Origin of the sequence: Vibrio ordalii ATCC 33509 (assembly GCA_000257205.1) — a bacterium.
In the GTDB taxonomy this organism is placed as follows: domain Bacteria; phylum Pseudomonadota; class Gammaproteobacteria; order Enterobacterales; family Vibrionaceae; genus Vibrio; species Vibrio ordalii.
Window position 1 is genome coordinate 55035 of the sequence record AEZC01000085.1, and the last position, 49099, is coordinate 104133.

Sequence of the window (49099 nt, forward strand, 5' to 3'; positions counted from 1 at the left end):
GATACGAAGAGTTTGGAATCTAACTTATCGTTTGAGCGCCACTGGCTGCGTGATGGTGGCTGGCATCGAACCCTATTCGTTCGTTATTTGATAGAAAACTACGAACAAGGTTTGCAAAGTGATGTCGACCAGTTTGTATTACCGGGAGCGACCTATTCTCGTGTACGTGTTCGCGGTGGTTCAATGCCGATGTGGGGCGATAAACAGAGCATCACACTTGAGTATGGCGATCCGAATTTCGTTTCTGAAACGCGCGTGGTGCGCTTGTTGGCTGGTACGGCTTGGATACGCAGCGCTGGGCAAAACCATCGTGGTTTATTGCGTTTAGACAGTGGCGCAAACTTCAGTGAAGAGTTTGATAAACTCTCGCCTTCTCTGCGTTTCTTTGCAGGTGGCGATAACAATTTACGAGGTTATAGTTATCAATCTATCTCACCTAAAGATGCTAGCGGCGCACTGACTGGAGCCCAATACATCGCCACCAGTTCGTTGGAGTATCAATATCGTTTGGTTGGAAATTGGTGGGGTGCACTGTTTGTCGATTATGGCGATGCCTTTAATGATTCGCCGGATTGGAAAACTGGTGTGGGAGCTGGGATTCGTTGGGCTTCTCCGGTTGGACCGATCCGCTTAGATTTTGCATGGGGGCTTGACGCCAATCCCGGTGATGAATTTCAGCTGCATTTCACCTTGGGGCCTGAACTATGACCAAAGTGATGTTGAAGATAACCAAATGGGCATCGGCGATTTTATTCACCTTGTTGGGCGCGGTATTTATTGAACTCGCAGCCTTGTTGTTTACCAACACAGGGCTTAACGGCCTGTTGTGGGGAGCGCAAAAAGCGCTGCCACAACTGCAGGTTGCCAGCGCTCAAGGTGCCATTTTTCCACGTTTCACGCTCAACCAAGTCACCTTTTCCGATGAGGCATTAAAGCTCGAACTCGATCTACAGCGCGTGACATTAGCCATAAGTGCTAGCTGCTTATTGGAGCCTTCAATTTGCTTAAATGAACTTGCGATCAGTGGCTTAATGCTGGCGCTGCCAGAGCTTCCCCCTTCGACGCAAGGTGAGCCTTCGTCTGCCTCTGATCCCATTACGTCAATCTCCACACCAGTACCAATTAAGGTCGGCCGTGTTGAGCTCAATGATATTCAACTGGATATTTTTGGCAATACGCTGGCATGGAAGCAATTTTCTACCCATGCCTCATTTCAAGGTAACCGCTTACGGATTGGCAAAACCAGTTGGAGCGATATTCAACTGAAGCTTGCGACCAATGACGAGGTAGATTCAGCCTCAAGCGCACAATCCAAACCCACTCAATCCACAACCGTATCATCGACTGTTGCACCTACGGTGAAAACGCCGATTACCTTGCCAGAGGTGATCATTCCGCTGCAATTGGAAGTGGCGCGTTTTGATATTAATCGTTTTACCCTTGAGCAAGCTGAGCCTTTGGTTGTCAACCACATTGGTTTGGTTGTGAATGCTTATCAGAGCAGCGTTTCATTAAAATCATTTGAGCTTGAGCTGCCACAATTGATTGCCAACCTAAAAGCTGATGCGCAGCTGAAGGGAGACTATCCACTCAATCTCTCTTTAAAAAGCACGCTCAAAATGGCCGAAGCTCAGGGGCAAACACTGGCACTAGAGGCTTCGGGTAGCTTGGGTGATTTAACGCTCAACGCGAAACTGGGCGGGCTTGCGCAAGCAAACTTAAATGCGCAATTGGCGCTACTGCAACCTGAGATCCCGTTTGATATTTCGTTGGATGATGTTCAAGCACAGTGGCCATTGATTGGGCAAGGAGACTATTTTGTTCGCGTGCCGAGTTTAAAAACTCAAGGCTCACTCGACGGATATAGCGTGGCGCTCAATGGCCAACTGCAAGGTAAAGAGCTGCCCGATGTGACGCTGGATGTTGCTGGTAAAGGCACTTTACAGCAAATCAACTTAGATTCTTTGCTGGTCGACACCTTAGGGGGGCAAATTGCTGGCCAAGTGATGGCTAACTGGCAAGCCCCAATTCACTGGCAAGCAGCGCTGAATTTAGAACAGATTCAGCCGGGATTGCAGTGGCCGGAAGCCAAAGGCGTGATCAGCGGTAAGCTCGAAACCACGGGCGAGCTGACCGCGCAGGGCAGTTGGAACGTTGCGCTGCCTATTTTGGATATTGAGGGGGTGTTGCGTGGCTACCCACTGAATATTGAAGGTCAATTAAACGCATCAGATATGACAGGGAAAGGCGCTTTTACTGTGTCGACCAGCGGCTTAACGTTAGCCCATGGACCCAACCAGATTACGGCCAAAGGTGAGCTGGATAAAGAGTGGCGTATGGGCTTATCGGTTGATTTTGCGGATCTGGTGAAAAGTGTTCCTGATTTGCACGGCAAAGTGATTGGCGATATTTATCTGCGTGGCGATTTACAGCAGCCACAAATTAAGCTGCGCCTTAATGCAAATGATCTTGCTTGGCAGCAACAAGCGACTCTAAAGCAGGTGACCTTAACCGGTGATGTGACGCCACTGCCTGTGCCACAAGCCGAAGTGAAGTTGCAGGCAAGGCTGTTGAGCTACCAACAGCAGTTAGTTGATCGTATTGACTTGCATTTTTCAGGTACCCAAGCGCAGCATCAACTGAGCTTAGACGTCATTTCAAATCTGATTTCAACCAGCTTAGCGATCAGTGGATCTTTTGAAGATAAGCCGACGATGCAGTGGCAAGGTGCGCTGGAACGAGTACAACTGTCCACAGAACAAGGGCCGTGGCTATTAAACCAAGCGACACCTGTTGCGGTTAATATCGAGAAGCAGCAAGCCACGATTGCCGCGCATTGTTGGCAGCAAGAGGGAGCATCGCTCTGCTTAGATAAAGACGCGACTGTGGGGCAAAGTGGCGCGGCCGAGCTCTCTCTCAACCATTTTGATTTTCAGCAAATCGCAATGTTTTTACCGCAAGAGACTCAACTTAAAGGCCAAGCCGATGTCAGTCTCACCGCTCAATGGGCGCCCAATACCGCGCCTCAAGCGAAAGTATTACTCAGCTTAAGCCAAGGTGCAGTCACGCAGCACATCGATCAAGCCATTACTTTAGGTTGGGATAGTGTCACTATTGACAGTACGCTTGAACAGAACAAGCTGTTTGCTCGTTGGCTAGTGGATGTGACCGATAATGGCGATCTGTCGGGGCAAATCACCATTGCGGATCTAATGGCAAAAGAAAAAATGATGGATGGCGCATTAACGCTTTCCACTTTTAATATTGATTTTCTACAGCAGCTGCTTGGGGATTATAGCCAAGCGAAATCGAAGGTTCGCAGTCAACTTGCCTTCAGTGGGCCGATGTTGCACCCGAAAGTGATGGGCAGCGTGGTGGTGGATGACATTGTCGTCAAAGGCGATATTTCGCCGCTGGATGTTACCTCGGGCCGAGTGGCGATGGACTTTAATGGTTACCAAGCCTTGCTCAATGCAGCGATTCAAACAGCGGATGGCGAGTTGAGTATCAAGGGGGATGTCGACTGGCAGAAAATGGAGCAGTGGCGTGCCAACCTGCGCGTGTTGGCCGATGAGCTATTGGTGGATCTGCCGCCTATCGTCAAGATTAAAGTTATCCCAGACATGAGCATTACGCTGGAACCTCAACTGGCCACTGTGACAGGAAATATTAACCTGCCTTGGGGACGTATTGTGGTAGAAGAGTTGCCATCAAGTGCGATCAGTGTTTCTAAAGATCAAGTGATATTGGACGCTGCTTTGCAGCCTGTGAGCGAGCAAAGCGTCATGCCATTTAACGTTGAAACTAATGTAAACATCTCGATTGGTGATGATTTCAGGCTCAGTGCCTTTGGTTTGCAAGGCGGGTTGATTGGCCGCCTCAATGTGGCGCAAAAGGATAAAGGCCCAATGATTACTGGAGAAGTAAACATTCAAAATGGTTCGTATCGCTCTTTTGGACAAGATTTGTTGATCCAAGAAGGTAAAATTTTAATGAATGGACCAGTGGATCAACCTTATGTTTCTATTCGAGCCGTGCGCAACCCTAATAACACACAAGATGGTGTTATTGCTGGGGTGAAAGTGACGGGGCCCGCTGATGAACCTGCGGTTTCTATTTTTTCAGAACCCGCGATGCCACAAGCCAATGCTCTTTCTTACCTACTTCGTGGTCAGAATATTGATGGTGAGGCGGGTGGCAATGCGATGACTACTGCGCTGATTGGTCTGAGCTTGGCACAAAGCGGTAAAGTGGTGGGTGAAATTGGCCAAGCTTTTGGCGTACAAGATCTACAGTTGGATACGGCTGGTGACGGTGATGATTCACAAGTGACAGTGAGTGGTTATATTTTACCGGGATTACAAGTGAAATATGGCGTTGGTATTTTCAGTTCGGTCGGTGAATTTACCGTGCGTTATCGCTTAATGAGAGATCTGTACATTGAAGCGGTATCCGGCCTTGATAGCGCGGTGGATCTTTTGTATCAGTTTGAATTTAACTAGGGACGGTTACATGCAACATCTGATTTTTGTCTACGGTACATTACGCCGTGGTGAAAGTAATGCACACCTGCTTGAGACAAGCGAAATGTTGGGCTCATTCTGCACACAGCCTGACTACGCGCTGTACGATCTAGGTCCATATCCTGGATTGACTCAGGGTCAGCAATCGATAGTCGGTGAGGTATATCGAGTGGATGAGCAAACACTAGCAAAACTCGATATTTTAGAAGATATTCCTATCGAATATCGCCGTGAAACGGTTGATACCCCATTTGGCCGTGCGTGGATTTATCTCTATCAAGATCACCGCCGTCTTACTGCTGTGATTGATTCTGGAGACTGGTGCCAACGGGTGTAACGAACGGCGTTGAAAATGGAAATAAAAAAGCCATATCGCGCGTTAGCAGGATGTGGCTTTTTATTTATAACGACACTTATACCCTTCCTACTTGAAGCTGCAGCGGTGTTGGCTACGTTTGTTCACCCCAATCACATAGTTTGCCTATGAGCATGGGGACTCACTTGCCGCCTACCTGCAACTCCAAGTTGTTTGGGTATATAACTATCGTGACTGTTTAATGATGGTGACTACTTTTGAGCGCGTTCAAATGAAGTCAGGATTTCAGCTCGCGCGGCAGCGGCATCTTCCCATCCATCGACTTTGACCCATTTGCCCGCTTCAAGCTCTTTATAGCGTTCAAAGAACTGTGTAATTTGCGCCTTCAGTAGTGCTGGCAGGTCATTTACGTCTTGAATGTGGTCGTACTCTTTGGTGAGCTTGGAGTGAGGAACCGCCACCACTTTGGCATCTTCACCAGACTCATCGGTCATCTTCAATACGCCAACTGGGCGGCAGCGAATCACCGAGCCTGGCATCAGCGGATAAGGGGTGGGCACCAACACATCGACAGGATCGCCATCGAGCGATAAGGTGTGATTTACATAACCGTAGTTGCATGGGTAGAACATAGGTGAAGACATGAAACGGTCCACAAATACCGCGCCAGATTCTTTGTCGACTTCGTATTTGATTGGGTCGGCGTTGGCTGGAATTTCAATCACCACGTAAATATCATCAGGCAGTGATTTTCCTGCCGGAACGTTGTTTAAGCTCATTTAGCATTTCCTTTTTCGTCGCTGGACTTAAATTGTGTTGGGTTGATTAACAGAACGTAAACGCTTGTGTTGCAACTTTAGCGGTAAATAGGAAACGGTGTAAACCGTAAAAAGAGAGCCTTGCCTCATATTTATCGATAAAAAAAGCGCCTAGAGTTAGGCGCTCACTGAGCTTGTTTAGTCACGGTTGAGTTCTAAAAACTCTTCCAATTTTCGGACCATATTTTTTGAACCGCAGAAGAATGGCACACGTTGATGTAGCTCTGTCGGTTTAATATCTAATACGCGATTGACACCATCAGAAGCAATACCGCCTGCTTGTTCAATCAAAAACGCCATTGGATTGCATTCATACAATAGACGCAGCTTGCCGTTTGGATGGCTTTGCGTGCTTGGGTATAGATAGATGCCACCTTTGAGCAGATTACGGTGAAAATCCGCCACCAATGAACCAATGTAACGTGAGGTGTAAGGGCGATTATCTTCAGGCACACTCTCTTGGCAATATTTAATGTATTTTTTGACGCCGGTTGGAAAGCGGATGTAGTTACCTTCATTGATGGAGTAAATTTTACCATCATCGAAGGTCATCATATTGGGGTGTGAAAGATAGAAAGTGCCGAGTGACGGGTCATAAGTAAAGCCATTTACGCCGTTGCCAGTGGTGTAGACTAACATGGTTGAAGAGCCGTAAATGACATAACCGGCCGCAACCTGTTTATTGCCTAGTTGTAAGAAGTCTTCTTGCGTTGGGGGCGTGCCAACCGGCGATACGCGGCGATAAATAGAAAAAATCGTGCCGACAGAGACATTGACATCGATGTTGGATGAGCCGTCCAGCGGGTCCATCAACACCACGTATTTTGCGTTTTTGTTGAGCTCTTTGCTGAACGCAACCGCTTCATCTTCTTCTTCACTGGCGACACCACACACTTGATCGCGCGCTTCAAGCGCCGCTTTAAATTTTTCGTTGGCGTAGACATCGAGTTTTTGTTGTTCTTCGCCTTGAATATTATCTGAGCCCACCGCACCAGTAATATCAGCAAGGCCCGCTTTGTTGATTTCTCTGTTAACAATTTTTGCCGCAAGACGAATAGAGGACAACAGAGATGAAAGATCACCGCTTGCGTGGGGGAAGTCATGTTGTTTCTCAACAATAAACTCGCCAAGAGTGCGAATCTCAGACATGTTATTTCCTTAACATAGCTATATAGGATAGGGAGTGATTGTTTCACAACGCATCCTCTTACTGGGATGTCGGCCGAAACGAGTCACCCATTTGATAACGTTTGGGTAACAATGAGATTCTAGGGCTTAGATCTTTTTAATGGTAATGAAGTAACAGATTGAGATCTCAATTTGTTTGTCGACTTTTGATAAGTTGCAAACATGCTCGCTTTTCTTAAATGGATGGTGATAATGGAGGCAATCACTCACAACGCCATGTGCGAGGCTAGGATTTATGCATATTCACATTCTTGGGATTTGCGGTACGTTTATGGGCGGTGTTGCCGTTTTAGCGCGGCAATTAGGTCATAAAGTTACCGGCAGCGACGCCAACGTTTACCCACCGATGAGTACGTTATTGGAGTCTCAAGGTATCGAGATTATCGAAGGCTTTGACCCTGCTCAATTAGAGCCCAAGCCTGATTTGGTGGTGATTGGCAACGCCATGAGTCGCGGCAATCCGTGTGTTGAATATGTGCTGAACCACAACTTGCGTTACACCTCTGGCCCGCAATGGTTGCAAGAGTTTCTGTTGCATGACCGCTGGGTCCTTGCGGTCGCTGGCACACACGGTAAAACCACTACGTCGAGCATGTTGGCGTGGATCTTAGAAGATTGCGGTTACCAACCGGGCTTTTTGGTGGGAGGCGTACTTGGCAACTTTGGCATTTCTGCGCGTTTGGGCGAAAGCATGTTTTTTGTGGTAGAAGCCGATGAATATGACAGTGCTTTTTTCGATAAGCGTTCTAAGTTTGTCCATTATCACCCACGCACTTTAGTGTTGAATAACTTAGAGTTTGATCATGCAGACATTTTTGACGATCTTGAAGCGATTAAGCGCCAATTTCATCATCTAGTGCGTACTGTTCCGGGCAATGGTCGTATTTTTGCTCCGCAAAAAGAGCGCGCATTAGCGGATGTTCTCGCACGTGGCTGCTGGAGCGAAACTGAGTTTACCGGTGAGCAAGCGCAGTGGAAAGCTGAAAAAATCACGCGTGATGGTTCGCAATTTGATGTGTTCTTTGACAATGAACGCGTGGGGCGCGTAACTTGGGATTTGGTTGGCGATCATAATGTCGATAACGCCTTAATGGCGATTGGCGCGGCGCGTCACGTAGGGGTCACTCCAGATTTAGCCTGTCAAGCTTTGGGCAAATTTATCAATACCAAACGTCGTTTAGAGCTCAAAGGCGAAGTGAACGGTATTACGTTGTATGACGATTTTGCTCATCATCCAACGGCCATTGAACTTACTTTGGGTGGTTTACGTAACAAGGTAGGCGATCAGAAAATTATCGCGGTTTTAGAGCCTCGTTCGGCTACGATGAAGTTGGGCGTGCATAAGCAAACTTTAGCGGCGTCATTACAGCAAGCCGATTCAGTTTATCTCTATCAGCCGAACAATCTTGCTTGGTCGGTGCAGGATGTGGCTGACCAATGCTCACAACCAGCGCAAGTGAATGATGATATTGATGCTTTCGTCGCGCAAATTGCGCAGCAAGCCCAGCCGGGCGATCACATTTTGGTGATGAGCAATGGTGGCTTTGAAGGTATTCATAACAAGCTCCTACTTGCATTAAATCAAGCCATGTAATGCCAGCGACACAAACGAAATAGAGAGTTATGACAACAAAACAGCAAGCCATCACTTTAGCCTTTACTGGCGCTTCAGGTGCTCCTTACGGACTTCGTCTGTTGGAGTGTTTATTGGCTGCAGATTACCGAGTGTATCTGCTGATCTCTTCGGCCGCGCGCGTTGTGCTTGCAACCGAGCACGGTTTGAAGTTGCCCAGTGGAACTGAGGCGGCCAAAGCGGCGTTGGTGGAACATTTACACTGTGATGCCTCACAGCTTGTCGTGTGCGGCAAAGAAGAGTGGTTCTCACCAGTGGCTTCGGGCTCTGCTGCGCCAAAACAGATGGTGGTGTGCCCATGTTCAGCAGGCAGCGTTGCGGCGATTGCCCATGGCATGTCCGATAATTTGATCGAACGTGCTGCCGATGTCGTGATGAAAGAGCGTGGCCAACTGGTGTTAGTGGTGCGCGAAACGCCGTTTTCCACCTTACATTTAGAAAACATGCTCAAGTTGTCGCAAATGGGCGTCACCATTATGCCCGCTGCCCCCGGTTTTTATCATCAGCCGCAGTCAATTGAAGACTTGGTCGATTTTATGGTGGCGCGTATTTTAGACCATTTAGGCGTTGAACAAGGGCTTGTGCCGCGTTGGGGATATGACTCACGCCCAACGGTATAGCTTATTGCGTTAATTCCAATTACAATCCACCTCACTCAACGGGGAGCAAATCATTCATCTCAATGAATGCTGCTGAGATCAAGCGTGAGCTTGGGACCCGTAAACCTGAACCAGATAATGCTGGCGTAGGAATTGGGTTAGGATCTCAGAATAGGAATAATGGAATATTCTCATCCTCCTCAAGCCTGTGCCGCTCAACCAAGGAGAGCGACCAGTTGAACACCACTCTTAATACCATTGCACTTGCTACCATCACCTCTTTTTCAGCGCATGCCGCTGACAATATCCTTACCGTTTATACCTATGACTCGTTCGCATCAGAATGGGGCCCGGGACCGGCGATTGAAAAAGCATTCGAAGCACAATGCGCTTGCGATCTTCAGTTTGTGGCACTCGATGATGGGGTATCGATCCTAAACCGTTTACGTCTTGAAGGTAATAACAGTAAAGCAGACATCGTACTCGGTTTAGATAACAACTTAATGGCCGAGGCCAAACAGACTGGCTTATTGACAAATCATAATGTCGAGACGAGCCAAGTCACGCTACCCGGTGGTTGGAGTGATGAAACGTTTGTTCCTTATGATTACGGCTATTTTGCCTTTGTTTACAATAAAGAGAAATTAGCAAACCCACCGAAAAGCTTAAAAGAGTTGGTAGAGAAGCGCGATGATCTTAAAGTTATTTATCAAGATCCACGCACTTCAACACCCGGTCAAGGCTTACTGCTGTGGATGAAATCTGTCTATGGTGAGAAAGCCAATTTAGCATGGCAACAGCTCGCCAATAATACGGTGACAGTCACCAAAGGTTGGTCAGAAGCCTATGCGATGTTTCTAAAAGGTGAGTCCGATCTGGTGCTCTCTTACACCACCTCTCCAGCCTATCATTTGATTGCGGAGAATGACGCCAAGTACGCGGCTGCCGATTTTGCCGAAGGACACTACATGCAAGTGGAAGTGGCTGCGAAAGTAAAACACAGTGATAACGGCAAATTGGCCGATGAGTTCATGCACTTTATTTTAAGTGATCAATTTCAGTCGGTGATGCCAACCGGAAACTGGATGTATCCTGTGACGTCTGTCGTGCTACCGAAAGGTTTTGAAACGCTGGCTGTGCCATCAAAGGCGCTTACCTTTAGCGCACAAGAGGTGTCTGAGATGCGTAAAGCGTGGATCCGTGAGTGGCAAACTGCCTTAACGTTTTAAGGTGCGATAAAGTTTGAATGCTATTCCTAAAATAGGCATTGGGGTCGCGATACTTGTCGCGACCTTTGTCATCAGTGCGTTGGCGGCGTTGCTGTTACAAGCACCCAGCTTAAATGTGCTGCACGTATGGCAAGACCCGTATTATCGCCATGTTACTCAATTTAGTTTTTACCAAGCTAGCTTGTCGATGCTGCTCAGTGTTGGTTTCGCGCTTCCTGTTGCTCACGCACTTTACCGTCGTCGATTTTGCGGACGTGCGCTGCTGATCAAATTGTTTGCAACGACCTTAGTGCTTCCAGTGCTGGTGGGCGTATTTGGTTTGTTGGCCATTTATGGTAATAGCGGCCTGCTCGCCTCGCTGTTCGCGTGGTTTGATAGCAAACTGCCGTTTTCCATTTACGGATTAAACGGTATTTTACTGGCGCATCTGTTTTTTAATCTCCCGTATGCCAGCCGTTTATTGCTGCAAGCGTTAGAGTCGATCCCGGCTGAACAACATAAGTTATGCGCGCATCTTGGCATGAGTCATTGGCACAAATTTCGTTGGGTTGAATGGCCACGTTTACGTCAGCAGCTTCCTCATGTCTGTGGTTTGGTGTTCATGCTCTGTTTTACCAGTTTTGCCACTGTGATGGCACTTGGCGGCGGGCCTAAATCAACCACGATTGAGCTGGCGATTTATCAGGCGATCAAATTTGATTTTGATTTACAAGCCGGCGCGCTGCTTGCGCTGTGGCAGATGCTGTTATGCGGGCTGCTGTCTCTATCCATTTCACGTCTAGCGAAGCCGTTAGCCATCACCACAGGGCGTCAAGCGAGTGATTATGTGGTTAGTCGAGACAATCGAAAAGCGCAATGTTGGGACGGCGCATGGATCTTCCTTGCGTTGCTGTTAGTACTTCCGCCGCTGGTGATGGTCATCTTGAGCGGTTTAAATTCGCAGCTTTTTCACGTCTTGAGCGATGAGCAATTCTGGCGTGCGCTTTGGGCTTCACTGCAAGTGGCGTTATTGGCAAGCGTGGTTGCTGTTTCGGCTGGGGTTGCCATACTCATCACGACTCGCGCTTGGCGCCTGCAGCAGCACAACCGTAAGGCGGACCAATTAGAGTTGATTGGCGCGATTATTTTGGTCACGCCAGGGCTTGTTATCAGCACCGGGCTTTTTCTGTTGCTGCGTATCTGGACCGATGCATTTAGCCTAGCGTATTGGGTAGTTTTTTTCGTCAATGGCTTAATGGCATTGCCATATGTGTTGAAAACATTGGCGCAACCTATGCTGCATATTGCGCAGCAATATCAATGGTTATGTGCCAGCCTTGGCATTAAAGGGTGGCAGCGTTTGCAAGTGATTGAGCTGCGTGCGTTGCGTAAACCCTTAGCGCATGCCTTTGCGATCAGCTTTTTGCTCTCAATGGGGGATTTAAGTGCGATTGCTCTATTTGGTAGCCAAGAGTTTAGAACCTTACCGCTTTACCTGTTCCAACTGCTGGGCAGTTACCAAATGCAAGCGGCGGCGGTGGTTTCCCTTACGCTGTTGCTACTCAGTGTGGGTTGTTTTGCCCTCATTGAGCGGTTATTTCACTCACATTCAAAGGTAAAGCAATGTTAGAACTCAAGGCCGTGCACTATGAGTATCAACAGGAGTGGTTTGAATTTTCGCTCTCTGTACCGCGAGGGGCGATTCTCTCTTTGATGGGGCCAAGTGGTGCGGGCAAGTCGACTTTACTGAGCTTAGTTGCGGGCTTTATTGCACCGAAAAGCGGCGATATCCAAGTGCAAGGGCAATCTTTACTTGGGCAAGAGCCACACTTGCGTCCTTTTTCGATGCTGTTTCAAGAGCACAATCTTTTTGCCCATCTCACTGTGCGTGAAAATATTAGCCTTGGGCTACATCCTGGGCTGAAATTAACCCCTTCACAAAAGGCGTTGGTTGAGTGCGCCGCGCAGCAAGTTGGTTTGGCTGCGCTACTTGATCGCTTGCCTGAGCAGCTCTCAGGGGGGCAGCGTCAACGAGTTGCTCTGGCGCGCTGTTTTGTACAACCACATCCTATCTGGCTGCTGGATGAGCCCTTTTCCGCCTTGGATCCGCTACTCAGAGAAGAGATGCTGCTTTTGGTTAAGCAGTTAGCCGCAGAAAGAGAGATCACTGTTGTGATGGTGACGCACCATATTAGTGATGCCAAAGCGATTGCGAGCCATTTTGCGTTTATGGCTCAAGGACATGTGTTAGTGAGTGATCGTATTGAGGCACTTTCCGCGCAACACGCAGACGCGCAGCTCAGTGATTTTGTGCGTGCGGGGGAATAAAAAAACCTCACACGTTTAGGTGAGGTTTTGGCATCTAATCAGCACTATGACAGGTTAAACTGACTTATCGTTATGCTCTCTGAGCACTTGGAAAATCTCTCGTGATGCTCTTGGTGGTTTGCTGTTGGCTTTCTCTTTATTTGCTTGACGCGCTAATTGGCGCAGACGTTGACGATCCATCTCTGGATAGAGTGCCATCGCATCTTCAATCGCGCTGTCACCTTTCTCAACAATACGATCACGCATCTGTTCGAGCTTGTGCAGCATGGCGGTATTTTGTGAGTGCTTGTTACGCAGTTTATCCAATGCCGCTTGAATCGGTTCGGCATCGATGGTACGCATCATTTTACCAATGTATTGCAGTTGGCGGCGTCTGGCTTCCATGCTAAAACGCTGAGCATCTTTGATGGCATCCATCAAATCTTCAGACATCGGGATTTTTGCTAACTGAGACGGCTTCAGAGCAACCAGCTCTTCACCCAGTTTTTGTAGCTCAGTCATGTCGTTTTTCATTTCGGTTTTGCTAACCCAAATGATCTCCTCTTCTTCTTCCCAAGGAGCTTTTTGATTCTTACGCGCCATTTTCTTCATCTATTGAGTTATGTATGTCAGCTATTTTAGCAAAAATCGTGGGGAGAAAGCGAAATTCTTGTTATCCTAATGACATTGTTTGCTAATAATTGATGAGATATGGACGTAAAACAACAAGTTGCTCAGCAGCGCATCGAACTTGAAGCGGCGGTTGCCAAGGCATTAGAGATGGCTGCGCTCAGTTCTGATGCTGCCGAAGTGGCGATCACCAAAAGTACCGGCCTGAGTGTTTCGACGCGAATGTGTGAAGTTGAAAACGTAGAATTTAACAGTGATGGGGCATTAGGCATCACTGTGTATCGTGGGCAACGTAAAGGCAGTGCGTCGACGTCAGATCTCAGTGAAAAAGCAATTGCGCAGACGGTCGCTGCAGCGCTTGATATTGCGCTGTACACTTCTGAAGATCCTTATGCAGGCCCTGCACCTAAAGAGTTAATGGTGCGAAATATTCCTGATTTAGATCTCTTCCATCCCGATGAACCTAACCCGGACATGGCCGCTAAAATTGCCATTGCTGCAGAAGAGAAAGCGTTAGCTTACAGCAACAAGATCAAACAAAGTGATGGCGCAAGTTATGACAGCCATTACGGTGTCAAAGTGTATGGTAATAGCCATGGCTTGCTCGCGAGTTATGCCTCTAGCCGTCATAGCATTAGCTGCTGCGTGATTGGTGAGGGTAAAAATGGTGAGATGGAGCGTGATTATAGCTATACCGTTGCACGTCACCGCGACGATTTATGGTCACCAGAGCTGGTCGGGCAACAAGCTGCAGAAAAAACCATCAGCCGTTTAGATGCAAAAAAACTGAAGACGGGCAAAGTTCCGGTGATGTTTGCCGCAGATGTAGCGACAGGTTTGATTGGCCATTTGGTGATGGCGATCAGTGGTGGTAGCTTGTATCGTAAATCTTCCTTTTTACTTGATAAGTTAGGCGAGAAAATTTTACCCGATTGGTTCAATATTGCCGAAAAACCCCATGTATTACGTGCGTTAGCATCAAGCCCATTTGATAGTGAAGGGGTGTTTACGCAAGACCGCCAAATCATTACCGATGGTGTGCTCTCGACTTATCTTCTGAGCAGCTACGCCGCTCGTAAAATGAAGATGACTCCAACTGGTCATGCGGGTGGCATCCATAACTGGTATGTTCAATCCACAGGACAGAATTTTGAGCAGATGCTTAAAGCGTTAGGCACAGGCTTGTTAGTCACTGAAGTGATGGGCCAAGGTGTTAATGCAGTGACAGGTGATTATTCGCGTGGCGCCGCTGGTTTCTGGGTTGAAAACGGTGTGATTCAATACCCTGTATCTGAGATTACTATCGCGGGTAATTTGAAAGATATGTTCCAGCAAATGGTGGCGGTAGGGAGTGATGTCGAAACACGCTCGCAAATCCAAACCGGGTCTATTTTACTTGAATCGATGAAAATTGCGGGCGAATAATCGCTTAAGCTGAATATGAAAAAGCTTGGTATAACAACCAAGCTTTTTTTGTGGGTGGTTTGGTTATGTATCACTATCGGGTTACATTAAAATAGGGCTACATCAAAATGGTCGCCAAGCCGAGAAAGACCGAAAGCCCAACCACATCGGTGACGGTTGTTAACGCCATTCCACCAGCAAGAGCCGGGTCGATTTTCATTTTTTTCAGTAAAATTGGGATGGTGACACCGGCGATCCCGGCAATGAGTAGGTTGGTCATCATCGCGGCGGAAATGATGCCGCCAAGCATCCAATTTCCTTTCCATACCACCACAATGCCGCCAATGATGGTGGCCCACATGATGCCATTTAAGAAACCGATCGCCGCTTCTTTGAACAGCAATTCACGTTGGTTACTGTCACCGATATGACCTAATGCTAGACCACGAATGACCAAGGCCACGGTTTGGTTACCTGCGACACCCCCCATAGAGGGTACTATGGTCATTAGTACCGCAATGGCGGCCATTTGATCCAGTGTCGCTTCAAACATGTTGGAAACTGACGCGGCGGCGAGGGCGGCCAAAACATTTGCTCCAAGCCAGATGGTCCGTTTACGAGCGGATTTGACTACCGGAGCAAAGGTATCTTCGTCATCGTTCATACCAGCCATACTCATCATTGAGTGTTCGGCATCTTCACGAATGATGTCAACAACGTCATCAATGGTGATCCGACCGACCAAGTGCTGGTTTTCATCCACCACAGGCGCGGACACCCAGTTGCGACGTTCAAACAGGCTGGCAACATCTGAGTCGCTGGTGGTGACCAAAATCGCTTCATCGGCATCATCCATGACTTCACTTACTGGAATATCCGGTTGCGTGGTCAGTAAGGTGGTGAGTGAGAGATGCCCAATCAGCTTACTTTCATCGTCAATCACGTAAAGTGCATCGGTTGCTTCGGGCAGATCGCCGCGCATGCGTAAATAGCGTAAAACCACGTCAATATCAACGTCAGCACGGATGGTGATCACGTCGGTATTCATGATCCCGCCGGCTGTTTCCTCTGAATAGGAGAGTGCGGTTTCAACGCGCTGGCGATCAGCGCTGTCCATTTGCGAAAGCACTTCGCGTGACACGTCATCTGGCAAGCTACGCAGTACATAGGCCACGTCATCGGTGTCCATACCTTCGGTCGCTTCTGCCAGTTTCTCGGGTGCCATTTTGGAAACGAGGGCATCTTTGACGTCTTCGTTGAGCTCATCAAGGATTTCACCGTAGTCTTCTGGATCGGTGAGTTGCCATAACACCTCCCGGCTTTTACGTGGAGAGGCTTCTAAGAGGTGAGCAATATCTTCTGGCTCCATGTCCTGCAATTGGCGACGGACATGGACAAAACGACCATTTTCTAAAGCTTCGCTGACTTCTTGGAGGGTTAGGTGAGCTTGATCAAATTCAATTTGCTCGGCCATGGTTTCCCCCTACTTAGGATTCTTACAATGTGTTGAATAATAACTTAATTCTAGGCCTTATTTAATAAGTTCTTATTAAGCGCTGAATTTATTTTGGCTATCAGGGGCACGCATGCGCTGTCTGTGGGAGAGTGGAGTGTAAGCCTTGTGCTTACTCGTCTTCATCGAATTTATGTTCAATCAGCGAACTAACCGCTTGCAAAGCAGGCTCTGCTTGTGAGCCTTCAGCATTGATGGTGATGTATTGACCTTGTGCGGATTCGAGCATCAATAAACCCATCACACTGTCTGCAGTGGCTTCTTTTCCTTCTTCACTTTGAATGGTGACCAGCGCATCAAAAGATTGCGACAGTTCAACCAGCTTAACGGCTGCACGAGCATGAAGGCCCAAGCGATTTTGGATTAAAACCGTTTTACTTAATAGTGGCATACCATCGCTCCTATTGCTGTTTTTCTAATGATGTATGGCGTATCTGTACTTGGTGCCCCAATTGAGCAAAGTACTCGCCAAGCTGTTGAGTCAGGTAAACGGAGCGGTGTTTACCACCGGTGCAGCCAATTGCAATCGTGAGATAACTGCGGTTGTTTTTTTCGAGCATCGGCAGCCAGTATTCAACAAACTTTTGAATTTGTTGTTTCAGTTCAATTACTTCGCTATGGCGTTCAAGAAAAGACTTAATTGGCGCATCTAGGCCAGTTAATGGGCGAAGATCGGGTTCCCAGTGTGGGTTGGGTAAAAAACGCACATCAAACACGTAGTCTGCATCACTGGGTAGCCCATATTTGAAGCCAAAAGACTGAAACACCATCACCAGATCTTTGCGCTCACGTCCTTCAATTCGCATGCGTACGGTTTCGCTCAACTCATGCAACGATTGATTACTGCTATCGAGCACTAAATCGGCTTGCTCTTTGAGCGGTGCAAGCAGCGACTTTTCCAATTCAATCGCTTGCGCCAGTGAAGGTTTATCGGCGTTCAATGAGAGAGGATGGATACGACGCGTTTCGCTGTAGCGCTTGAGTAGTGTCTCTTTGCTGGCGTCGAGAAACAGTACGCTGACATCGTTATTCTGTTTTAGCTGCTCTAACACATCCGCAACCAAGCTAGGCTCTTGGGGCAAGTTACGGATATCAATACTCACCGCGACATTTTGTTTGCTGCCTTGGACTGATTGAATAAACGCATCCAACAAGTTGACGGGAAGGTTATCGACACAATAGTAGCCGAGATCCTCCAGTACTCGTAAAGCAACGCTTTTTCCTGCGCCTGATTGACCACTCACAACGATTAAACGCATAGTTTTGGCTCGGTGGTTATTGGTTAGTCATGATGTCGTACAGCTCTTGATCGCTTTGTGCACTTCGAAGCTGTTTTAAAACTTGTTTGTCATTGAGGCGCTCGGCCATACAAGCGAGCGTTTTTAAATGCTCTTTGCACTGATCTTCAGGAACGAGCAAAGCAAACAGCAGATCGACAGGGCGGTTATCAATGGCATCAAACTCAATCGGTTCTTCACACTGCAGCAAAACGGCAATGGCGCGATCGCTGTTGGTCATTCTTGCATGAGGAATGGCGATGCCATTACCAATACCAGTACTGCCCATTTTTTCTCGGCTGAGCATGCATTCAAACAGCTCGGTTGAATTTTGACCTGAATGCTCAGCAGCGATTTCGCTAATGATTTCTAGGGCTCTTTTTTTACTGGTGCATTGGACGGCACTTTTGGTGCAGTCCAATGAGAGTACTTCGCTTAATTGCATGATTAATGACTACTTAGCTTTTCTTTATGCTTGTTGAGTTGTCTTACGAGTTTATCCACTAAACTATCGATGGCAGCATACATATTTTCATTGTCGGCCATTGCGTGGATATCACCTTGGTTTATGTGAAGCGTAGCTTCAGCGATCTGTTGTACTTTTTCAACACGTAAAACAACCTGTACGTTATTGATATGGTCAAAAAATCGCTCAAGTTTTTGAAACTTCGAGTTTACATAGTCTTGCATTGAATCGGTCAGATCAATGTGATGGGCATTAATGTTGATTTGCATAGACTTTCCTTCTCTGTTTTGTGCCTTACAGTAGGCGTTTGCGCTGACTCGATGGAGCGATGCCCAATGATTCACGGTATTTAGCTATCGTCCTTCTAGCTACCTGAATTCCTTGGTCAGCCAGTAGATCTGCAATTTTACTGTCACTTAATGGTTTGGCTGTATTTTCAGCGGCCACCAGTTTTTTAATCAGTGCTCGTATTGCAGTCGATGAACACTCTCCTCCGCTGTCGGTATTGACATGGCTGGAGAAGAAGTATTTCAATTCGAAAATACCACGCGGAGTATGCATGTACTTCTGCGTTGTCACCCTTGATATGGTGGATTCATGCATTTCTACCGCTAAAGCAACGTCATTGAGTACCATTGGCTTCATTGCTTCTTCACCATACTCAAAGAAATCACGTTGATGTTCAACAATACACTTGGCAACTTTGAGCAGTGTCTCGTTTCTACTTTCTAAACTCTTAATAAGCCATTTTGCTTCTTGCAAATTGCTGCGAATGTAGTTGCTATCGGCACTGTTACCTTTGCCTAGTGCTGCATATTGTTGATTTATTTTAAGTTTTGGTACGCTGTCTGGGTTTATTGTGACCACCCATTTGCCATGATCTTTGTAAACAGACACGTCAGGCACAACGTATTCGGCGTGCTCGGTTGAAATATTATTTCCCGGTCTTGGATCCAGTTGTTGAATGAGCTGCAATACCTCTCGCAGATCTTCTTCTTTTAACTTGGTTTCTTTGATGATCAACTTGTAGTCACGGTTGCCGAGCAGATCAATGTGTTGGATCAGCAGCTGTTTAGCTTCTTCTAACCAAGAGGTATTGGCAGGGTAGGTCGCTAATTGTAAAAGCAGGCAATCTTGGAGGTTGATTGAAGCCACACCGAGTGGGTCAAACTGTTGAATTCGTTTACGGACCGCTTCAATTTCATCAAGTTCGATCTCTTCATCGGCAAAGCTTTCTAAAATATCATCTAAAGAAACGGTGAGATAACCGTAGTCATCGATGGCGTCAATCAAGGCAAGAGCAATGCTGCGGTCGGTGTCGCTAAACGGTGTGAGATCTAATTGCCACAGTAGATAATCTTGCAGGGTTTGCGTGGTTTCACCTTGATACACGGGCATGTCATCATCAAGGGCGATCCCTGTGCTGCCTGTGTTAGCGCTGTAGACATCATCCCACGTAGTATCGATCTCAAGCTCGCTGCTGATTTCGGATTTCTCGATTAACTCAGAGCTGTCTTGGGGTTCAATATCTAACACTTCAGCACTGGTTTCTTTATCCTCATTGATGCTATGAACATCAGCGGTAGCATTCTCTTCATAGCCCTCTTCAACATCCAATAATGGATTGGACTCTAGGGCCTCTTGGATCTCTTGTTGGAGTTCCAATGTGGAGAGTTGCAACAAACGAATAGCTTGTTGTAACTGCGGTGTCATCGCTAATTGCTGGCCAAGCTTCAGTTGTAATGAGGGTTTCATTCAGTACTAGTTACCTTATTATTTTTAGAATTGATGTCACTCTCTACTTAATCATAGACGGAATTATCATAGACGGAATTGTTCGCCGAGATAAACTTGTTTTACCTCTTCGTTATTGAGCACGTCATGTGGCGTTCCTTCTGCGATCAAACGACCTTGGCTTACAATATAGGCTTTTTCACAGACGTCCAATGTTTCTCGAACGTTGTGGTCAGTGATCAAAACGCCTAAGCCACGATCTCGCAGGTGTTGAATGATCTTTTTGATGTCGATAACCGAAATGGGGTCAACCCCAGCGAAGGGTTCATCAAGCAAGATAAATTGTGGATTCGCGGCAAGCGCGCGGGCAATTTCAACTCGGCGACGTTCACCCCCCGATAGCGCCATTCCAGCACTATGCCGAATATGCTGAATGTGGAACTCTTCTAGTAGATCTTCGAGTTTGTCTTGGCGCTCTTCGCGAGTCATAGTTTCACGGGTTTCAAGCACCGCCATGATGTTTTCTTCGACCGATAATTTTCGGAAGATAGAGGCTTCTTGAGGTAGATAGCCAATCCCTAAGCGTGAGCGGCTGTGCATCGGTAGAATACTGATGTCGTGATCATCAATACTGATTTTACCTTCATCACGAGCCACAAGACCGACGATCATGTAAAACGATGTGGTTTTCCCTGCGCCGTTAGGACCGAGTAGGCCAACAATTTGCCCCGATTCTACTTGCAAGCTGACGTCAGAGACGACTTTGCGTTTTTTATAGCTTTTCGCTAAATGTTCTGCTTTGAGTATGGCCATAATTATTCTTGTGTTGTAGTGGCTTGAGGTTGAAGCACGGTCGATACTCGTTCATTTGAATTACCATCTGCGAGTAATTTTTGTGATGAGATTTTGTAGCGAATTTTTGTACCGCGGATGATGCTGTCGTCTTGTGATAGCATGGCTTGATCTATCATGGTCAACTGATCATCAGCCATGATGTAATAGAGCTCTTTTGCCTCACCGTATAAGGTTTTTCCATCGTCGGTTAATTGTGAAAACGTAGCAAGATTGCCATACCCTTCAATCTCTTGAATGGAGCCATCTTTCGCATCACGAGTCACAATCACTTTGTCGGCGTTGATATTGATACTACCTTGTTTGAGTTTTACATCACCAAGGAAAGTCACTTTGTTGCTTTTCATGTCGAGCTGTTGGCTGTCAGAATCGATATAAATCGGTTGAGCATTGTCGGTAGACAATGCCAATGCGTGACCAGAAATCGCTAAACAAGCAATAAGACTAAGGTGTGAGAGTTTCATATCTACCTTGTACATGGTTATAAAGAATAGCGGTATTGTCGGCAAAGTTGCCTTTCATCGCTTGTCCTTGTGTTTCAAATTGTGGCCCAACCAAATCGACCTGATTATCGGCCCAAAAATCGCGATTATTGAGTTGAATGCTCATCTTAATGGTTGAAAGCGTATCAAAACCAGAATCCGCTAATAGGTTTTTTGCCAGTACGTCGTCATATAGTGTCAGAACTTGCTCTTCATCGAGCACGCCGCGTTTGGCGGTAATCTCCCACTCTTGCACAATACCATCACGGAAGACTTTGAGTATCGGGTACTCGAAAATGGTGTCGCCACTTTTTGCGTAATGATCCAGATGCGTCGATTGAATGATGTAGCTGCGGATACCTTGCTCGTTATAGGTGGTATTGTCGAGATTTTTTCCACTAAATGACGGTAACTCCAAGTTCGGAGCAACTTGTATCTCGGTATTTTGTTCTTTATCGAACAAGTAATAGGCTGACCACGATGCGATAAAAATCAGTATCACATAGAGGACACGAGACACACTCATATGCTTAAACCTTTGTGTGCATCTAACTCACCGCGAGCTTGCAAAATTAAATCACACACTTCGCGCACCGCGCCATGTCCACCTTTTATGTGGGTCACGTAGTTTGCGCGTTTAACTAATAGCGGGTGGCCATCCGCGACACAGACTTTCAGCGCGACTTTTTCCATTACCGGCCAATCAATTAAGTCATCACCAATATACCCTGTGTGTTCTGGCGCAATATTGAGCTGGCGACAAATATCTTGATAGGCCTTGACCTTGTCATCCTGCCCTTGGTAAATCAATGCAATGCCTAATGCATTCATGCGATTTTCGACAATTTTTGACTGTCTACCTGTAATGATCGCCACTTCAATGCCAGCATTCATCAATGATTTTATGCCGTAGCCATCTCGAGTGTGGAAGGTTTTTAGCTCTTCGCCTTGGTTACCCATATAAACTAAGCCATCAGAGAAGACGCCATCCACATCGCAGATCAGCAATTTGATCTGCTTGGCTATGTCGAGAATAGTCGCTCGGACCGGGCCGTAGAGTGTATCAATCATGGCCATTACATCACTCCCGCTTTGAGCAAATCGTGCATGTTTAATGCACCGACCAATGTGCCATTTTCGCACAGCATCAAGCCATTGATTCGTTTATCTTGCATTAGGTTTAACCCTTCGACCGCGAGCATGTTAGGGTTTGCTACCGTTGGGTTTTGCGTCATCACCTCGCTGATTGTCGCGCTGTGAATATCGATTCGTTTGTCTAAGATGCGGCGTAAATCGCCATCAGTAAAGATACCAATAAGCTGCATGTTGCTGTCAACTACCGCTGTCATCCCCAAGCCTTTTTGACTGATCTCAAGTAAGGCATCGCGGATCAATGCATTTGGTTGCACTGTTGGTAGTGCATCGCCAATGTGCATGATATCAGAGAGCTTGAGCAACAATTTTCGACCTAAAGCCCCACCGGGATGAGACAGCGCAAAATCTTCAGCGGTAAAGCCGCGTGCTTGCAAGAGTGCGACGGCTAACGCATCGCCCATTACAAGTGTTGCTGTAGTGCTGGAGGTTGGCGCAAGGCCAAGCGGGCATGCCTCTTGTGGGACGGTGATTTGCAAATGAAGATCGGCCAACTTTGCCATATTCGATGACGGGTTGCCTGTCATGCTGATGATGCGAATATTGAGCCGTTTTAGCACAGTAAACAGCGACAAAATTTCCGAGGATTCGCCAGAGTTTGAAATAGCAATTACGATGTCGCCACGCTCGATCATACCAAGATCACCGTGCGCCGCTTCTCCCGGGTGTACGAAAAATGCCGAAGTGCCAGTACTGGCTAAGGTCGCGGCAATTTTCTTACCGATATGGCCTGATTTACCCATACCCATCACCACAACTTTGCCGTGTTCATTGGCAATGATCATTTCACACGTTTGGCAAAATGAGTCGTCAAAGTATTGCTCTAGCTGTTGTAAAGCCGCCATTTCGGTGGCAAGAACTTGCTGTGCAACGCTGCGATAATCAAACTGATTCGACATTCGATACTCCGAGTTTGGGTTAAGCGGTCATATTCATAAGTAGATAAGCTTGGTATCCGATAAAAGCGAGGAAGAGCACGCCTCCCTCAATGCGGTTAATACTACGCGATTTGCCTAAAGCCATGGCAACCAGTAGCAGAGATACGCCAAGCATCACCCAAAAATCGCGTCCCATCGCATGCTCACTGAGTATCGATGGATTAAGAATGCCGGGTAAGCCCATCACGGCAAGAATATTGAATACGTTCGATCCAATAATATTGCCCACTGCCATATCATCTTCACCTTTCAACACGCTTGTGAGTGAGGCGGCCAATTCTGGCAAGCTGGTCCCAACAGCGATGATCGTCAGACCAATCACCAAATCACTCATACCAAAAAACTTGGCAATGACGACAGCGTTATCGACTAACACGCTGGCAGCAATCGGCAGGATAATAAGCCCAATCACTACCCAAATAGCCGCTTTTGCATTGCTCACGCCTTGCGGTATTTCAGATTCCTGCTCGGCAAGTAGCGCGTCACCATTTTTTTGTTCGTTACGGCTAATGCGTAGCATCGCGATGATAAACACGGCGAAAAGTGCAAACAGCAACACACCTTCATAGAATCCTAAGTGGTTATCCCACAATAACGCACCCGCAAGTAATGTGACCGCAATCATCAGCGGCAGTTCACGGCGGAGCACCGCAGAACTAACTGACAGCGGTTTGATCAGAGCCGTAATACCCAAGATCAAAGCAATATTAGCGATGTTAGAACCGAGTACGTTACCGACGGCAGTATCGGTTTTTCCATCCAAAGCGGCCGTTGCCGATACCATCATCTCTGGTGCTGATGATCCCATTGCTAAAATAGTCATGCCGATCACTAATGGCGAGATGCCGAAGTTGCGAGCAAGCGCGGCAGAACCAAAGACTAACTTGTCAGCGCTCCAGACTAAAAACACCAAACCTACAATGAGAAACGCTACCGCTTCGATCATGATGATACCTAATTAATGAAATGAGTGAAAAAATGATGCAATTAACCGCTAATTTTGACGTGTTGGTTGCGAAAAGGGAAGCTGAAGATCCAATTAATTACGTTCAATTCATGGTTTAGTCAGCTATCCATCAATAAATGTCCGGAAGATTGTTTTGGCGAAAGATGGAGCTTTACTTTAGGATGTAATTGAACAGTGCTTTTAATTTTAGAACGTTATGCTTATGATTGCCCATCATTTTGGGGCGGATAATAATAGTGAAACACTCATGATGCCAATCAACGATCTTGTCACAATCAAGAATTTAACCTTCTCCCGTTCAGGACGTAAGATATTCAACGACGTGAGCCTAAGCGTTCCACAAGGAAAAATTACCGCCATTATGGGGCCGTCTGGTATTGGTAAAACCACTTTGCTACGTCTTATCGGCGGACAATTGTTCCCTGAACAAGGTGAGATTTGGTTCGATAAACAAAACATCCCGATGCTCAGTCGCAAAAAGCTGTATCAAGCTCGTAAAAAAATGAGCATGTTATTTCAGTCGGGCGCGTTATTCACCGATTTAAATGTGTTCGATAATGTGGCTTTCCCTTTACGTGAACACACTCAATTAGATGAATCGCTGATTAAGACATTAGTTTTATTAAAATTAGAAGCGGTTGGTCTGCGCGGTGCCGCCTTGCTCATGCCGAGCGAATTATCCGGTGGTATGGCAAGAAGGGCTGCATTAGCGCGCGCGATTGCGCTGGATCCGGAACTGATCATGTATGATGAGCCGTTTGTGGGGCAAGACCCGATCACCATGGGCGTGCTGGTGGAATTGATCCGCAATTTGAATCAAGCTTTAGGGGTGACCTCGATAGTGGTCTCTCATGATGTTCCTGAAGTGATGAGCATTGCCGATTGGGTTTATCTACTGGCCGATGGCAAAGTGATTGCCAAAGGAACGCCAAGCGATCTTTACCAAAATAGCGATCCTCGCGTACAGCAATTTTTACAAGGCGAGGCTGATGGCCCTGTGCCATTTCGCTTTCCAGCGCAAAGCCTAGAAAAGGATTTATTCTCATGATGTCTAGATTGACTGACTGGATTGAAGGGCTCGGTCGCCGTACGCTCGAATTTTGCCAAGCCTTTGGCAAAGCGAGCTTGATGCTGTTTGGTGCATTAGTGAGCCGCCCACGGCCTATTCAGAATTTTCCATTATTAGTGAAGCAGCTCTACAGCGTTGGTGTTCAGTCGCTGGCGATTATTGTCGTTTCTGGCTTGTTCATTGGCATGGTGTTGAGCCTGCAAGGCTATGTGATTTTGGTCGATTACGGCGCGGAAGGTAGCCTTGGGCAGATGGTCGCGCTCTCTTTATTGCGTGAACTTGGCCCCGTGGTGACTGCGCTGCTGTTTGCTGGGCGTGCTGGTTCTGCACTTACCGCCGAGATTGGCCTGATGAAAGCCACCGAGCAACTTTCCAGTTTAGAGATGATGGCGGTTGATCCGCTCAAACGTATTATCGCTCCTCGCTTTTGGGCTGGGCTAATATCAATGCCGTTGCTAGCGATGATTTTTATGGCGGTTGGTATTTGGGGAGGCCAGCTTGTTGGCGTGGATTGGAAAGGGATTGATCACGGCAGTTTTTGGTCTGCGATGCAGTCATCGGTAGAGCTAGGACAAGATATTGGCAACAGTATGATCAAGTGCGTGATGTTTGCCATCACAGTGACTTGGATTGCACTGTTTAACGGTTACGATGCTATTCCAACCTCGGAAGGTATTAGCCGTGCCACCACAAGAACCGTAGTGCATTCGTCTTTAGCTGTATTAGGGCTAGACTTTGTACTCACCGCATTGATGTTTGGGAATTAATCATGCAGCAAACACGAAAAATAGAACTTTGGGTCGGTAGCTTTGTCCTTGCTGGAATTTGCGCAATTCTGGTGATGATTTTTCAGGTCGCTGACGTAAAAGGGTTGGGCTCCAACCATACTTACCAACTGAAAGCTGAATTTGACAATATCGGTAGTTTAAAAGTGCGCTCGCCAGTCAAAGTGGGTGGTGTAGTCGTTGGGCGAGTGGCCGAGATTAAACTCGATAGAGAGAGTTTGCTGCCTGTGGTTACTATGGCTATTAACAGTCAATATGATCAATTTCCAGAAACGTCGAGTGTGCAAATTCTAACTTCTGGATTGATTGGCGAGCAGTACATTGGGCTTGTGCCTGGTTTTGTCTTTGAAGATGAACAAATGTTAAAAGAGGGCGATTTAATTGAAGACACAAAATCCGCCCTCGTATTAGAAGATTTGATTGGCCAAGTGCTGTATAGCGTCGGTGGTGGCTCACAAGAAAAAGGTAAGGAGTAACAACAGTGTTTATAACGACAGTGTTTATAACAACAGAGTTTATAAAAACAGTGTTTAAACGGACGTTGATTTTTGTATTTACCCTCGTTGCCGCCATGTTTGTGCAAGCGGCCAATGTGGATAAAACCCAGCCCTATAGCATGATGAAGCAGGTGTCTGAAACGGCATTTACTCGTTTGAAAGCCGAACAAGAAGCGATTCACCACCATCCTGAATATTTGAAAGAAATCGTGGAACAGGAGCTGATGCCTTACGTCAATGAGCAGTATGCGGCACTGAAGTTATTGGGCCCAAACTTAAAAGGGGCCAAGCGTGAAGATGTCGCCACTTTCATCACCGCATTTCGTGCCTATCTTGTCAGTGCATATGCGCAAGTATTGACTCAGTACAGTAACCAAATTATTGAGTTCGAGCCTGAACAGGCGGTGTCGGATGATAAACGCATTACTAGCGTGAAAGTGGATATTATTGATACGCCACGACCGAACATCAAACTTGAGTTTAAATTGCGTAAAGAGAAAAATGGCGAATGGCAAGTCTTTGATATGATTGCAGAAGGAGTGAGTTTGCTCTCCAGTAAGCAATCTGAATGGAGCGGTAGAATTCGCCAAGATGGCATCTTAGCGGTTGCCAATGAACTGCAACAATTGGCGGATCAGCCGATCCGTTTTGAAGGTAAAGCGCAATGATTCATCCGCAGTGGCATCAAACTGATATGCCGATTGCGGCTTTGTCGGGCGCATTAGACAGAGAGCATGTGCCTGATTTATGGGCGTTTATCCAAAAATGGAACCCGGTGAGTACACAGTTTGAGATTGAACTGAAAAACGTTGAACGCATAGACTCTGCCGGAATGGTGATGTTAATCCACCTAATAGAGCATGCAAAAAAACGAAACTGTCATATAATGCTCAGTTTCGTGCCAGAGCAACTGCGCACACTATTCCAATTGAGCAACATTGATCGTTTAATGGCTCAACATATAAAGAATTAAGCAGGGGAACATTGTGGATAGCGCAAAAGTACAACAGTTATTAGAACAAGCACTAAACCTTGAAGAGATCCACGTCAAAGGTGAAGGTAGCCACTATGAAGTTATCGCTGTTGATGCTTGTTTTGCAGGGATGAGTCGCGTTAAAAAACAACAACTTATTTATGCTCCACTGATGGATTACATTCAAAGAAACGACATTCATGCTCTTTCTATTAAAGCGTTCACACCAACAGAGTGGGCTCGTGATAAAAAGTTGATGTCGCTGTAAGGTTTATTGATGGAAAAGTTTCGAGTTATTGGGTCAACACAACCTCTTCAAGGTGAAGTGACCATTTCCGGTGCCAAAAACGCTGCACTGCCTATTTTATTTGCGTCTATTTTGGCCTCTGAGCCAGTAGAAGTGGCCAATGTGCCACACCTTCGTGATATTGATACCACAATGGAACTGCTCAAACGTTTAGGCGCTAAAGTCGAACGTAATGGCTCAGTTCATGTCGATCCTAGTCAAATTGATGAATATTGCGCGCCGTATGATTTAGTCAAAACCATGCGTGCTTCTATTTGGGCTCTCGGTCCATTAGTGGCTCGTTTTGGTTATGGACAAGTCTCATTGCCTGGAGGCTGTGCCATTGGCGCCCGTCCTGTCGATCTGCATATTCACGGTTTAGAGCAGCTTGGTGCCACCATCACCTTAGAAGATGGCTACGTGAAAGCCAGTGTCGAAGGTCGTCTACAAGGTGCACACATCGTCATGGATAAAGTGAGCGTGGGGGCCACCATTACTATTATGTGCGCTGCAACCCTTGCCGAAGGCACAACCGTGCTCGACAACGCTGCGCGTGAGCCTGAAATTGTCGATACCGCACTGTTTTTGAATAAGCTCGGTGCGAAAGTGTCCGGTGCAGGCACCGATACCATTACCATTGAAGGTGTTGAACGTTTGGGTGGTGGTAAACACGCGGTTGTGGCTGATCGCATTGAAACGGGCACGTTTTTAGTCGCGGCAGCTGTTTCTCGCGGAAAAATTGTTTGCCACAACACTCACTCGCATTTGTTAGAGGCCGTGTTAGCAAAACTGGAAGAAGCGGGCGCTGAGATTGAAACGAGCGAGGGCTGGATAAGCCTTGATATGACCGGAAAAGAGCTTAAGGCGGTTTCGATTCGCACTGCGCCTCATCCTGGCTTTCCAACCGATATGCAAGCACAATTTACCCTACTCAATATGATGGCAAAAGGTGGTGGCAAAATCACTGAAACCATCTTTGAAAACCGTTTTATGCATGTTCCTGAACTGATGCGTATGGGAGCAAAAGCGGAGATTGAAGGGAATACCGTGATTTGTGGTGATGTGGAATCGTTGAGTGGCGCGCAGGTGATGGCGACCGATCTACGTGCCTCAGCCAGCCTAGTGATTGCCGGTTGTATCGCAAAAGGTGAAACCATCGTCGATCGCATCTACCATATCGATCGCGGTTACGAAAGAATTGAAGATAAACTGTCGGCTCTTGGCGCTAATATTGAGCGCATTCAAGTCAGCAGTTAAACTCTCGCTCATGCAATGGAGCCGAAATCTCTGGGTTTCGGCTTTTTTATCTTTGCTCATTTTTTATCTTTGTTCCATGGAGAACTGAAATGATTGCTCTTTTGCGTCTATTGGCCGTCGCACTGTTTGCCATTGTGATGTTTGTTTTTGGATGTGGTTACTGCTTACTTAGCCCACGCAATCCCAAACATGTATTTACGTTTGGGCGTTTATTTGCCCGTATGTCAAAATTGATGGGCATTAAATTAGAACTGCGTATCCCAGAAGATGCTTATCAACGCGGCCAGCACATCTACATTGCGAATCATCAAAATAACTGGGATCTGTGTACTGTTGCTGCGGCTGTGACGCCGAAAGTCGTGACAGTAGGAAAAAAAAGCTTAGTTTGGACACCTGTATTTGGTCAGTTGTATTGGTTAACAGGAAATATTTTAATTGATAGAGCCAATCGCAACAAAGCCAAAGGCACCATTGATCAAGTTGTCGATAGCATCAAAACCAGTGATGTGTCTGTGTGGATGTTTCCAGAAGGTACTCGCTCGCGTGGCCGTGGCATGCTGCCCTTTAAAATGGGGGCGTTTCATGCGGCAATTGGCGCCGGTGTGCCGATTATCCCTATCGTTTGCAGCTCAACTAATGATATTAAGCTTAACCGTTGGGACAATGGTCATGTGATTGTTGAGATGCTGCCACCGATCAGTATTGAAGGATATGGGAAAGAAAACTTACGGGAATTAGCGACATTATGCCGTGAGCAGATGGTGGCCAAATTAGCGCAACTGGATGAAGAAGTCGCGATGCTTGATGGTAAGCAAGTCAGGTCTCGCAACCAGTAACAGGTTAATCTTGGGTAGTCTCCTAGAAGCTTGTTCTACAAGCTAGCAAATAGAGAAAGCCTCGAACGGAGTCGAGGCTTTGGCAAAGTGTTCAACATCAAGTTAGGCTGATTCCAATACGTTTATAGCGGATAACGCTTACTTACGTACCGCAATTGCTTCAATTTCAATACCCACATCTTTGGGTAAGCGAGCAACTTCTACGCATGAACGCGCCGGGTAGTTTGCCACGTTATGTTCATCAAAAAACTTACCGTAGACTTCATTCACCGTGCCAAAATCATTCAGATCTTTAACAAATACAGTCATTTTTACGATGTCAGAAACCGTTAAGCCAGACGATTCCACCACCGCTTTTACGTTGTCGAGAGATTGACGAGCTTGCACTGCGATATCTGTTGACACTTCACCAGTGACTGGGTTGACTGGAATTTGCCCTGAAGTCAGCACCATATTGCCAAGATCGACACCTTGTACATAAGGGCCAATTGCGGCAGGAGCCGATTCTGTATGAAGTACTTTAGTCATGATTGTGTTCCATCTATTTTTATGGGAAGAGTAGGCGTCAGTTTGCCTTTAAAGAAAGGGCAGGTAAAGTGCAAAATGCCCCACTAAAGTGAGGCATCGGTAGACTTAAATGAGGTTATATTATGACTCGCGTTCGGTCACAATCTCACGTGAGTAAACTTTCTCACAATACTTACATTTCAAACGAATATCATTTTTCTTTTCGAAAACCTTAAAGCTGCTCTCGACCGGTTCATTGTGGGAAATACAGTTGCTGTTTGGGCAGGCAAAAACATCATTGATCTGCTCAGGCAGTGTCAACGCTAGCTTTTTCACCACTTGGTAGTTTTCGATTTGGTTGACAGTCGCATGCGGTGCATAAAGTGCTAATTTATTGGCTTGGGCTTCATTAATGAATACATTCTCAATCTTTAGCAGATCTTTTGCGCCCAGCGCCGAAGAGGGTAAATTTAAGCCAATCGTGACACGTTGATGAGAATTGTGCATATCGAATAACTTTAATACTTTAATACCGATTTGCGCAGGAATGTGGTCGATAACCGTGCCGTTTTTAATGGCTTCAACCTGCAATTGAGTCTCTTTAGTCATGGTTGGGGCTCCTTTATTACAGGGTTTCGTTTAACACAAGCGCCAGCAAAGCTTCACGGGCGTAGACCCCGTTTTCTGCTTGTTGGAAGAAGTAAGCGTGCTTCGTTTTGTCCACATCGACGGTGATTTCATCCACGCGCGGAAGCGGATGCAGCACTTTTAAGTTATCGCGTGCGCCTTCAAGCATGGCGGCTGTTAAAATGTACGCCGATTTAATGTGCGCGTACTCTGATTCATCAAAGCGCTCTTTTTGGACGCGCGTCATATACAGAATATCTAACTGTGGAATAACGCTTTCCATATCGGTGTGCAGGCTGTATTCAATGCCTGCATCATCTAACTCTTCGCAAATATAGTCAGGCATTGCTAGCGCATCCGGCGCAACAAAGAAAAAGCGAATGTGGTTAAATTTAGCCAAAGCTTGGGTTAAAGAATGGACGGTACGGCCATATTTCAAGTCGCCAACAAAGGCGATATTAATGCTATCTAAGCGGCCTTGTGTTTCGGCAATGGTGAACAAATCAAGCAGTGTTTGGGTTGGATGCTGGTTAGCGCCGTCGCCAGCGTTAATCACAGGAACGCCGTTTGAAAATTCAGAGGCTAAACGTGCTGCGCCTTCTTGGGGGTGGCGTATCACAAACGCATCCACATAAGAGGAGATCACTTGTACTGAATCGGCCAGTGTTTCGCCTTTTTTCGCCAGTGACGTGTTGCCACCATTATCAAAGCCAATCACGCTGCCGCCGATGCGTTGAATAGCGGTTTCAAAAGACAAACGAGTACGAGTCGATGGCTCAAAAAAGCAGCTTGCTACCACTTTGTGCTTAATCAGCTCTGGTTTTGGTTCCGCTTTGAGTTGGCCTGCGGTTTTCACAATCAATTCCAGCTCATCACGAGAGAGATCCGGAATTGAGATAATGTGCTTTTGATAAAGCGAATTCACCATGGTCGTCTTCCCTATAATTTTCTAATAGCCATAAAAAAGCCCCCCAATAGGGAGGCTTTAGAAATCAAGAGAGGGGAAAAATAACGCGCCCAGTAAGTCAGCACGCTGACCTACATTGAATCGAATTGGGTTGTAGATGTGAATAACAACGTCCATTTTCATGGCTACCCCTCAGACAAATTGCTGGGGATTATACGCTTTCGTTGTGTGAGCGCAAGCGATTACCTCATAATCCTCTTCATCATTGGCACTGTCGCTGCGTTAGCTGCTTTCACTCACCCAAATCACTTACTCATGTAAGTTCATCGGGCTTCGTTCTCTTGCTGCCTTGCGACAGCACCAATGATTTTGAGGATTAAAAGTCGCTTTGGCGCTGTCGCTGCGTTAGCTGCTTTCACTCACCCGAATCACTTACTCATGTAAGTTCATCGGGCTTCGATCCATTGTTGCCTTGTTTTTTTTAAGCGTCGAGAGTCGCGACCATCACAGCTTTGATGGTGTGCATGCGGTTTTCAGCTTCATCAAACACAATCGAATACTCAGACTCAAATACCTCTTCGGTGACTTCCAACCCTTTCATGCCATATTTTTCCGCCACCTCTTTACCTACAGTGGTTTCGTCGTTATGAAACGCAGGCAAGCAGTGCATAAATTTTACCTGTGGATTACCAGTTTGCTTAATCACATTCATATTGATTTGGTAAGGTGTCATTAAGGCCACGCGTTCATCCCATGCATCGGCCGATTCGCCCATGGAAACCCAAACGTCGGTATAGAGAAAATCGCATCCTTGCACGCCTTCTGGTACATTTTCAGTGAGCGTGATTTTGGCTCCCGTCTGCTTGGCAATTTCTTGGCAAGTGGTGACGAGTGACGCTTCTGGCCAAAACTGTTTGGGTGCAACGAGGCGAATATCCATGCCCATTTTTGCTGCGCCCACCATCAGTGAATTGCCCATGTTATTGCGTGCATCGCCTAGATAAGCCAGTGACACTTGGTGCAACTGTTTACCACGGCCATGCTCAATTATGGTTAAAAAGTCAGCTAAAATCTGTGTTGGGTGGAACTCGTTGGTGAGCCCGTTCCATACAGGAACGCCAGCATGTGCGCCAAGCTCTTCGACAATGTCTTGTCCAAAACCACGATATTGGATGCCATCGTACATTCTTCCGAGTACGCGCGCGGTGTCTTTCATCGACTCTTTATGACCAATTTGCGACCCCGATGGCCCGATGTAAGAGACTTGAGCGCCTTGATCAAACGCGGCCACTTCAAATGCACATCGTGTTCGTGTTGAGGCTTTCTCAAAAATCAGCGCAATATTTTTACCCGCTAATCTTTTCTGTTCTGATCCGGCGTATTTCGCTTTTTTGAGATCAGCAGAGAGATTGAGCAGAAATTGGATCTCTTTCGGCGTGAAATCGAGCAGTTTTAGAAAGTTGCGGTTGCGTAAATTGAAAGCCATATCCCAGTCCTAAACGGTGAATGATGAATGGCCTTAGTAAAACATATAAATGCTAAATTTGTGAATAATTATTTTAAAATAAAGGCGAGATATTAATAATATCTCGCCTAATGTGACTATAAATTCTCTTCAGCGAATTCGGCCAAGCGGCTGCGCACGACGCCATTTAAGTGAATGTTGGCGCTGCCTTCAAAGTTTTTAAAGCGCTCAACCATGTAGGTCAAACCTGAGGTCACCGGGGTTAAGTAGTGGGAGTCAATCTGCGCTAAGTTACCAGAGCAGACAATTTTAGTGCCCTCACCACAGCGCGTGATGATGGTTTTGATTTGAGAAGCGGTTAAATTTTGACACTCATCGAGTAACACAAAGGCATTTTGGATTGAGCGCCCACGCATAAAGTTGATCGATTTAAACTGGATATTGGCTTTATCGCAGATGTATTTGAGTGAACCTTCGGTGCAGTGATCGTTTTTGTGCAAGGCTTCCAGTGTATCCGTTACCGCGGCCAGCCACGGCATCATTTTCTCTTCCTCTGTTCCGGGTAAGAAGCCGATCGACTCTCCGATATCTGGCGTGTTACGGGTGACGATGATCTTATCGAACATCTTCTTCTCAATGGTTTGTTCAAGAGCGGCGGCCATCGCGAGCAGCGTTTTCCCGCTACCAGCGGCTCCAGTTAAAATCACCAAATCAATGCTTGGATCAAGCAAAGCATCAAGTGCCATCGCTTGGTAGATATTTTTCGGGGTGATGTCCCACGCTTTGCGGTGCATCATTCTCTCGCGGCCAATATCAAGCAGCGTGATTTTGTCTGTGTTGATTTCATGCACGCGCGCCGAAAAATCGCTTTCTTCATCAATGACATATTGATTAATAAAGGTCGGATCAAATGGCGCCTTATCTAGCGTATGAAAGGCTTTTCCGCCGACGGTTCTGCTCTCAACTTCATCGACGTTGCTCCAAAAGTTGCCTTCACGAACTTGGAAGCCTTTGGTCAGGTACTGAACATCATCAATCAATTGGTCTGTGCGGTAATCCTCAACATAGCGCACGCCTGCACCTTTAGCGCGCAATCGCATGTTGATGTCTTTGGTGATGAGAACCACAGCGCGTGGCGCTCGTTTCGCTTGCAGGTAAAGAACAGCATTGAGGATACGGTTATCGCCGGCTTTGTCAGCAAAAGCTTTGACGGTTTCTTGCAACTCAAAGTCGGCAAGGATCGAGATAGTTCCCGTCTTGCTGGCCTCTTTAGAGAATGGAATACCTTCGGTAATTTCGTCTGGGGTGGCATCGTGAAATAAGTGCTCTAAAGCACGAATTGCGACCCGCGCATCTCGTGCAACATCGCGTTTGCTGTCTTTGATCCGGTCAAGTTCTTCAAGAACGGTCATCGGAATGACCACGTCATGCTCTTGGAAGGAGTAAATGGCTAAAGGTTCATGAAGCAGGATGTTGGTATCAAGTACAAACAGTTTCCGATCGGTATCGCCCATAAGCGTCTCCTTGCTGCTACGCAGCGTGCTTAACAAAAGATGCCAGCAAGTAGAGGTTATCGATCAATGGATGCCGGTAGTGACTCGATCGCTCGATGACTTACTGCAAGCCTGTGTTGATACTCATTGTCTGTTTGGTTCTGCATGCTTCGTGCCAGAATCATCCTGTTGACTGGTAAAGCAAGCATCGTTACAACAAGTATAGCAACCTTGTTTACTACAAATGCCACCGATTTCTTACAGTTTGATGTCAACCAAAAGTTGAAGAAAAAAATCTTGGTTATCCTTCGCTTTACACGTGACCTGTATCACGCCATCAAGTAAGATTAGCGACCTTTTTCTGCACCATACTCCAACAACAATCATAATTAGGGGTTGCCTTCACGTGGTAGCAGATCGATACAATCCATTCCAAATAAATAAGGTAGTCGATTCATGAGTTTTGCTTTGGGGCAACGCTGGATAAGCGATACAGAAAGTGATCTTGGTTTAGGTACTGTGGTGGCGCTTGATGCGCGTACTGTGACCTTGATGTTTGCTGCATCAGAAGAAAACCGCGTTTATGCACGCAGTGACGCCCCGGTAACACGAGTGACGTTCAATAGCGGCGATGTGGTTGAAAGCCAAGAAGGCTGGTCACTACGCGTTGAGCAAGTTGTTGAAGAACAAGGACTACTCACTTATCTCGGTACGCGCGAAGACAACGATGAAAGCGGCGTGGCGCTACGTGAAATTTTCTTAAGCCACCAAATCCGTTTCAACAAACCGCAAGATAAATTGTTCGCAGGTCAAATTGATCGCATGGATAATTTTGTGTTGCGTTATCGCGCCCTCACTAACCAATATCAACAACACAAAAGCCCAATGCGTGGTTTATGTGGCATGCGCGCGGGCCTGATTCCTCATCAGCTTTATATCGCACATGAGGTTGGCCGTCGCCATGCGCCCCGCGTGTTATTAGCCGATGAAGTAGGGTTAGGTAAAACCATTGAAGCGGGGATGATCATTCATCAACAAGTGCTTTCTGGCCGCGCGGAACGTATTTTAATTGTGGTGCCGGAAACCTTGCAGCACCAATGGTTGGTGGAGATGATGCGTCGCTTTAATCTTCATTTCTCCATTTTTGATGAGGAGCGCTGTGTTGAATCGTTCGCTGAAGCACACAACCCTTTTGATACTCAGCAATATGTGCTTTGTTCGCTCGATTTTCTGCGTAAAAGTCGTCAACGTTTTGAACAAGCACTTGAGGCGGAGTGGGATCTATTGGTGGTGGATGAAGCGCACCATCTAGAATGGAGCCAAGATAAACCAAGCCGCGAATACCAAGTGGTCGAAGGGCTAGCGCAAAACACCCCAGCGGTACTGCTGCTAACGGCAACGCCGGAGCAATTGGGCCGTGAAAGCCACTTTGCGCGTTTGCGTTTGCTCGATCCCGATCGTTTTTACGATTACGAGGCGTTCGTTGAAGAAGAAGAGCAATATGCGCCCGTAGCCGATTCCGTCAGTGCCCTGTTTTCGGGTGAGAAGTTGCAAAACGAAGCCAAAAACCAAATCACTGAGCTACTTTCAGAGCAAGATGTTGAGCCGCTGTTTCGCATTATTGAAAGCGATGTCGATGAAGAGAGCAAAGCCTCTGCTCGCCAAGAGCTGATTGATAATCTGATGGATCGCCATGGCACAGGCCGCGTGCTGTTTAGAAACACCCGCGCTGCGATTAAAGGATTCCCTGTGCGTAATGTGCACTTGATGCCGATGGAAATCCCCGCGCAATACACGACCTCGATGCGAGTGGCTGGCATGATCGGCGGTAAGCTCAGTGCTCAGGCTCGCGCGATGAAAATGCTCTATCCCGAAGAGATTTTCCAAGAGTTTGAAGGCGATGATGCAAGCTGGTGGCAGTTTGACTCTCGCGTTAACTGGCTACTTGAAAAAGTGAAAGAGAAACGTAGCGAAAAGATTTTAGTGATCGCTTCTCGCGCTAGCACCGCGTTACAACTGGAGCAAGCACTGCGTGAGCGTGAAGGCATTCGCGCTACCGTTTTTCATGAAGGTATGTCGATTTTAGAACGTGATAAAGCCGCCGCTTATTTCGCACAAGAAGAGGGTGGCGCGCAAGTATTGATCTGTAGTGAAATCGGCTCTGAAGGGCGTAACTTCCAATTTGCTAACCAGTTGGTGATGTTTGATCTGCCGTTTAACCCAGATCTTTTAGAGCAACGCATTGGCCGTTTGGATCGTATTGGTCAACACCGTGATATCGATATCCATGTGCCGTACCTTAAAGGCACATCGCAAGCGATTTTGGCGCGTTGGTTTGATGAAGGCTTGAATGCATTTGCTGAAACCTGCCCAACAGGCCGCGCTGTGTATGATAAATATGCCGATGATCTGATTGACATGCTGGCTTCGGGAAATATCGATACGTTGGATGAGATCATTGAACAGTCGGCAACGCTCAACAAAACGTTGAAGGCTCAGCTTGAAAAAGGGCGTGACCGACTTCTTGAAATGCATTCAAACGGTGGCGAAAAAGCATTGAAAATCGTCGAAAGTATAGCATCAACGGATGGCGATACTAACTTGGTTACTTTCGCTTTGAGCTTATTTGATGCGATCGGTTTAAACCAAGATGATCGGGGTGAAAACGCGCTGGTGGTCACACCATCAGAGCACATGATGGTGCCAAGCTACCCCGGTTTGCCGTATGAAGGAGCGACCATCACTTTTGATCGTGATACGGCATTATCGCGTGAAGATATGAATTTCATCAGTTGGGAACGCCCGATGATTCAAGGCGGGATCGACCTACTGATGAGCGAAGGGGTGGGAACATCGGCGGTTTCTCTGCTGAAAAATAAAGCTCTGCCTGTTGGGACTTTGCTGCTTGAGTTGATCTATGTGGTGGATGCACAAGCGCCAAAACGCAGTGGTATCAGCCGCTTCCTTCCTCAAACACCAATCCGTTTGATGATGGATGCGCGTGGTAATGATCTCTCCGCGCAAGTTGAGTTTGAAAGCTTCAATCGCCAATTAAGCCCAGTGAATCGTCATTTGGCCAGCAAGCTCGTTACGTCAGTACAAAATGATGTGCATAGCTTAATTGCTGCCAGTGAAAGCCAAGTTGTGAGCCGTGTTGAAGCGATTCGTGAACAAGCGCAAAAAGAGATGCAGTCGAGCTTAAACGGTGAACTGGAGCGCTTATTGGTGCTTAAAGCAGTCAACCCGAACATTCGTGATGAAGAGATCAGCGCGATTGAAGAGCAGATTAACGAGTTAAGCGGTTACATCGGTAAAGCGCAATTCCAACTGGATTCGTTGCGTTTAATCGTTGTGACGCATAACTGATCCCTTTACTTGGCCTTTGTGGCGTTACATTAAAAATAACAAAGGCCTTTTTCGATAAGGCCTTTGTTTTGTCTGCTGTTACATAATCCACTTCCACCAAATAAACAGCGCTAAAAAGCCAAACAGATAAACAAGTCCTACGATAGACAGTGCTTTGAGTTTTTTTCCTACCGCGAGTTCAGCCGGTAAAGGTGTTTTAGTCACCAGAATATAGTTGAGCAGCGCAAAAATTGGCGTGGTCATAAACGCCATGATCATCGCAAAATTCAGCATTGTCATCAGTGCTGAAGCCCAAAAGGCAATGATGGCCAGCGCTAAAGCCGATACCACGATGACCCAAGCTTGGTAGCAACGTGGGCTTTGGCTCTCTTTGTTTTGCAAAAGACGTTGTGATTCTGCAATCACTCGTGAATAGCCATCAATGACGGTGATGGTGCTGCCAAAAATACAGAAAAAGGCGATCACTGCAATTAAATAACGTGACCACTCACCTATGGTTGAAGCGTACAATCCGACCAATTGATGCGAAAAGCCGACGCCAGATTTCGAGAGCTCAACGCCTGTCCCGTGTAGTACTAAGGCACCAAGCGCCAAAAATACAATCGCCAAGATTTCAGTACCGATATAGCCCACATTGAAATCAAATAGCGCGGATTGCGGCGTCACTTGCTGCTCTTGGCATTGACGTTTTAGCCACACCGAAGTGATGCTCGAAATCTCAATGGGTGCGGGCATCCAGCCCATAGTTACTACCAAAAAACCAATCGCGGCGAGTGTCCAAGGTGAAGGCGAAATGGTTTCCACTACTATCTGCGCTGGGGTTGCGACGGCAATCACCACGGCGAGTAAGGTAGCGATTGTCAGTACTGCCATAATCATTTTAGAAAGTGAGTCGAGCGCGCGAAAGTGGCCTGCAAAAAGGATCAGCAAACAAGTGGTCAGCACAATCACGGAAAGAACAATATTGCCTAGCTCAAAAGGGACAAAATAGGCCAGTAAGCTGGCGCTAAACAGCAGTAACGCGGCGGTATTTATAATGGCCGATACCACGCTTAAGATGGCAAAAACCCATAAGTAAGCGCGCCCGAGATGAGCATAGCCTTGTACTAAACTTTTGCCTGTCCCCATGGTGTATTGAATGCCAGCCTTAAAAAAGGGGTATTTTAATAAGTTGACCAGCAAAATGAGGCCTGCGAGTTGCCAGCCATAAATTGCACCTGCTTGAGTTGATGCGACGAGATGAGAGCCGCCGACGGCGGCGGCGGCCATCATAATGCCCGGCCCGAGTGAACGAAGCAGTTGTGGCAGGGTTAAACGTTTGGCCGATTGATAAGGGACGCTGTGTTCCATTCTTGTTCCTTAGACTTGATGTTGTGTTATTTATAATTTTTGCTTTTGAAGCTGACTTTAATGTCAAGCTCATCAATCAATATCACACCCAGTTAATCTGTCAATTTTAAGTGACATTTTAAGTGATGTTTCTAAGCAAGGCTGACCTACTGACGATTTCGTGATTTAACGAAACTAAGATGACTCTTCTCTATTGGCTTGGCGGAGAGGTTGTTATAATGCGCCGATTTTTTTAGGAGAAACTTTCGATGGCTATGCTTGAATACACGCCGCCCACAGATCCTTGGATTGATATTGTCTATGAAGATGATCAGATTCTCGCGGTGAATAAACCTTCAGGTCTGCTGTCGGTTCCAGGACGCCTGCCTGAGCATCACGACAGTATGTGGAGTCGTTTGGCTGAGCAATATCCAGAGATCCAAGTTGTGCATCGTTTGGATATGTCGACTTCTGGCTTGATGGTGCTGGCAAAAAATAAATACGCGGAAGGGGCATTGAAAAAGCAGTTTCAATACCGTTTAACGCATAAAATTTATTACGCTCGCGTGTGGGGCGTAATGGAACTTGACGAGGGGGCGGTTGAATTACCCCTGATTTGCGATTGGCCAAATCGGCCTAAACAGAAAGTCTGCTTTGAAGATGGAAAACCATCAAAAACTTTATATCAAGTAGCGAAAAGAGAAGAAAAAACCACAATTGTACGTCTTTTCCCTGTGACTGGCCGTTCGCATCAATTACGTGTGCACATGCAAGCTTTGGGGTATCCGATTGTGGGTGATGAGTTTTATGCCCCGCAAGAAGCGCAAGATTTTTCCGATCGTTTAGCATTGCATGCCGCAGAGCTCAGTTTTTATCACCCAAAGAGTCATTGGCTGCGCAATATTTTTGTCGGCTGTGATTTTTATCCCGAAGCACAAGAGCAAATTTTGCAACACTTTGATCCTGAGCGAAAATTACCAGATTACAAAACGTTGCCCCGACCTTAGTGTGATGTAAAGGGTACAAAATTCACATCTGCTGATGGCGTGAATAAATAAAAAAGGTCGGTATTTTCACACCGACCTTTTTAATGGTAACGCAATCGCGATTATAGCGCGACTATGGTCGCTTTCTGTTCTTCCAGTTTAACCAAGGTATCTTGATAGCCATTCAGCTTTTGACGCTCGATAGCGACAACGGCTTCGGGTGCTTTAGCGACGAACCCTTGGTTATTGAGTTTGCCTTCAATGCGTTTGATTTCACCTTGAGTTTTAGCAATCTCTTTTGCTAAGCGCTCTAGCTCTGCATCTTTATCAATCAAACCAGCCATTGGGATCATCAGTTCAGATTGACCAACCAGCGCCGTTGCACAAGCGGGAGTCTCTTCACCCTCTTCAAGAACGCGTAGAGCCTCCAGTTTAGCCAGTGACAACAGTACCGCTTTGTTCGCTTCTAAACGTGCCACTTCTTGCTTGTTGGCGGCTTTTAGCATCACGTTAAGAGGTTTGCCTGGGTTGATATCGTACTCGGCACGTAGGTTGCGAATGCTAGTAATAAAGGCTTTCACCCATTCGATATCATCCAGCGCCGCTTGGTTGAAGTTCGCTTCATCGTACTGAGGCAGCGCTTGCAGCATGATGGTATCCCCTTCAACGCCGTCCACTAATGGCTTAATGCTTTGCCAAATAGTTTCAGTGATATACGGGATCACTGGGTGCGCGAGGCGTAATGTTTTCTCTAATACCGTAATTAATGTACGGCGTGTTGCACGTTGCTGCGCTTCACTGCCTTTCCATAATACGGGCTTAGTCAGCTCTAAGTACCAGTCGCAGAATTGGTTCCAGATGAATTCGTAAAGGGTATTTGCCGCCATATCTAAACGAAAGTTGTTGATATGGTTGTTGAACTCTTTAGCCGTCAATTCAAATTGAGACTCGATCCATTTATCGGCTAACGAATACTCAAGCTCGCTACCTGCGTTAAAGCCACAATCGAGATCTTCGGTATTCATCAACACGTAACGGCTCGCGTTCCAGAGTTTGTTACAGAAGTTACGGTAACCTTCTAGGCGTTTCATGTCCCAGTTGATATCACGACCGGTTGAAGCCATCGCTGCTAGCGTGAAACGCAGTGCGTCGGTTCCATAAGGTTCGATACCATTTTCAAAGGTTTTACGTGTATTTTTCTCGATCTTGGCTGCAAGCTGTGGCTGCATCATGTTGCCACAACGTTTTTCAACCAGAGATTCAAGATCAATACCATCGATCATGTCGATAGGATCAAGCACGTTGCCTTTAGATTTTGACATTTTGTCGCCGTTTTCATCACGGATAAGGCCTGTGACATAAACAGTTTTAAATGGCACTTGTGGTTTGCCATTCTCATCTTTACAGAAGTGCATGGTCATCATGATCATGCGTGCAACCCAGAAGAAGATGATGTCAAAACCAGTAACAAGAACGTCAGACGGGTGGAATGTTTTTAGTGCCTCAGTATTTTCTGGCCAGCCTTGTGTACCAAAAGTCCAAAGAGCAGAGGAGAACCAAGTGTCCAATACATCATCATCTTGGCGCAGTACCACCACTGGGGCTAGGTTGTTTTGTTCGCGCACTTCTTCTTCGCTACGGCCGACATAAACGTTGCCGTCGTTGTCATACCAAGCAGGAATACGATGACCCCACCAAAGTTGGCGTGAGATACACCAATCTTGCACGTCACGCATCCATGAGAAGTACATGTTTTCGTACTGCTTAGGCACAAATTGAATCTCGCCATCTTCAACGGCTTTGGTTGCGACTTCCGCTAGTGGCGCTGTGCGTACGTACCATTGGTCGGTCAGCATCGGTTCGATAACCACACCACCACGGTCACCGTAAGGAATGGTGAGGTCGTGATCTTTGATTTCTTCAAGCAGGCCGAGAGCTTCAAATTCAGCTACGATGGCTTTACGTGCCGCAAAGCGCTCCATGCCTTGATATTTAGCAGGTAGATCGCTGCTGTAAGCGTCACTTGGCTCACCATTGGTGTTGAACACTTCGGCGGCGTCATGAATATTGGCATCAAAGGTGAAAATGTTGATCATCGGCAGTTGATGGCGCTTACCGACTTCATAGTCATTGAAGTCGTGAGCAGGGGTGATCTTCACACAACCTGTGCCTTTTTCCATGTCTGCGTGCTCATCGCCCACGATAGAAATGCGACGATTGACGATTGGCAGCATGATCTCTTTGCCGATCAGAGCTTGGTAGCGTGGATCTTCAGGGTTAACCGCTACGCCTGTGTCACCCAGCATGGTTTCAGGACGAGTGGTCGCAACAACAATGTAGTCTTTACCGTCTGCTGTTTTTACGCCGTCAGCCAGTGGGTAACGGAAGTGCCACATGTGACCTTTGACGTCTTTGTTTTCTACTTCTAGATCAGAAATTGCAGTGTGCAGTTTTGGATCCCAGTTCACAAGACGTTTACCACGGTAGAGTAAATCTTCTTGGTAAAGGCGAACAAACACTTCTTGAACGGCATTGGATAGGCCCGCATCCATAGTGAATCGTTCACGATCCCAGTCTACCGATGCGCCAAGGCGGCGAAGCTGTTTAGTGATGGTGCCACCTGATTCGCCTTTCCATTCCCAAATTTTGTCGATGAAGGCATCACGACCGTAATCGTGTTTGGTTTTGCCTTCTTCTGCGGCAATTTTACGTTCAACCACCATTTGGGTAGCAATACCGGCGTGGTCTGTACCCACTTGCCATAAGGTATTTTTGCCTTTCATGCGTTCGCAGCGGATCAAAGTATCCATAATGGTGTCTTGGAATGCGTGACCCATATGAAGGCTACCAGTGACGTTCGGCGGTGGGATCATGATGCTGTACGCTTCTTTTGATGTATCACCGTGAGGCTTAAAGTAGCCGTTCTCTTCCCAAGTCTGATACAGAGCTTGTTCGATTGCTGTTGGGTTATATGTCTTTTCCATAGTGCTCTTAAATGGATACTGTGAATGGTTAATCTTAGTCAAACTTCATAAGTGAAGGATCTTGTTAAAGATCGCCTTAACTATAAGGTTTGACCTATGAATGTTGAATCTCGATTGTTTGCAATTGGTAGCCAGCTTGACGGTAGATTTTATACCTTTCGCGTGCTCGTTGCTTTGCTTTTTCTTCGCAGGGGACGAAGTCTACCACCTCAGCAAAGGCGTTCGCAAAGGTTGTATGATTATCCGCCACATTTATTACCAGTTGACGATTCCAATTGGGTTTGACGTTGGGGTAGCCAATCTCGATATGAGTAGAGTATTTCGGGCCTTCACCCACCAGATTGTGCGCGACAAACTGTTCTGCAGGCACTTGCCATAAATGTTCGGCAAACTGTTCAGCGTGAGTTTTATCATCACAATGCAGATAAATTTTTGCCCCTTGTTTGGCGAAATGATGAGCCAGAAATAGGACATATTGCTCAAAGCCTGCCTGCGTTGCTTGAGGGCTTTCTTCGTTCACAATGTAAAAGGTGGCTCGCTGCATGTTGTCACCTACTATCTAATCGCTCATCAACAAAAAAGGGCCTTGCGGCCCTTTTCACATTTTGAGGTTATTCCTCAGACTCTTGGCCGCTGCGGTTCAATAAGAACTGGACGAGCAATGAGACGGGACGACCTGTTGATCCTTTTGCTGCACCTGACTTCCATGCCGTGCCAGCAATATCCAAATGCGCCCAGTTATATTTCTTAGCAAATTTAGATAAGAAGCAGCCAGCGGTAATCGTACCACCAGGGCGACCACCGATGTTTGCCATATCAGCAAATGGGCTCTTTAGCTGCTCATGGTACTCGTCGGCCATTGGTAGACGCCATGCGCGATCGCTTGCTTGTTCTGAAGCATTAACCAATTCATGCGCCAATGGGTTGTGGTTTGAAACCACGCCACTGATGTGGTGACCTAATGCAATCACACAAGCGCCAGTTAGTGTCGCCACATCTACCACGCAATCGGGTTCAAAACGCTCAACGTAAGTGAGTGCATCACATAGAACTAAGCGACCTTCGGCATCGGTATTGAGTACTTCAACCGTTTGGCCAGACATAGTCGTGAGAATGTCACCAGGGCGATAGGCATTGCTGCCTGGCATGTTTTCACAGCCGGCTAAGATACCCACGACATTTAATGGCAATTTCAATTTAGCCAATGCTTTCATTGCGCCAAAGACTGACGCCGCACCGCACATGTCATACTTCATTTCATCCATGCCTTCGCCTGGTTTTAATGAAATACCGCCGGAATCAAACGTTAGGCCTTTACCCACCAACACAATGGGTTTTGCATCTGGATCTGGGTTGCCTTTGTACTCAATGACCGACATCATCGACTCATTTTTTGAGCCACGACCGACAGCGAGGTAAGAGGTCATGCCCAACTTTTCCATCTCTTCTTCACCAATGATTTTGGTGGTGACGCTCTCATAGTCGTCCGCTAAGCGACGCGCTTGAGATGCAAGATAAGCTGGGTTGGCAATGTTGGGTGGCATATTGCCAAGATCTTTCGACGCTTTCACACCGGATGCAATCGCAAGGCCGTGTGTAATCGCGCGCTCACCTAAGTTAAGCTCGCGGCGAGTCGGTACGTTAAAGACAAGTTTGCGCAGTGGGCGGCGAGTCTCTGGTTTTACGCTCTTGAATTGATCAAAGGTGTACAAGCCATCTTTCGTTGCTTCAACCGCTTGGCGTACTTTCCAATAAGTATCGCGGCCTTTAACGTGTAGTTCAGTCAGAAAACATACGGCTTCCATTGAACCCGTTTCGTTCAGTGTGCTGATGGTTTTTTGAATGATTTCTTTGTACTGACGTTCGCCTAATTCGCGCTCTTTACCACAACCTACCAGTAAAACGCGTTCAGACAGAACACCAGGGACTTGATGCAGCAGTAGCATCTGGCCGGGTTTACCCTCGAGATCACCACGGCGAAGTAGTGAACTAATATAGCCGTCGCTGATTTTATCAAGCTGCTCTGCTACTGGAGAAAGGCGGCGTGGTTCGAACACTCCAACAACGATACATGCGCTACGTTGTTTCTCTGGACTGCCACTTTTTACACTGAACTCCATGCGTACTCCTACATCCTGAAGACAAATAGAACTAAATGTTAGATAATGCGCTCTTAGTGGTTGAATCCGAGTTTGGATCTACTTTTAATTGAACGCCTAACAGTTAGTGAAAATTTTAAAAATAAAAGGTTCAACGGGAAATTATAGTGATTCAATCAAAAAAACAAGTTTTGTATAGGTAATTTCAGCGTGATTATTGTTAGATATTTGATCCGCGAGACACTCAAGAGCCAATTTGCGATCTTTTTCGTACTGTTTCTCGTGTTTCTCAGCCAACGATTTATTCGCGTTTTGGCTGAAGCTTCCGATGGTGACATTCCGGCACGAATGATCTTATCTATTGTGAGTTTAAATATGCCCGCAATGGGGTTATTAATGCTGCCTTTGAGTTTGTATATCGGCATCTTACTGACTTTTGGGCGTTTGTACGAAGAAAGCGAAATTACGGTGATGAATGCCACTGGTATCGGCAATAAATTTTTGATCCGTGCTGCACTCTATTTGGCTTTGATCACTTCAGGTGCTGCAGCATTTAACGCATTCTGGTTGGCGCCTTGGAGCCAAGACAAAGAAGCACAATTAATGGAGCAGCTCGCAGCAGAAAATAGTGTTGATTTGCTACAGAAAGGACAATTTCAACGCACACCGGATGGTTCCTCGGTAGTTTTCATCGAAAATATTGAAAACAAAAAACTGCATAATGTGTTTGTTGCACAGCTTGCGCCAAAGGATTCGATACTCCCGAGTGTGATGTTCTCTAATTCTGGCGATGTTAAAGAGCTCAGTGATGGCCGTCAGATGATCACCATGTATGACGGGATTCGCTATGAAGGCGTGCCAACACGCGTTGATTATATGATCACAAAATTTGACGAATACGAAGGTTTAATTGGCCAGCGTGAAGTTAAACCCAAAGGACGTGATTGGGAGGCGTTACCGACATCAAATCTGCTTTCCAACCCGGATCGAAGAGCGAAAGCTGAGTTGCAATGGCGAATTTCTCTGGTGATTTGTATTCCGTTACTCACCATGCTGGTGGTCCCTTTGTCGGCGGTTAACCCTCGGCAAGGACGCTTTGCGAAAATGGGACCAGCAATCTTAATTTATTTGGCCTATTTTATGGCCATCAGCGCAACCAAGTCCGCCATTGAAGATGGCTCACTTGCTACGGTGATCGGTATGTGGCCAATCAATGCTGCGTTACTTTTGGCGGCGATTTCAGTGAATATCATGGACAGTGTGCCAGTGCGGCGCTTCAAAGATAAACTAAGACAAAAGAAGGCAGCATAACGCGTGTTTAAGATTTTAGATTTATACGTCGGCCGTACTATTGTTGCGACAACCTCGCTAGTGTTGGTGACCTTTGTTGGTTTGTCCGGCATTATCAAATATGTTGAGCAATTGAGAAAAGTCGGGGAAGGAAGCTACGATTTACTGCAAGCTTTATTGTTTGTGGTGTTGAGTATTCCTCGTGATATCGAGATGTTTTTTCCTATGGCCGCCTTACTCGGTGCGTTGATTGGGTTAGGTATGTTGGCATCAAGTTCTGAGCTCGTTGTCATGCAAGCTGCGGGGTTTTCTAAGCTTAATATCGGTATGTCGGTATTAAAAACCGCAGTGCCATTAATGATCATTGTCACCTTGCTTGGCCAATGGGGAGCACCCCAAGCGCAGAAGATGGCGCGAGATCTGCGCGCTTTTTCTCTCTCTGGCGGTAGTATTGTTTCAGTGCGCAGCGGTGTGTGGGCGCGCGATGTGAATGATTTTATCTTTATTGGTAAAATTGATGACAACAAACTCTATGGCTTAAATATGTGGCGCTTTGATAACAATAAGAGTTTGCAAAACATCCTTTTTGCCGAAGAGGTGGATTACGATAAAGACAATCAATGGGTAATGAAAAATGTTCAAATCACCGACATGCGCGATGATGTATTGATAACAAAGCAAACATTACCTGAATATCGTTGGACGACCTCATTAGCTCCAGACAAACTGGCGGTAGTTACGGTCAAACCTGAAGAGTTGTCACTGAGTGGCTTGTACGATTATGTCAGCTATTTAAAAACGTCGGAGCAAGATGCTTCACGCTACGATCTGGCGTTGTGGCGTAAAATTACTCAACCTTTTTCTATTGCTGTGATGATGTTGATGGCATTGTCGTTTATTTTTGGGCCATTGCGTAGCGTTACTATGGGCGCAAGGATTTTGTCAGGCGTGATTGCAGGCTTTACATTTTATATTTCCAGTGAGTTTTTCGGCCCACTGAGTCTTGTTTATGGTATCCCACCAGTGTTTGGTGCCGTCGCACCTAGTTTGGTGTTTCTCAGCGTTGCCGTAATGTTGTTAAGACGAAAACTCTAAAAATGACAGGTAAGAACTATCAACAAAAAGGAAGGGCAAACCTTCCTTTTTGTTATTCCGGCTCAATTAACTTTAGGAAGTACCACTACTTTAGTTTTGGCCCAAATATCTTGGAACCCTCTTTTTTGCTGATCAAAGAGTACGGTGAGGTTTGCCAAGCCAAAGCCTGAGGTGAACAAACGTATTAAAGCTTGCGTGGCGCTGATTGAATGTCCATCTTGTTCGTTAATTATCAAAAGTCGCCAAGCACGCATCCCTAATGTCTGGCCTGCTCTTGTCCAGAAAAAGACGAAGAAGTAGACCCAGACAGCGGCAAGGTAAAATGTGTAAACATAGCTCAAAATGGGATGACGAGTGAGAAGGTCGCTGACATCTGCATACGAGCCATAGCTCATCACATTCAACGCAACGAGAGCTTCTAATATAGCAACGACAACACCAGCAGCCATCATCTCCAGAGCAATGATGATTAATGCATCGTAAATGAGCGCACCAAATCGGCGTAATAATCCGGCAGGCGGTAGAGAAATAGAGTTACTCATCATATCTAAACATCTTTTGTATTCGCGAAATTGCAGCAGCATATAGCCTCGAAGAGGATCTGAAAAGAGAAGAGACGCACAGCTTGAAGGTTTGTGGCGAAAATATCGGCAAACGATTTGTATTTCAATATTTTGTTATTGCGCCAATAACTTTCTTACGTATAATGCCAACCATCAAAGGGCAATGCCCAAGATGCCGGTGTGGTGAAATTGGTAGACACGACGGATTCAAAATCCGTTTCCTTCGGGAGTGGCGGTTCAAGTCCGCCCACCGGTACCATAATTTAAACAGCAAAGCCTCGACGAAAGTCGGGGCTTTGCTGTTTTTGTCCTCGAAATAATAGCCCACTATATTAGATAATTGGGACTCTTTTGATAGCCTTCACATACTTCTATACTGAACAGCGCACATTTCTCGCTTCTAGCCATACACATTTATATCAACACGACTAATATGTAGTTGATGAACTTTTGAGTGACTTCTTTTAAACTCATCTTCCGCATAAACTTCCAGATAAAATACGAGACTATCTTAATCAACGTTCTAGGAGCTCTTATTTCTTCGATAGTGAGGAGTGTAACCTCAATGTTATGGTGATAATAAGGAGATTTAAAGAGGGGGATCGACTGTTAATTAATCGACATTTAACATTTTGATGTCTTTTTGTTCGCTTGAGCTATTGGGAGGTGCTTTTTTCG

Annotated in this window: 46 protein-coding genes, 1 tRNA gene and 1 riboswitch (1 of these 48 running past the window's edge); of the genes, 22 read left to right on the forward strand and 25 right to left on the reverse strand. The window is 46.5% G+C overall.

Going from position 1 to position 49099, the window contains the following annotated elements; genetic code table 11:
• The 3 genes in view from tamA to VOR_RS0105910 are tightly spaced (at most 10 nt apart) and all read left to right on the forward strand, a layout consistent with a single transcriptional unit that may run on beyond the window.
• Positions 1-708, forward strand: the 3' end of a protein-coding gene (gene tamA / locus VOR_RS0105900) for an autotransporter assembly complex protein TamA (protein ID WP_029626940.1). It extends 1005 nt beyond the left edge of the window; the window shows 708 of its 1713 coding nt (coding positions 1006-1713); its start codon lies off the left edge, out of view; its stop codon occupies positions 706-708.
• Positions 705-4502 carry an autotransporter assembly complex protein TamB gene (gene tamB, locus VOR_RS0105905; protein ID WP_010318801.1) on the forward strand — a complete coding sequence of 1266 codons (3798 nt, stop codon included), beginning with the start codon at positions 705-707 and terminating at the stop codon, positions 4500-4502. The genes tamA and tamB overlap by 4 nt, the downstream gene beginning before the upstream one ends.
• A gap of 10 nt (positions 4503-4512) precedes the next feature.
• Positions 4513-4860 (forward strand): gamma-glutamylcyclotransferase family protein, encoded by a 348-nt coding sequence (locus VOR_RS0105910; protein WP_010318802.1) that lies wholly within the window; start codon positions 4513-4515, stop codon positions 4858-4860.
• A 230-nt stretch (positions 4861-5090) separates the two neighbouring features.
• Here the strand turns inward: VOR_RS0105910 and ppa are convergent, their stop codons facing one another.
• A complete protein-coding gene (gene ppa, locus VOR_RS0105915; protein WP_010318803.1) occupies positions 5091-5618 on the reverse strand; it encodes an inorganic diphosphatase in 528 nt (175 codons plus the stop codon).
• A 177-nt stretch (positions 5619-5795) separates the two neighbouring features.
• The gene (fbp, locus tag VOR_RS0105920; protein ID WP_010318804.1) at positions 5796-6806 is read right to left on the reverse strand and encodes a class 1 fructose-bisphosphatase; all 1011 of its coding nucleotides are present in this window, start codon (positions 6804-6806) and stop codon (positions 5796-5798) included.
• 274 nt (positions 6807-7080) lie between these two features.
• On the opposite strand from fbp, the gene mpl reads away from it, so the two are divergent.
• From mpl to thiQ, 5 genes are all read left to right on the forward strand, one after another.
• Complete coding sequence (mpl, locus tag VOR_RS0105925) at positions 7081-8439, forward strand: UDP-N-acetylmuramate:L-alanyl-gamma-D-glutamyl-meso-diaminopimelate ligase (RefSeq protein ID WP_010318805.1); 1359 nt, start codon at positions 7081-7083, stop codon at positions 8437-8439.
• Between the two features lie 29 nt (positions 8440-8468).
• Positions 8469-9098, forward strand: a complete 630-nt coding sequence (locus tag VOR_RS0105930) for a flavin prenyltransferase UbiX (RefSeq protein ID WP_010318806.1) — start codon at positions 8469-8471, stop codon at positions 9096-9098.
• A 29-nt stretch (positions 9099-9127) separates the two neighbouring features.
• A riboswitch (TPP riboswitch) is annotated at positions 9128-9247 on the forward strand.
• 66 nt (positions 9248-9313) lie between these two features.
• A complete protein-coding gene (gene thiB / locus VOR_RS0105935; RefSeq protein WP_010318807.1) occupies positions 9314-10306 on the forward strand; it encodes a thiamine ABC transporter substrate binding subunit in 993 nt (330 codons plus the stop codon).
• A 13-nt stretch (positions 10307-10319) separates the two neighbouring features.
• Complete coding sequence (thiP, locus tag VOR_RS0105940) at positions 10320-11915, forward strand: thiamine/thiamine pyrophosphate ABC transporter permease ThiP (RefSeq protein ID WP_010318808.1); 1596 nt, start codon at positions 10320-10322, stop codon at positions 11913-11915.
• Entirely contained in the window at positions 11909-12613 is a 705-nt protein-coding gene (gene thiQ, locus VOR_RS0105945; RefSeq protein ID WP_010318809.1) for a thiamine ABC transporter ATP-binding protein, read from the forward strand. Before thiP ends, thiQ begins: the two co-directional genes overlap by 7 nt.
• A 54-nt stretch (positions 12614-12667) precedes the next feature.
• On the opposite strand, the gene yjgA is transcribed toward thiQ, so the two are convergent.
• Positions 12668-13195 (reverse strand): ribosome biogenesis factor YjgA, encoded by a 528-nt coding sequence (yjgA, locus tag VOR_RS0105950; protein WP_010318810.1) that lies wholly within the window; start codon positions 13193-13195, stop codon positions 12668-12670.
• 108 nt (positions 13196-13303) lie between these two features.
• On the opposite strand from yjgA, the gene pmbA reads away from it, so the two are divergent.
• Entirely contained in the window at positions 13304-14647 is a 1344-nt protein-coding gene (gene pmbA, locus VOR_RS0105955) for a metalloprotease PmbA (RefSeq protein WP_010318811.1), read from the forward strand.
• Positions 14648-14744: 97 nt separating this feature from the next.
• Here pmbA and mgtE read toward each other — a convergent pair whose 3' ends face one another.
• The 12 genes from mgtE to VOR_RS0106015 form a co-directional block, all read right to left on the reverse strand.
• Entirely contained in the window at positions 14745-16100 is a 1356-nt protein-coding gene (mgtE, locus tag VOR_RS0105960; RefSeq protein WP_010318812.1) for a magnesium transporter, read from the reverse strand.
• Positions 16101-16251: 151 nt separating this feature from the next.
• A complete protein-coding gene (locus VOR_RS0105965) occupies positions 16252-16530 on the reverse strand; it encodes an HPr family phosphocarrier protein (RefSeq protein ID WP_010318813.1) in 279 nt (92 codons plus the stop codon).
• A 10-nt stretch (positions 16531-16540) separates the two neighbouring features.
• Positions 16541-17398, reverse strand: a complete 858-nt coding sequence (gene rapZ, locus VOR_RS0105970) for an RNase adapter RapZ (protein WP_010318814.1) — start codon at positions 17396-17398, stop codon at positions 16541-16543.
• A gap of 16 nt (positions 17399-17414) precedes the next feature.
• Complete coding sequence (ptsN, locus tag VOR_RS0105975) at positions 17415-17861, reverse strand: PTS IIA-like nitrogen regulatory protein PtsN (protein WP_010318815.1); 447 nt, start codon at positions 17859-17861, stop codon at positions 17415-17417.
• A 2-nt stretch (positions 17862-17863) separates the two neighbouring features.
• Positions 17864-18151, reverse strand: a complete 288-nt coding sequence (gene hpf, locus VOR_RS0105980) for a ribosome hibernation promoting factor (protein WP_010318816.1) — start codon at positions 18149-18151, stop codon at positions 17864-17866.
• Between the two features lie 25 nt (positions 18152-18176).
• Positions 18177-19637 (reverse strand): RNA polymerase factor sigma-54, encoded by a 1461-nt coding sequence (locus VOR_RS0105985; RefSeq protein ID WP_010318817.1) that lies wholly within the window; start codon positions 19635-19637, stop codon positions 18177-18179.
• A 66-nt stretch (positions 19638-19703) separates the two neighbouring features.
• On the reverse strand, positions 19704-20429 hold the full coding sequence (gene lptB / locus VOR_RS0105990; RefSeq protein WP_010318818.1) for an LPS export ABC transporter ATP-binding protein: 726 nt from the start codon (positions 20427-20429) through the stop codon (positions 19704-19706).
• A 2-nt stretch (positions 20430-20431) separates the two neighbouring features.
• The gene (gene lptA, locus VOR_RS0105995; RefSeq protein WP_010318819.1) at positions 20432-20932 is read right to left on the reverse strand and encodes a lipopolysaccharide transport periplasmic protein LptA; all 501 of its coding nucleotides are present in this window, start codon (positions 20930-20932) and stop codon (positions 20432-20434) included.
• Positions 20913-21476 (reverse strand): LPS export ABC transporter periplasmic protein LptC, encoded by a 564-nt coding sequence (lptC, locus tag VOR_RS0106000; protein WP_010318820.1) that lies wholly within the window; start codon positions 21474-21476, stop codon positions 20913-20915. Before lptC ends, lptA begins: the two co-directional genes overlap by 20 nt.
• Entirely contained in the window at positions 21473-22027 is a 555-nt protein-coding gene (gene kdsC / locus VOR_RS0106005; RefSeq protein WP_010318821.1) for a 3-deoxy-manno-octulosonate-8-phosphatase KdsC, read from the reverse strand. Before kdsC ends, lptC begins: the two co-directional genes overlap by 4 nt.
• Positions 22027-23001: an arabinose-5-phosphate isomerase KdsD gene (gene kdsD, locus VOR_RS0106010; protein WP_010318822.1), complete on the reverse strand. Its 975-nt coding sequence runs from the start codon at positions 22999-23001 to the stop codon at positions 22027-22029. Before kdsD ends, kdsC begins: the two co-directional genes overlap by 1 nt.
• 19 nt (positions 23002-23020) lie before the next feature.
• On the reverse strand, positions 23021-23986 hold the full coding sequence (locus tag VOR_RS0106015; RefSeq protein ID WP_010318823.1) for a calcium/sodium antiporter: 966 nt from the start codon (positions 23984-23986) through the stop codon (positions 23021-23023).
• A 271-nt stretch (positions 23987-24257) separates the two neighbouring features.
• Between VOR_RS0106015 and mlaF the strand changes: the two genes are divergently transcribed.
• The 8 genes from mlaF (at position 24258) to VOR_RS0106060 (ending at position 29710) form a co-directional block, all read left to right on the forward strand.
• Complete coding sequence (mlaF, locus tag VOR_RS0106025) at positions 24258-25055, forward strand: phospholipid ABC transporter ATP-binding protein MlaF (RefSeq protein ID WP_010318824.1); 798 nt, start codon at positions 24258-24260, stop codon at positions 25053-25055.
• Positions 25052-25843 carry a lipid asymmetry maintenance ABC transporter permease subunit MlaE gene (gene mlaE / locus VOR_RS0106030; protein WP_010318825.1) on the forward strand — a complete coding sequence of 264 codons (792 nt, stop codon included), beginning with the start codon at positions 25052-25054 and terminating at the stop codon, positions 25841-25843. Before mlaF ends, mlaE begins: the two co-directional genes overlap by 4 nt.
• Positions 25844-25845: 2 nt before the next feature.
• Complete coding sequence (mlaD, locus tag VOR_RS0106035; RefSeq protein ID WP_010318826.1) at positions 25846-26337, forward strand: outer membrane lipid asymmetry maintenance protein MlaD; 492 nt, start codon at positions 25846-25848, stop codon at positions 26335-26337.
• A gap of 50 nt (positions 26338-26387) precedes the next feature.
• A complete protein-coding gene (gene mlaC, locus VOR_RS0106040) occupies positions 26388-27026 on the forward strand; it encodes a phospholipid-binding protein MlaC (protein WP_029626941.1) in 639 nt (212 codons plus the stop codon).
• Positions 27023-27331 carry an STAS domain-containing protein gene (locus VOR_RS0106045; protein WP_010318828.1) on the forward strand — a complete coding sequence of 103 codons (309 nt, stop codon included), beginning with the start codon at positions 27023-27025 and terminating at the stop codon, positions 27329-27331. Before mlaC ends, VOR_RS0106045 begins: the two co-directional genes overlap by 4 nt.
• A 13-nt stretch (positions 27332-27344) precedes the next feature.
• Positions 27345-27599: a BolA family iron metabolism protein IbaG gene (gene ibaG, locus VOR_RS0106050; protein ID WP_010318829.1), complete on the forward strand. Its 255-nt coding sequence runs from the start codon at positions 27345-27347 to the stop codon at positions 27597-27599.
• Between the two features lie 9 nt (positions 27600-27608).
• The gene (murA, locus tag VOR_RS0106055) at positions 27609-28874 is read left to right on the forward strand and encodes a UDP-N-acetylglucosamine 1-carboxyvinyltransferase (protein WP_010318830.1); all 1266 of its coding nucleotides are present in this window, start codon (positions 27609-27611) and stop codon (positions 28872-28874) included.
• A gap of 89 nt (positions 28875-28963) precedes the next feature.
• Positions 28964-29710: a 1-acylglycerol-3-phosphate O-acyltransferase gene (locus tag VOR_RS0106060; RefSeq protein WP_010318831.1), complete on the forward strand. Its 747-nt coding sequence runs from the start codon at positions 28964-28966 to the stop codon at positions 29708-29710.
• 138 nt (positions 29711-29848) lie between these two features.
• On the opposite strand, the gene VOR_RS0106065 is transcribed toward VOR_RS0106060, so the two are convergent.
• The 5 genes from VOR_RS0106065 to VOR_RS0106085 all read right to left on the reverse strand — a co-directional run bounded on the left by VOR_RS0106065 (position 29849) and on the right by VOR_RS0106085 (position 34730).
• Positions 29849-30238, reverse strand: coding sequence for a RidA family protein (locus VOR_RS0106065; protein WP_010318832.1), 390 nt, complete (start codon positions 30236-30238; stop codon positions 29849-29851).
• Between the two features lie 120 nt (positions 30239-30358).
• Entirely contained in the window at positions 30359-30826 is a 468-nt protein-coding gene (gene pyrI, locus VOR_RS0106070; RefSeq protein ID WP_010318833.1) for an aspartate carbamoyltransferase regulatory subunit, read from the reverse strand.
• A 16-nt stretch (positions 30827-30842) separates the two neighbouring features.
• Positions 30843-31772 carry an aspartate carbamoyltransferase gene (gene pyrB / locus VOR_RS0106075; protein ID WP_010318834.1) on the reverse strand — a complete coding sequence of 310 codons (930 nt, stop codon included), beginning with the start codon at positions 31770-31772 and terminating at the stop codon, positions 30843-30845.
• Positions 31773-32232: 460 nt separating this feature from the next.
• Positions 32233-33237, reverse strand: a complete 1005-nt coding sequence (argF, locus tag VOR_RS0106080) for an ornithine carbamoyltransferase (RefSeq protein ID WP_010318835.1) — start codon at positions 33235-33237, stop codon at positions 32233-32235.
• A 116-nt stretch (positions 33238-33353) separates the two neighbouring features.
• Entirely contained in the window at positions 33354-34730 is a 1377-nt protein-coding gene (locus VOR_RS0106085; RefSeq protein WP_010318836.1) for a PhoH family protein, read from the reverse strand.
• A gap of 435 nt (positions 34731-35165) precedes the next feature.
• Here VOR_RS0106085 and rapA point away from each other — a divergent pair, with 435 nt between their 5' ends.
• Positions 35166-38075, forward strand: coding sequence for an RNA polymerase-associated protein RapA (gene rapA / locus VOR_RS0106095; RefSeq protein WP_010318837.1), 2910 nt, complete (start codon positions 35166-35168; stop codon positions 38073-38075).
• 78 nt (positions 38076-38153) lie between these two features.
• On the opposite strand, the gene VOR_RS0106100 is transcribed toward rapA, so the two are convergent.
• Positions 38154-39425, reverse strand: coding sequence for an NRAMP family divalent metal transporter (locus VOR_RS0106100; protein WP_010318838.1), 1272 nt, complete (start codon positions 39423-39425; stop codon positions 38154-38156).
• A 248-nt stretch (positions 39426-39673) separates the two neighbouring features.
• Here VOR_RS0106100 and VOR_RS0106105 point away from each other — a divergent pair, with 248 nt between their 5' ends.
• The gene (locus VOR_RS0106105) at positions 39674-40411 is read left to right on the forward strand and encodes an RluA family pseudouridine synthase (RefSeq protein WP_010318839.1); all 738 of its coding nucleotides are present in this window, start codon (positions 39674-39676) and stop codon (positions 40409-40411) included.
• 101 nt (positions 40412-40512) lie between these two features.
• Here VOR_RS0106105 and VOR_RS0106110 read toward each other — a convergent pair whose 3' ends face one another.
• From VOR_RS0106110 to pepA, 3 genes are all read right to left on the reverse strand, one after another.
• On the reverse strand, positions 40513-43374 hold the full coding sequence (locus VOR_RS0106110; RefSeq protein ID WP_010318840.1) for a valine--tRNA ligase: 2862 nt from the start codon (positions 43372-43374) through the stop codon (positions 40513-40515).
• A gap of 94 nt (positions 43375-43468) precedes the next feature.
• Positions 43469-43918 carry a DNA polymerase III subunit chi gene (locus VOR_RS0106115; RefSeq protein ID WP_010318841.1) on the reverse strand — a complete coding sequence of 150 codons (450 nt, stop codon included), beginning with the start codon at positions 43916-43918 and terminating at the stop codon, positions 43469-43471.
• Positions 43919-43985: 67 nt separating this feature from the next.
• Positions 43986-45494, reverse strand: coding sequence for a leucyl aminopeptidase (gene pepA / locus VOR_RS0106120; protein WP_010318842.1), 1509 nt, complete (start codon positions 45492-45494; stop codon positions 43986-43988).
• A gap of 189 nt (positions 45495-45683) precedes the next feature.
• Here pepA and lptF point away from each other — a divergent pair, with 189 nt between their 5' ends.
• Together lptF and lptG are read left to right on the forward strand one after the other, a co-directional pair.
• Positions 45684-46784 carry an LPS export ABC transporter permease LptF gene (gene lptF, locus VOR_RS0106125; RefSeq protein ID WP_010318843.1) on the forward strand — a complete coding sequence of 367 codons (1101 nt, stop codon included), beginning with the start codon at positions 45684-45686 and terminating at the stop codon, positions 46782-46784.
• A 3-nt stretch (positions 46785-46787) separates the two neighbouring features.
• Positions 46788-47858, forward strand: a complete 1071-nt coding sequence (gene lptG, locus VOR_RS0106130) for an LPS export ABC transporter permease LptG (protein WP_010318844.1) — start codon at positions 46788-46790, stop codon at positions 47856-47858.
• A gap of 62 nt (positions 47859-47920) precedes the next feature.
• Here the strand turns inward: lptG and VOR_RS0106135 are convergent, their stop codons facing one another.
• Positions 47921-48400 carry an RDD family protein gene (locus VOR_RS0106135; protein WP_010318845.1) on the reverse strand — a complete coding sequence of 160 codons (480 nt, stop codon included), beginning with the start codon at positions 48398-48400 and terminating at the stop codon, positions 47921-47923.
• A gap of 195 nt (positions 48401-48595) precedes the next feature.
• Between VOR_RS0106135 and VOR_RS0106140 the strand changes: the two genes are divergently transcribed.
• A tRNA-Leu gene (locus VOR_RS0106140) sits at positions 48596-48680 on the forward strand.
• The last annotated feature ends 419 nt before the right edge of the window (positions 48681-49099 follow it).

What these genes read in the sequence shown, in the direction of transcription:
- tamB (WP_010318801.1), top strand. Translation starts at nt 705, where the DNA reads ATGACCAAAGTGATGTTGAAGATAACCAAATGGGCATCGGCGATTTTA.
- VOR_RS0105910 (WP_010318802.1), top strand. Translation starts at nt 4,513, where the DNA reads ATGCAACATCTGATTTTTGTCTACGGTACATTACGCCGTGGTGAAAGT.
- ppa (WP_010318803.1), bottom strand. Translation starts at nt 5,618, where the DNA reads ATGAGCTTAAACAACGTTCCGGCAGGAAAATCACTGCCTGATGATATT.
- fbp (WP_010318804.1), bottom strand. Translation starts at nt 6,806, where the DNA reads ATGTCTGAGATTCGCACTCTTGGCGAGTTTATTGTTGAGAAACAACAT.
- mpl (WP_010318805.1), top strand. Translation starts at nt 7,081, where the DNA reads ATGCATATTCACATTCTTGGGATTTGCGGTACGTTTATGGGCGGTGTT.
- VOR_RS0105930 (WP_010318806.1), top strand. Translation starts at nt 8,469, where the DNA reads ATGACAACAAAACAGCAAGCCATCACTTTAGCCTTTACTGGCGCTTCA.
- thiQ (WP_010318809.1), top strand. Translation starts at nt 11,909, where the DNA reads ATGTTAGAACTCAAGGCCGTGCACTATGAGTATCAACAGGAGTGGTTT.
- yjgA (WP_010318810.1), bottom strand. Translation starts at nt 13,195, where the DNA reads ATGGCGCGTAAGAATCAAAAAGCTCCTTGGGAAGAAGAAGAGGAGATC.
- pmbA (WP_010318811.1), top strand. Translation starts at nt 13,304, where the DNA reads ATGGACGTAAAACAACAAGTTGCTCAGCAGCGCATCGAACTTGAAGCG.
- mgtE (WP_010318812.1), bottom strand. Translation starts at nt 16,100, where the DNA reads ATGGCCGAGCAAATTGAATTTGATCAAGCTCACCTAACCCTCCAAGAA.
- VOR_RS0105965 (WP_010318813.1), bottom strand. Translation starts at nt 16,530, where the DNA reads ATGCCACTATTAAGTAAAACGGTTTTAATCCAAAATCGCTTGGGCCTT.
- rapZ (WP_010318814.1), bottom strand. Translation starts at nt 17,398, where the DNA reads ATGCGTTTAATCGTTGTGAGTGGTCAATCAGGCGCAGGAAAAAGCGTT.
- ptsN (WP_010318815.1), bottom strand. Translation starts at nt 17,861, where the DNA reads ATGCAATTAAGCGAAGTACTCTCATTGGACTGCACCAAAAGTGCCGTC.
- hpf (WP_010318816.1), bottom strand. Translation starts at nt 18,151, where the DNA reads ATGCAAATCAACATTAATGCCCATCACATTGATCTGACCGATTCAATG.
- VOR_RS0105985 (WP_010318817.1), bottom strand. Translation starts at nt 19,637, where the DNA reads ATGAAACCCTCATTACAACTGAAGCTTGGCCAGCAATTAGCGATGACA.
- lptB (WP_010318818.1), bottom strand. Translation starts at nt 20,429, where the DNA reads ATGGCCATACTCAAAGCAGAACATTTAGCGAAAAGCTATAAAAAACGC.
- lptA (WP_010318819.1), bottom strand. Translation starts at nt 20,932, where the DNA reads ATGAAACTCTCACACCTTAGTCTTATTGCTTGTTTAGCGATTTCTGGT.
- lptC (WP_010318820.1), bottom strand. Translation starts at nt 21,476, where the DNA reads ATGAGTGTGTCTCGTGTCCTCTATGTGATACTGATTTTTATCGCATCG.
- kdsC (WP_010318821.1), bottom strand. Translation starts at nt 22,027, where the DNA reads ATGGCCATGATTGATACACTCTACGGCCCGGTCCGAGCGACTATTCTC.
- kdsD (WP_010318822.1), bottom strand. Translation starts at nt 23,001, where the DNA reads ATGTCGAATCAGTTTGATTATCGCAGCGTTGCACAGCAAGTTCTTGCC.
- VOR_RS0106015 (WP_010318823.1), bottom strand. Translation starts at nt 23,986, where the DNA reads ATGATCGAAGCGGTAGCGTTTCTCATTGTAGGTTTGGTGTTTTTAGTC.
- mlaF (WP_010318824.1), top strand. Translation starts at nt 24,258, where the DNA reads ATGCCAATCAACGATCTTGTCACAATCAAGAATTTAACCTTCTCCCGT.
- mlaE (WP_010318825.1), top strand. Translation starts at nt 25,052, where the DNA reads ATGATGTCTAGATTGACTGACTGGATTGAAGGGCTCGGTCGCCGTACG.
- mlaD (WP_010318826.1), top strand. Translation starts at nt 25,846, where the DNA reads ATGCAGCAAACACGAAAAATAGAACTTTGGGTCGGTAGCTTTGTCCTT.
- VOR_RS0106045 (WP_010318828.1), top strand. Translation starts at nt 27,023, where the DNA reads ATGATTCATCCGCAGTGGCATCAAACTGATATGCCGATTGCGGCTTTG.
- murA (WP_010318830.1), top strand. Translation starts at nt 27,609, where the DNA reads ATGGAAAAGTTTCGAGTTATTGGGTCAACACAACCTCTTCAAGGTGAA.
- VOR_RS0106060 (WP_010318831.1), top strand. Translation starts at nt 28,964, where the DNA reads ATGATTGCTCTTTTGCGTCTATTGGCCGTCGCACTGTTTGCCATTGTG.
- VOR_RS0106065 (WP_010318832.1), bottom strand. Translation starts at nt 30,238, where the DNA reads ATGACTAAAGTACTTCATACAGAATCGGCTCCTGCCGCAATTGGCCCT.
- pyrI (WP_010318833.1), bottom strand. Translation starts at nt 30,826, where the DNA reads ATGACTAAAGAGACTCAATTGCAGGTTGAAGCCATTAAAAACGGCACG.
- pyrB (WP_010318834.1), bottom strand. Translation starts at nt 31,772, where the DNA reads ATGGTGAATTCGCTTTATCAAAAGCACATTATCTCAATTCCGGATCTC.
- argF (WP_010318835.1), bottom strand. Translation starts at nt 33,237, where the DNA reads ATGGCTTTCAATTTACGCAACCGCAACTTTCTAAAACTGCTCGATTTC.
- VOR_RS0106085 (WP_010318836.1), bottom strand. Translation starts at nt 34,730, where the DNA reads ATGGGCGATACCGATCGGAAACTGTTTGTACTTGATACCAACATCCTG.
- rapA (WP_010318837.1), top strand. Translation starts at nt 35,166, where the DNA reads ATGAGTTTTGCTTTGGGGCAACGCTGGATAAGCGATACAGAAAGTGAT.
- VOR_RS0106100 (WP_010318838.1), bottom strand. Translation starts at nt 39,425, where the DNA reads ATGGAACACAGCGTCCCTTATCAATCGGCCAAACGTTTAACCCTGCCA.
- VOR_RS0106105 (WP_010318839.1), top strand. Translation starts at nt 39,674, where the DNA reads ATGGCTATGCTTGAATACACGCCGCCCACAGATCCTTGGATTGATATT.
- VOR_RS0106110 (WP_010318840.1), bottom strand. Translation starts at nt 43,374, where the DNA reads ATGGAAAAGACATATAACCCAACAGCAATCGAACAAGCTCTGTATCAG.
- VOR_RS0106115 (WP_010318841.1), bottom strand. Translation starts at nt 43,918, where the DNA reads ATGCAGCGAGCCACCTTTTACATTGTGAACGAAGAAAGCCCTCAAGCA.
- pepA (WP_010318842.1), bottom strand. Translation starts at nt 45,494, where the DNA reads ATGGAGTTCAGTGTAAAAAGTGGCAGTCCAGAGAAACAACGTAGCGCA.
- VOR_RS0106135 (WP_010318845.1), bottom strand. Translation starts at nt 48,400, where the DNA reads ATGAGTAACTCTATTTCTCTACCGCCTGCCGGATTATTACGCCGATTT.